General features: G+C 76.2%; 17 protein-coding genes (2 of these 17 cut by a window edge). 10 read left to right on the forward strand and 7 right to left on the reverse strand.

Annotated elements, in window-relative coordinates; translation table 11 throughout:
- The 5 genes in view from ACZ51D_RS33845 to ACZ51D_RS33865 are tightly spaced (each overlapping or abutting the next) and all read left to right on the forward strand, a layout consistent with a single transcriptional unit that may run on beyond the window.
- Window positions 1–3,426, forward strand: the end of a protein-coding gene (locus ACZ51D_RS33845; RefSeq protein ID WP_465664395.1) for an SDR family NAD(P)-dependent oxidoreductase. Its footprint begins 9,054 nt before the window's first position; 3,426 of the gene's 12,480 nt are visible here — the last part of the coding sequence; its start codon lies off the left edge, out of view; the stop codon is at window positions 3,424–3,426.
- On the forward strand, window positions 3,423–8,150 hold the full coding sequence (locus ACZ51D_RS33850) for an amino acid adenylation domain-containing protein (protein ID WP_465664396.1): 4,728 nt from the start codon (window positions 3,423–3,425) through the stop codon (window positions 8,148–8,150). The genes ACZ51D_RS33845 and ACZ51D_RS33850 overlap by 4 nt, the downstream gene beginning before the upstream one ends.
- Window positions 8,150–27,616, forward strand: a complete 19,467-nt coding sequence (locus tag ACZ51D_RS33855) for an SDR family NAD(P)-dependent oxidoreductase (RefSeq protein ID WP_465664397.1) — start codon at window positions 8,150–8,152, stop codon at window positions 27,614–27,616. Before ACZ51D_RS33850 ends, ACZ51D_RS33855 begins: the two co-directional genes overlap by 1 nt.
- Window positions 27,616–34,560, forward strand: a complete 6,945-nt coding sequence (locus ACZ51D_RS33860) for an SDR family NAD(P)-dependent oxidoreductase (protein WP_465664398.1) — start codon at window positions 27,616–27,618, stop codon at window positions 34,558–34,560. The genes ACZ51D_RS33855 and ACZ51D_RS33860 overlap by 1 nt, the downstream gene beginning before the upstream one ends.
- A complete protein-coding gene (locus ACZ51D_RS33865; protein ID WP_465664399.1) occupies window positions 34,557–43,850 on the forward strand; it encodes an SDR family NAD(P)-dependent oxidoreductase in 9,294 nt (3,097 codons plus the stop codon). The genes ACZ51D_RS33860 and ACZ51D_RS33865 overlap by 4 nt, the downstream gene beginning before the upstream one ends.
- 515 nt (window positions 43,851–44,365) lie before the next feature.
- Here the strand turns inward: ACZ51D_RS33865 and ACZ51D_RS33870 are convergent.
- The 4 genes from ACZ51D_RS33870 to ACZ51D_RS33885 form a co-directional block, all read right to left on the reverse strand.
- Window positions 44,366–45,751, reverse strand: coding sequence for a serine hydrolase domain-containing protein (locus ACZ51D_RS33870; protein WP_465664400.1), 1,386 nt, complete (start codon window positions 45,749–45,751; stop codon window positions 44,366–44,368).
- A 128-nt stretch (window positions 45,752–45,879) separates the two neighbouring features.
- Window positions 45,880–46,293 carry a hypothetical protein gene (locus ACZ51D_RS33875; RefSeq protein ID WP_465624023.1) on the reverse strand — a complete coding sequence of 138 codons (414 nt, stop codon included), beginning with the start codon at window positions 46,291–46,293 and terminating at the stop codon, window positions 45,880–45,882.
- Window positions 46,294–46,357: 64 nt separating this feature from the next.
- A complete protein-coding gene (locus ACZ51D_RS33880) occupies window positions 46,358–49,120 on the reverse strand; it encodes an FtsX-like permease family protein (RefSeq protein ID WP_465664401.1) in 2,763 nt (920 codons plus the stop codon).
- 2 nt (window positions 49,121–49,122) lie between these two features.
- Entirely contained in the window at window positions 49,123–49,932 is an 810-nt protein-coding gene (locus ACZ51D_RS33885; protein WP_465664407.1) for an ABC transporter ATP-binding protein, read from the reverse strand.
- 373 nt (window positions 49,933–50,305) lie between these two features.
- Between ACZ51D_RS33885 and ACZ51D_RS33890 the strand changes: the two genes are divergently transcribed.
- Window positions 50,306–51,445: a sensor histidine kinase gene (locus ACZ51D_RS33890; protein WP_465664408.1), complete on the forward strand. Its 1,140-nt coding sequence runs from the start codon at window positions 50,306–50,308 to the stop codon at window positions 51,443–51,445.
- Window positions 51,433–52,095 carry a response regulator transcription factor gene (locus ACZ51D_RS33895; RefSeq protein ID WP_360493050.1) on the forward strand — a complete coding sequence of 221 codons (663 nt, stop codon included), beginning with the start codon at window positions 51,433–51,435 and terminating at the stop codon, window positions 52,093–52,095. Before ACZ51D_RS33890 ends, ACZ51D_RS33895 begins: the two co-directional genes overlap by 13 nt.
- 144 nt (window positions 52,096–52,239) lie before the next feature.
- Here ACZ51D_RS33895 and ACZ51D_RS33900 read toward each other — a convergent pair whose 3' ends face one another.
- Both ACZ51D_RS33900 and ACZ51D_RS33905 read right to left on the reverse strand, forming a co-directional pair.
- Window positions 52,240–52,680, reverse strand: coding sequence for a hypothetical protein (locus ACZ51D_RS33900; RefSeq protein WP_465664402.1), 441 nt, complete (start codon window positions 52,678–52,680; stop codon window positions 52,240–52,242).
- A 52-nt stretch (window positions 52,681–52,732) separates the two neighbouring features.
- Window positions 52,733–52,939: a hypothetical protein gene (locus tag ACZ51D_RS33905; protein WP_350516285.1), complete on the reverse strand. Its 207-nt coding sequence runs from the start codon at window positions 52,937–52,939 to the stop codon at window positions 52,733–52,735.
- A 306-nt stretch (window positions 52,940–53,245) separates the two neighbouring features.
- Between ACZ51D_RS33905 and ACZ51D_RS33910 the strand changes: the two genes are divergently transcribed.
- The gene (locus tag ACZ51D_RS33910; protein ID WP_465664403.1) at window positions 53,246–54,523 is read left to right on the forward strand and encodes an MFS transporter; all 1,278 of its coding nucleotides are present in this window, start codon (window positions 53,246–53,248) and stop codon (window positions 54,521–54,523) included.
- 76 nt (window positions 54,524–54,599) lie between these two features.
- Window positions 54,600–55,358, forward strand: coding sequence for a thioesterase II family protein (locus ACZ51D_RS33915; RefSeq protein WP_360493042.1), 759 nt, complete (start codon window positions 54,600–54,602; stop codon window positions 55,356–55,358).
- On the opposite strand, the gene ACZ51D_RS33920 is transcribed toward ACZ51D_RS33915, so the two are convergent.
- Window positions 55,321–55,950, reverse strand: a complete 630-nt coding sequence (locus tag ACZ51D_RS33920; protein ID WP_465664404.1) for an ATP-binding cassette domain-containing protein — start codon at window positions 55,948–55,950, stop codon at window positions 55,321–55,323. The two genes, ACZ51D_RS33915 and ACZ51D_RS33920, sit on opposite strands and share 38 nt — an antisense overlap.
- A gap of 583 nt (window positions 55,951–56,533) precedes the next feature.
- Between ACZ51D_RS33920 and ACZ51D_RS33925 the strand changes: the two genes are divergently transcribed.
- On the forward strand, window positions 56,534–57,671 hold part of the coding region annotated (locus ACZ51D_RS33925; protein WP_465664405.1) for an amino acid adenylation domain-containing protein (this coding region is incomplete at its 3' end). Its footprint extends 3,229 nt past the window's final position; 1,138 of 4,367 annotated nt are visible.

Below are 57,671 nucleotides of genomic sequence, written 5' to 3' on the forward strand. Positions count from 1 at the left end.
TTCGAGCGCCGGCGGTGCTGGGTCGGCGAGCACGAGCCGTCCGCCGAGGCGGCCGTGCCCGGGACCACCGCCCCGGCCGAGGCCGAGGCCGTTCCGGTGACTCCGGCCGGGCCTGGCGAGGCCACCCCGGCCGCGGCCGGCACCGCTGCGGCAGGAGTCCGACCGCTCGCGCCGCAGGCGGGATTCGAGGCGCCGAGCCCGGTGCTCGGCCGACAGGAGGTTCAGGTGGCAGTCGCGGGCACGGAAGACCTCCTCGCGGGCACCGCCGCCCCGGCGGCCGGGACGGACCGGGAACAGGGCGCCGGCGCGGCCGACGATGCCTGGCAGGCCGCCGTGGCGGGCGAACTGCTGGCGCTCGTCCAGGAGGTGGCCGGGGTCCTGCCCGGTGAGCTCGCCGCGGACGAGCAGCTCAGCCGCTACGGCTTCGACTCGATCATGTACACCAGGCTCAGCCACCAGGTGAACACCCGCTGGGACCTCGACGTGACCCCGGCATCCTTCTTCGGGGTCGCCACCGTCGAGGACCTGGTGGCCAAGATCCTCCGTGACCACGGCCAGGCCATCCTCGCGCAGGATCCCGCGGTGGCCGCGGCCGCGGCAGCGCCGCTGGCGGCGCCGGTGGCCGCGTTCATGGCCGCGCCGGTCGCCGTGCCGGCCGCCGTCGCCGCGCCCGCCATGGTCGTCGCGCCGGTCGCGCCGGTCGCGCCCGTGGCCACGCCCGCCGTGCCGGTAGCCGCCGCGCCCACCGCCGTGGCCGCGTCGGTCGCCGCGCCGGTCGCCGCGCCGACCGTGGTCGCCGAGCCCACCACCGCCGCCGCCGTGCCGACGAGCGCCCCGGCGCCGGTCGCGGCCGCGCTCGACGGCGTCGCGATCGTCGGCATGGCCGGGGTGCTGCCGGAGTCCGACGACCTGGACGAGTTCTGGGAGCACCTGGTGGCGGGCGACGACCTCGTCCGCGAGATCCCGGCGGACCGCTGGGACTGGCGCCGCATCGACGGCGAGCCCGAGCCGGGCGAGTTCCGCACCAACGTCCGGTGGGGCGGGTTCATGCGCCGGGTCGACCTGTTCGACGCGCGGTTCTTCGGCATCTCGCCGACCGAGGCCGTCGCGATGGACCCGCAGCACCGGCTCGTCCTGGAGGCCACCTGGAGCGCGATCGAGAACGCGGGCATCCGGCCGTCCGCGCTGTCCGGCACGGACACCGGCGTCTTCATCGGGAGCAGCACCTACGACTACTTCGAGCTGCAGCACGCCCTCGGCGTCCCGCTCGACGGCTACAACTCGGCCGGCCGGGCCCACGCGATCCTGTCCAACCGGGTGTCCTACCTGCTGAACCTCCGCGGCCCCAGCGAGCCCGTCGACACCGCCTGCTCGTCCTCGCTGCTCGCCGTCCACAAGGCGGCCGAGGCGATCCGGCAGGGCGAGTGCGAGGTCGCGCTGGCCGGCGGCGTGAACGTCATCGCCTCGCCGACGCTGTTCGTCGACATGAGCCTGGGCGAGATGCTGAGCCCGGACGGCCGCTGCCGCACCTTCGACGCGCGGGCCAACGGCATCGCCCGGGCCGAGGGCGTCGGCATGGTGGTGCTCAAGCGCCTCGACGCGGCGGTGCGCGACGGCGACGTCATCCACGGCGTCCTGCGCGGCAGCGCGGTCAACCACGGCGGCCGCACCAACTCGCTGACCGCGCCCAACCCGGACGCGCAGGCCGCCTGCGTGGTCGCGGCCCACCGCCGTGCCGGAGTGGACCCCCGGACGGTCACCTACGTCGAGACGCACGGCACCGGCACCGAACTCGGCGACCCGATCGAGGTCGAGGGCCTGAAGACGGCCTTCACCCGGCTGTACGCCGACCACGGCGCCCAGTGGACCGAGCCGCACGTCGCGCTGGGGTCGGCGAAGCCCAGCACCGGCCACCTGGAGGCGGCCGCGGGCGTCACCGGCCTGATCAAGGCGCTGCTCTCGATGCGCCACCGGGAGATCCCGGGCAACGTGCACCTCGAAACCCTCAACCCGCACCTGCGGCTGGAGAACAGCCCGCTGCGGGTGGTGCGCGAGCGCGAGCCCTGGCTGCCGGTGCGCACCGCTACCGGGGCCGAGGCCCCGCTGCGTGCGGGGGTGAGCGCCTTCGGGCTGGGCGGGGTCAACGTCCACGCGGTGGTCGAGGAGTACCGCGAGGCGCCGGTCGCCGGGCCCGCCGGCGACCAGCTGTTCGTCCTGTCGGCGCGGGACGCCGAGCGGCTGCGCGACTACGCCGGGAACCTCGCCCGATGGGCCCGGCGCCACGAGGACGTGGACCCGGCCGCGCTCGCCCACACCCTGCAGAGCGGGCGGGAGGAGTACGCCGAGCGCCTCGCCGTCGTCGCCGACTCGCCGTCCTCGCTCGCGGCGGTCCTGGAGGCCTGGCTGGCCGACGGCACCGAGCAGCGGGTGTTCACCGGAAGCGGCCGGGACGCCACCACGTCGCTCCTGCTGGAGGGGGCGGAGGGGCTCCACTACCTGCGGGCCGTCGTGGACGCCGGCCGGCTGGACAAGGTGGCCCGGCTCTGGGTCGGCGGCGCCCCGATCGACTGGGCGCAGCTGTGGCGGGGGGCGGCACCCCGGCGGGTGCCCGCGCCGACCTACCCGTTCGCCCGGGAGAGCTACTGGCTCACCCCCGGCGACCGGTTCGACCGGGTGCAGGCCGCGGGCTCGGGGCTGATCGCGGCCGAGGGCGCCGCCGTGGCGCCGGCCGGGCCCGTGCCGGCCGAGCCCGTCGTGGCCGAGCCCGTCGCGGCTCCGGCCCCCGCTCCGGCTCCGGTGGCGGCGGCCGCACCTGCGGCCGCACCCGTGGCCGCGCCCGCTCCGGCGCCTGCTCCGGTGCCTGCTCCGGCACCGGTGGTGCCCGCGCCCGCCGAGGCCGCCGCGCCCGCCGCGGTCCCGCCGGTCGGGCCGGCACCGGCCGACGGTGACCCGGAGGCCGCCGTCCGCGAGCACGTGCGCGCCCTGCTGGCCGCGCACCTGGGGATGCGGATCGAGCGGCTCACCGTGGACCTGGCGCTGTCCGAGGCGGGGGTGGACTCGCTGGGCCTGCGCCGACTGAGCCGGCGCCTGGGCGCCGACTACGGCGTGAACATCCCGACCCGCATGTTCTCCGTGCGGCAGACCGTCAGGTCGGCGGCGCAGGCGGTGTTCGAGGCCTACGGGCCGTTGCCCGCGTCGCAGCAGCCCGCACCGGCACCCGCACCCGCACCCGTGACCGCACCCGTGACCGCACCGCCGTCCACACCCGCACCGGCACCCGTAACCGCAGCGGCACCCGTAACCGCAGCGGCACCCGTGACCGCGCCGCCGTCGGACGGCATCGCCGCGCTGCTGGCGGGCCTGCGCGACGGCAGCCTCGGCGTCGACGCCGCGCTGGCCGCACTGAAGGAAGGGGCGGGCCGATGAGCACCGCACTGCGCGAACTGCTGGCGGCGATCGCCGCCGGCGAGGTGTCGGAGGACGTGGCGGGGCCGCTGCTGCGCAGCCTGGTCGAGGCCGCCCCGGCCGCCGCCGCCCCGGCCGCTGCCCCGGCCGCCGCCGCCCCGGCCGCCGCGACGGCGCCCGTACCGGCCCCGGCCGCGGCCCCCGCGCCGACGGCGTACGACCCGAACCCCTATCCGCTCACCCGCGGCCAGGCCGCGCTGTGGGCCATCCACGAGGGCCGGCCGGACGCCACCTCCTACAACCTCCCGCTCGGCCTCTGGCTCGGCGAGCAGGTCGACCCGGACCGGCTCGCCGAGGCGCTGATCGCCGCGGTGGAACGCAACCCGGACCTGCGCATCGCCGTCCGGCTGGACGCCACCGGCCCGGTGCAGGTGATCACCGACCGCCCGGTCGAGGTGCCCCGGCTGGACCTCGGGCACGTGACCGACGGCGAGTTCACGGCCCGCGTCAACACCCTCGTCCGGCAGCCGTTCGACCTGGAGCACGACCCGCTGCACCGGTCCTGGCTGATCACCACGCCCGGCGGCGGGACCCTGCTGCTGCTCGTGTTCCACCACCTGATCACCGACGGCGTCTCCAGCCACCTCCTGCTGCGCGACATCGTCGCCTGCTACGACGGGCTGACCTCCGGCCGCGGGCTGCCGCCGGTCGAACCGGCCACGCCGTACTCCGAGTTCGTGCGGTGGCAGCGGGAGATGCTGGCCGGCCCGCAGGCCGAGGAGTACCGGCGCTGGTGGCTCGACCGGCTGGGCGGCGCCTCGACCGCGCCCGTGCTCCAGGCGGTCGCCGACCGCCGCCGGGTCGGCCCCGCCTCGCACACCAGCGGGGCGATGGTGCAGCTCCGGCTGCCGGAGGCCACCTGGAGCGCCGTCCGGAGCACCGCCCGCGCGGCCGGGGTGACCACCTTCGGCGTGGTCTTCGGCGCCTTCGCCGCGCTGCTGCAGCGGCACTCCGGCCACCGCGACATCAGCGTGATGGTGCCGACCGACGGCCGCCCCGAGTACCGCTTCGACCGCACCGTCGGCTACCTGATCAACCCGGTCGTCCTGCGGGTGGACTGCGACCCGCAGCTGAGCTTCACCGAGCTGGCGAACGCCGTCCAGGACGAGATGGTCCGGGCCGAGGACTACGGCGGCTACCCGTTCGCCTCGGTCGTCGACGACCTGCGCCGCGGCCCGGACGCCGGCGCGGAGTTCGGCATCGGCTTCTACCTGCAGCAGGGCGTCGGCGGGGACCAGGACATGGCCGCCGGCCAGACCGTCTTCCGGGACGCCCTCGACCTCACCCAGGAGAGCGAGAACGACCTCGTCGTCGAGGTGGTCGTCCGCGACACCGAGGCCCTGCTGTACGTCAAGTACGACACCGAGCTGTTCGACCGCCCCACCGTCGAGCGGCTGGCCGAGCACTACCGGCTGCTGCTCGAAGCCGTGACGGCCGACCCGAACCGGCGCGTCGCCGACCTCGACCTGGGCACCCCCGACGAGCGGGGCACCCTGGAGCGGGTCAACGCCACCCGCGCCGAGCGGCCGCGCGACGTCAGCACGGCCCAGCTGGTGCTCGCCCGTGCCGAACGGCACCCGGAGCGCACCGCCGTGGTGGACGCCGAGGGCGCGCTGACGTACGCCGAGCTCGCGGGCCGGGTGCGCGCCCTCACCGGGGTGCTGCGCGCCCGCGGGGTGCAGCCGGGCGACCTGGTCGGCGTGCTGACGGACCGTCGCGCCGTGCTGATCGTCGCGCTGCTCGCCGTCCAGGCCGCCGGGGCCGCGTACGTCCCGCTGGACCCGGACTTCCCGGCCGCCAGGCTCGCCCACATCGGCTCCGACGCCGGGCTGGCCGCCGTCCTGCTCGAACCGGGCCTGGCCGACCGGCTGCCCGCGGACGTCCCGGGCGTTCGGATCCCCGTCGACGACCCGGGCGCCGCGGCGCCGGCCGAACCGGTCGCCCGCCGCGACGCCGACCTCGCCTACGTGCTCTACACCTCCGGTTCGACCGGACGGCCCAAGGGCGTCGAGGTCACCCACGGCAACCTGGTCAACCTGCTGACCGCGATGGCCGACCGGCCGGGCTGCACCGAGGACGACGTGCTGCTCGCCGTCACCACCGCCGGCTTCGACATCGCCGGACTGGAGCTGCTGCTGCCGCTCACCCGGGGCGCCACCGTGCGCATCGCGCCCGCGGACACCGTCCGGGACGGGCTGGCGCTGGCTGAGCTGCTGGACGGCTCGGGAGCGACGCTCGTCCAGGCCACCCCGGCCACCTGGCAGATGCTGCTGCACGCCGGCTGGACCGGACGGGTGCGTCGGCTGCTGTGCGGCGGGGAGCCGCTGACCGCCGAACTCGCCACCCAACTGCTCGACCGCTGCGACGAGTTGTGGAACATGTACGGCCCGACCGAGACGACCATCTGGTCCTCCGCGCTGCGGGTGCGCCGCAACCGGCCGGTCACCGTCGGCACCCCGATCGCCAACACCACCTTCCGGGTGGCCGGTCCGGACGGCGCCCCGGTGCCGTTCGGCGCCGTCGGGGAGCTGCTGATCGGCGGGGAGGGCGTCGCCCGGGGCTACCGCAACCGGCCCGAGCTGACCGCCGAGCGCTTCCCGCGCGACCCGGCGACCGGCGAGCGGCTCTACCGGACCGGGGACCTGGCGCGCTGGTCGGCCACCGGGGAGCTGCTGCTGCTCGGCCGGGCCGACCGGCAGGTGAAGCTGCGCGGCCACCGCATCGAGCTCGGCGAGGTCGAGTCCGCCGTCCGGCGGCACCTCGAGGCCGGGGACGTCCGGGTGGTCGTGCGCGAGGACCTGCCGGGCACCCCGCAGCTGGTCGCGTTCGTGACCGCCGCCCCCGACGCCGCGGCCGCGGCCCTCCGACGGGCCGGCGAGCTGCTGCCCGAGTACATGGTCCCGGCCCGGACGGTCGCGCTGACCCGGTTCCCGATGACCCCCAACGGGAAGGTCGACGTCGGCCCGTTGGCGGACCTCCCGCCGGCCGAACTGCTGAGCCGGTTCGGGCACCCGCAGGAGCGGACCGCACCGGGTGCGCCCGCCGCCCCGGCCGCCCCGGCCGCGGCGCGGCAGGCCGCGCCCGCCGGCGACCTGCTGGCCCGGCTGCGCGAAGCCACCGCGGGCGTCGCGGGGCGGCCCGCCGAGGAGGTCCCGGTCGACCGGCCCCTGGGCGAGGTGGGCTTCGACTCCGTCGGCTTCACCCAGCTGGCCGTGGTCCTGCGGGAGCGGCTCGGCATCGCCCTGCGGCCCACCGTCTTCTACTCCCACCCGGACCTCGCCTCGCTGGCGGCCCACCTGACCGCGACCCACCCCGAGGCGCTCGCCCCGGTCGCCCGGGCGTCCGCGACCCCGGTCGCCGGGCCGGCCCCGGCCGCCGGTGCGCCCGCGGCCGCCGTCGGCTACCCGCCGGTCGCGATCATCGGGGTCGGCGGCCGGCTGCCGTCCTCGGCGAGCCTGGAGGAGTTCTGGGGCCACCTCACGGCCGGCCGCGACCTGACCCGCCCGTACCCGCTGGAGCGCGGCTTCTCCGCCCGGTTGTTCCCGGAGAGCTACCGCGGCTCCTTCGTCGACGACGTGGACGCGTTCGACCCGTCGCTGTTCCGCATCTCGCCCCGCGAGGCGGCCCAGATGGACCCGCAGCACCGGCTGCTGCTGCACGCCGCGCACGAGGCCCTGCTGGACTCCGGGCACGTGCCCGCCGAGCTGGCCGGCAGCCGCACCGGTGTCTTCGTCGGGCTCAGCGGCGCGGACTACCTCAGCCTGCTCGGCCCCGGCTCCCCGGAGATGGGCGACCACTTCCTGATCGGCAACGTCGCCTCCATCGCGGCCAACCGCATCTCGTACGTCTACGACCTGAGCGGCCCGAGCGCGGTGTTCGACACCGCCTGCTCCAGCTCGCTGGTCGCGATCCACCGGGCGGCCCGCGCACTGCAGTACGGCGACTGCGAACTGGCCCTGGCCGGCGGGGCGAACCTGCTGCTGGCGCCGCACGGCTTCGCCGGGCTGCGCCGCGCCGGGATGCTCAGCCCCGACGGCCGCTGCAAGACCTTCGACGAGCGGGCGGACGGCTACGGACGCGGCGAGGGCGTGGTCCTGCTGGCGCTCAAGCTGCTCGACCGCGCGCTCGCGGACGGGGACCCGGTGCACGCCGTCCTGATCGGCTCGGCGGAGAACCACGGCGGGCACACCCACTCGCTGACGGTGCCCAACCCGCAGGCGCAGCGCGAGGTCGTGCTGGCCGCGCACCGCGCCGCCGGGATCTCGCCGGACACCGTCGGCTACATCGAGGCGCACGGCACCGGGACTCCGCTCGGCGACCCGATCGAGGTCGACGCGCTCAAGGAGGCGTTCACCCGCCTCTACGAGGACTGGGGGATCCCGGTCGTCCCGGGCCGGACCGGCGTCGGATCGGTCAAGACCAACATCGGTCACCTGGAGGCCGCGGCGGGCGTCGCGGGCATCGTGAAGGTCATGCTGGCGATGCGTCACCGCACGCTCCCCGGCCTCGTGGACCTTCGGACGCCCAACCCGATGCTCGACTTCGCGGACAGCCCGCTGCGGATCCAGTCCGCGGCGCAGGCGTGGGAAACACCCGACGGCGCGCCGGCCCGAGCCGGCGTCAGCTCGTTCGGCATGGGAGGCAGCAACGTGCACGTGGTAATGGAAGAGGCGGGGGAACGTTGATGGGTGGCACCACCGAGGACCGAGCCGCTCGGCTGATCGTGCTGTCGGCCGACGGCCGCGAGCAGCTCGACCGCTACCGGGCCGAGCTGGCGGCCTGGCTGGACGCCCACCCGGCTGCCTCCCTGGACCGGATCGCGTACACCCTGGGGACCGGCCGCGAGCAGCTGCGGGAGCGGCTCGCCGTGGTCGTCACCGGGGTCGCCGAGCTGGCCGCCCGGCTGCGGGACGGCGAGGGCGTGCACACCGGGACGGCCGCGCCCGGCGCCGCCGACGGCCCGGTGACCGTCGACGACCCGGCCGCGGCGGCCCTGCGCTGGACCACGGGCGGGACGCTGGAGTGGCCCCGCCCGGCGGGCCGCCGGCCGGCCCGGCTCTCGCTGCCGCAGCCGCCCCGGGCGACCCGCGGCTTCTGGATCGACCCGCCTGCGGCGTTGGCCGGGGCCGTCCCCGAACGACTGCTGACCGGCGGCGAGTTCTACCTGCGCGACCACGCCCTGGGCACGGTCCGGATCCTGCCCGCCGTCGCGGCGCTGGAGTTCGCGGTGGACGCCGCCGCCGAGCGCGGGCACGGCCGGGCCACCGGCATCGTGAACGTGCTCTGGGCCCGCCCCGTGCTGGTCCGGGACGAGCCGGTGCGGGTGCGCCTGCACCTCGAACCGGCCGCCGACGGCGGGGTCGCCTACGAGCTGCGGCGGGTCGACGGCACGGCCGACGGCGTGCTCTGCTCGACCGGCACCCTGCGCTTCGACGAGGCCGCGCCGGCGCCCCGGATCGACCTGGAGGTCATCCGCGCCCGCCTGCCCAGGACGTCCACGGCCGAGGACTGCTACGCGGTGTTCGCCGCGCTCGGCGGCGGCTACGGGCCGAGCCTCCAGGGCCTGGAGTCGGTGCGGCACACCCCGGGCGAGGCGCTGGCCCGGGTGGCCGTCCCGGCGGCCGCCGACGAGCCGTTCGACCGCTTCACCCTGCACCCGTCGCTGCTCGACGCCATGCTCCAGGCCTGCCTGTGGACCGACCAGGACCCGTCGGCCCCCCGGGCGCGCGAGCTGCCCTTCGCCCTGGACGGCGTCGACATCTTCGGGCCGCTGCCCGAGCGGGGCCACGTGCACGCCGTGGCGACCCCGGCCGGCCACGACGTGGTGCTCGCCGACGACGACGGCCGGGTGTCCGTGCGGCTGCGCGCCGTGGTCACCCGGGCCCTGGACGGCGCCGCCGCGCCGGACGGCCCGGCCGCCGCCCACCTGCTCGTCCAGCGGTGGCAGGACGCCCCCGCCGGAGCGGACGCCGCCCGGCCGACCCGGGTGCGGCTGCTCGGCGAGGGCGAGCTGCCCGGCGCCGAGCGGACCACCGAGGACGCCGTCCTGGCGGGCGACGAGGACCTGCTCGTCGTCCGCACCACCGACGGCGACCCGCTGCCCGGACTGCTGCGGCTGTTCCGCTCCTGGGCGGCGCGGCCGACCGGGCGCCCGGTCCGGGTGCTCCAGGTCCTGCGGCCGACCGGCGGCGCCGACGACGCGCGGGTGCACGCCCTGGACGGCTTCGCCCGCGCGCTCGCCAACGAGCACCCGGAGTTCCGGGTCGCGGCCGTCGAGGCGGACGACCTCGCCGCCGCCGTCGCGGCCGAGGCCGGTGCCGCGCACGAGTTCCGCGTCCGGTACACCGCCGGGCGCCGACAGGTGCTCCGCTGGGAGCCGGTCGCCCCGGCCGCCGCCCCGATCGCCCCGCGCGGCACCGTGCTGGTGACCGGTGGCGCGGGCGCCCTGGGCCGCCACCTCATCGCCCACCTGGGCGCGGGCGCCCGCTACGTGCTGACCGGCCGTTCGGCGGAGGCCGACCTCTCCGCTCTGCGCGCCGCCGGGCTCGACGTCCACTACCTGCGGGCCGACCTGGGCGCTCCCGGTGCGGCCGCGGAGCTCGTCGGGCGGGTGCACGCGGACTTCGGCCCGATCCACGGAGTGCTGCACCTCGCCGGGACCACCCGGGACGCGCTGCTGGCGCGCAAGTCCGACGAGCAGTTCGCGGACGTGCTCGGGCCCAAGGTCGCGGGCACCCTCGAACTCGACCGGGCCACCGCGGGCGACCCGCTGGAGTTCTTCGTCTGCTTCTCCTCGATGTCCGGCGCCGCCGGCAGCCCCGGACAGACCGACTACGCCTACGCCAACCGCTTCCTGGACGCCTTCGCGGCCTGGCGCCGGGCGAGCGACCGGCCCGGGCGCAGCCTCTCCGTGCTCTGGTCGCTCTGGGCGGACGGCGGGATCCGCGTCGACGCCGACGAGGCCACCGCGGCCCGGATGGCCCGTCAGGTCGGGCTGGTGGCGATGCCGACCGCCGCGGCGCTGGAGGCGTTCGACCGCGCGCTGGGCCACGACGGGGACCACGTGATGGTCGCGCACGGCCATTTGGCGCGGCTGCGGGAGGTCCTCGACGCACCGGCCCCGGCCCTGCCGTCGGTGGCGGCGCCCGCGGCCTCCGCCGCGTCCGCCGAGTCCGCCGCGTCCGCGCCGGACGGGCGGTCGCCGGAGGTGACCGGCGCCGTCGAGGAGTTCCTGCGCGGCGTGCTGGCCGAGGTGTTCGACTTCCCGCCGGAGGAGATCGACGCGGACACCGCGTTCGAGCAGTTCGGTATCGACTCGCTGCTGATCATGGATCTGACCCGGCGGCTGGAGGACCACTTCGGGTCGCTGCCGAAGACCCTGTTCTTCGAGTACCAGAACCTGCGGGCGCTCGCGGGCTGGTTCGCCGGGCAGTACGGCGACCGGTTCGCCCCGCGGGCGGCGGCGCCCGCGCCGGAGGCCGCCCCGGTGCCCGAGGCCGTGCCGGTGGTCGAGGCCGCCCCCGCCCCCGCCCCCGCCCCCGTCGCCGCCGCGTCCGCGCCGGCCGCCCCCGCCGGCCCGATGCCCATCGCCATCGTGGGCGTGGCCGCGCGGTTCGCCGAGTCGGACACCCCGGAGGAGTTCTGGGCCAACCTGCGGGCGGGCCGGGACCTCGTCACCGAGATCCCCGCGGACCGCTGGGACTGGCGCGACTACGACCAGGCCACCCCCGCCGACCAGGCTGCCCGGTACAGCCGCTGGGGCAGCTTCCTGCGCGGCATCGACCGCTTCGACCCGCTGTTCTTCGGCATCTCGCCCCGCGAGGCCGAGATCATCGACCCCCAGGACCGGCTGTTCCTCCAGGCCGCCTGGCACGCCATGGAGAACGCCGGCCGCACCCGCGAGGACCTGCGCTCCCGCCGCGTCGGTGTCTACGTCGGCGCGATGTACGGGCTGTACCAGCTGCACGAGGCCGAGGACGGCCGGATCGGCGCCTCCTCGCACGCGTCGATCGCCAACCGCGTCTCGTACACCCTGGGCCTGACCGGCCCGAGCCTCGGCGTGGACACCATGTGCTCGTCCTCGCTGACGGCCATCCACCTGGCGGTGCGGGACCTGCGAGCCGGTGACACCGAGTTCGCCGTCGCGGGCGGCGTCAACCTCCACGTGCACCCGTACAAGTACCGCTTCCTCGGCCAGGGCGGCTTCACCTCGAGCGACGGTCGGTGCCGCAGCTTCGGCGCGGACGGCGACGGCTACGTGCCCGGTGAGGGCGTGGGCGCCGTGCTGCTGCGCCCGCTCGCTGACGCCGTCCGGGACGGCGACCACATCCACGGCGTCATCCTGGGCTCCAGCGTCAACCACGGCGGCCGGACCAACGGCTTCACCGTGCCCAATCCGGTCATGCAGGGCGGGCTGGTCAGCCAGGCGCTGGCCGAGGCCGGGGTGGACCCCGACTCGCTCGGCTACCTGGAGGCCCACGGCACCGGCACCGCGCTCGGCGACCCGGTGGAGATCCGCGGCCTCGCCCTGGCCCTGGGCGGCTCCGACCGGGCGCCGGGCAGCCTGCCGATCGGCTCGGTCAAGTCCAACATCGGGCACCTGGAGTCCGCCTCCGGCATGGCCGGACTCAGCAAGGTGCTGCTGCAGATGCAGCACGGCGAGCTGGTGCCCTCGCTCCACGCGGACCCGCCGAACCCGAACATCGACTTCGACTCGACCCCGCTGCGGGTGCAGCGCGAGCTCGCCCCCTGGCCCCGGCAGGACGGCCGGCCCCGCCGGGCGGGCATCAGCTCCTTCGGCGCGGGCGGTGCCAACGCCCACCTGGTCGTCGAGGAGTACGTCGCCGACCCGTCGGCCGCGCGGCCGTCGGCCGGCCAGGCCGGCCCCTGGCTGTTCCCGCTGTCGGCCCGGGCGCCGGAGCGCCTGCCCGTGCTGGCCGCGCAGCTCGCGGACGCCGTGGAGCGGGGGCGGTACGACCTCGCGGACGTGGCGTTCACCCTGCAGGCCGGGCGCGAGGAGTGGGCGGACCGGATGGTCGTGCTCGCCGCCACCGCCGAGGAACTGGTGGCCGGGCTGCGCGGGGACGCGCTGTCCGGCGTCTGGAACGGCAGCGCGCGCGGCCGGGCTTCGGCCCGGGCCGCGGCGCCCGCCGGCGACGACCCCGCCGAGCTCGCCGCGGCCTGGGTCGCCGGCGCCAGGATCACCTGGCCCCGGGGCAGCGGGCGGCGCGTGCCGTTGCCCGGCTACCCGTTCGAGGAGCTGCGCTGCTGGCTGACCGACACCATCTGGTCGCCGCCCGCCCGCACGGCGGTGTCGGGCCCCGTCCACCCGCTGCTGGACGGGGTCGACCCGGCCGACAGCCTCGACGGTCTGACCCACCGGGCCGTCTTCGGCCCCGAGCACCCGCTCATCGACGGGCACCGCGTCGGCGAGATCCGGCTGCTGCCCGCCGCGGCCATCCTGGAGATGGCCCGCGCGGCCGCCGAGGCGGCCGGCCTCGCGCAGCCCGTCCGGCTCGACGGCGTCCGGTGGCTGCGGCCGTTCACGGTGGCCGGCGCCGAGCGCACGGCCCGTCTGCGGCTGCGCCGCGGACGCGTCGGCCTGGAGTTCGAACTCCTCGGCGACGCCGACGAGTTGCTCGCCGAAGGACGGCTCGCCCAGCTGGCCGAACTGCGGCCCAGGGCCGTCCCGGTCGAGGCCCTGAAGGCCCGGCTGACCCGGCTCCACCAGGGCGCGGACCTCTACGCCGACCTCGCGGCCGCCGGGCTGCTCTACGGCCCCGCCCTGCGGACCGTCGAGTGGATCGCGTCGGGCGAGGGCGAGGCCCTGGTGCGCCTGCGCGTCCCCGCGGAGGCCGCCCGGTTCGCCGGCTGCGCCCTGCACCCCTCGGTGGTGGACGGCGCGCTGCACGCGTTCGCCGTCCTGCGCGACCGCACGGCCGGCTCCGCCATGGTGCCGTTCGCCCTCACGGCCGCCGAGGTGTTCGCCCCGGTGTCGGAGCTCGGGTACGCCCATGTGCGGGCCGTCGGCGCCGACCGCTACGACCTGACCCTGACCGACGACACCGGTGAGGTCCGGGTCCGGCTGCGGGACCTGTCGCTGCGGCCCGCCGGGGGCGCCGCGCCCACCGCCGCCCCGCAGGCGCCCGCGCCGCAGGCCGCCCCGGTGCCCGCGCCGGACGCCGCACCGGTGTCGCCCGACGAGCTGATGTTCGTCCCGCGCTGGGCACCGGTGGCCGAGCCGGGCCAGGCCCCCGCCGGGGGCACCACCTGGCTGGTCCGCGGCCCGGAGCACGCCGCGCTCGCCGCGGCCCTGCGGGCGGGCCTGGCCGGTACGGTCACCGAGCTGGACCCGAGGCAGGTCCGGGACGCCGGCGGCCGGCCCGACCACGTCGTCCTGCTCGCCCCCGCGGGCGGGCGCACCGACGACGTCGAGGCGCTCGAAACCGCCCAGGACCGGGGTGTCCTGACGCTCTTCCGGCTCGCCAAGGTGCTGCAGCGGCTCGGCTCCCCGATCCGGATCACCGTCGTCACCGAGGACGCGCTCACCACGGGCGACGAGCCGGTCCGCGACCCGTACGCGGCGAGCCTGCACGGGCTCGCCCTGTCACTGGCCCAGGAGCACCCGCGCTGGCGAGTGGCCGTCGTCGACCGGTCGTCCGCCGACGCGCCGACCGCCGACCTGCTCCGGGTGCCGGCCGGCGGCCCGTACGCGCTGCGCGGCGGCGTGTTCCACCGCCGCCGGCTCGTCGCCGCCGCGCCCACGCCCCCGCAGGAGCGGATCCGCCGCGACGGCGTCTACCTGGTCCTCGGCGGCGCCGGGGGCATCGGACTCGAACTGGCCGACTGGCTCGTCCGGCGCCACCGGGCGAAGGTCGTGCTGCTCGGCCGCAGCGAGCTGGACGCCGGGCGCCGCGCCCGGCTGCGCGCCATCGACCCCGGCGGCGAGCTGGTCTCCTACGAGCGGGCCGACGCGACGGACCCGCGGGCCCTGCGCGAGGCGGTCGCCCGCACCCGCGCCCGGCACGGCGCCCTGCACGGCGTCTTCCACGCGACCATCGTGCTGCGCGACCAGACCGTCGCCACCATGACGGAGGACACCTTCCAGGACGTCCTCGCCGCCAAGACCCGCACCTCGGTCGCCCTGCACGCGGCGCTCGCCGACGCGTCCGACCTGGACTTCGTCCTCTTCTTCTCCTCGGCGGTGGCGCTCTCCGGCAGCGCCGGGCAGGGGAACTACGCGGCCGGCTCGACCTTCGAGGACGCCTTCGCCCACCACCTCGACGGGGTGCTGCGGGCCAGCGTCGCAGTCATCAACTGGGGCTACTGGGGGACGGTCGGCATCGTCGCGGACGAGCGCCACCGGGCCCGCCTGGCGGCCACCGGCATCCACTCGATCACCCCGGAGGAAGGGATGGCGGCCGTGCACAGCGTGCTGGGACGCCCGGACCGACAGGTCGTCGTCGTCAAGGCCGACGCCTCCGCGCTGGCCGCGGTCGGCGTCGAGCAGGAGACCGCCGCGCCCGGCACCCCGGCCGACGACGTGTCGCTGGTGCCGTCCCTCGCGGCGCTCCGGCCGGTCGAGCGGTTGCTCACCGAGGACGACGACGCCCGCCTGGACGAGATCATGCTCGGCTGGCTGTGGACCCTGTTCCGCCAGGAGGGCGTCTTCCTGACCGAGGCCGAGCGGTGGACCCCCGAGGCGCTCACCGAGCGGCTGGGCGTCGTACCCGCGCACGGCCGGCTCTTCGCCGAGCTCCTGCGCCAGCTCACCGAGGCCGGCTTCCTGCGCGACAGTGGCGGGCGGCTCGCCCCCACCGGGCGCCCGGTGGGCGCCGACCCGGAGGGCGACCTGGTCGAGCTGTGCGAGCAGAAGACGGCGCTGAACCGCTTCGACCGGCTGCTCAGGCCCTGCATGCACAACCTCTTCGGCGTCATGCGCGGCACCGTCCGCGCGACCGACGTGATGTTCCCGGGCGGCTCGACCGCGCTCGTCGAGGGCGCCTACCGGGGCAGCCCGGTCGTCGACCGGGCCAACGAGCTCGTGGTCGGGGCCGTCCGCGACCAGTTGGACGGGCACCGCGGCCGGCTGACGGTCGTCGAGATCGGGGCGGGCACCGGCGGCACCACCGCCAGCGTCCTGCCCGCGCTGTCCGCCTCCGGCGTCGACGTGAGCTACGTCTACACCGACATCTCCCGGGCCTTCCTGCAGCACGGCCGGCAGCGGTTCGCCGCCGAGCACCCGTACGTCCGCTTCGAGCAGCTCGACATCTCGCGCGACCCGGTCGCGCAGGGCTTCCAGCCCGGCAGCGTCGACCTGGTCGTCGCCGCCAACGTGCTGCACGCCACGACCGACCTGCTCGCCACCCTGCGCGCCGTCAACCTGCTGCTCAGGCCGGGCGGCCGCCTGGTGCTCAACGAGGCCAGCAGCAACGTCATGACCGCGACCCTCACCTTCGGGCTGCTGGACGGCTGGTGGCTCCACCAGGACGCCGAACTGCGGCTGCCCGGCTCGCCGTTGCTCTCCGCCCCCGGCTGGCGCCGGGCCCTCGCGCTGGCCGGCTTCGCCCGCAGCCGGGCCCTGCCCGCCGACGAGGGGCTGAGCCAGCACGTGGTCGTCGCCGAGACGGCGGCGGAGGGTGCGCCGCGGGCCACCGCGCCGGCGGTCACCGCCGCCCCGGCCCCCGTGACCGCGACCGCCGGCCCGGGCACCCCGGCCGACGGGGACGCCGACGCGCTGACCGAGGCGGCCCGGGAGTACGTCAAGGACGCCTTCGTCGAGATCCTCCAGGTCCCGCGCGAGCGGCTCTGGCTCGACGAGACCTACGAGAACTTCGGCGTCGACTCGCTGACCGTGCCCCGGATCGCGGACCTGCTGGCCGAGCGGACCGGCGAACTGCCCGCGACCCTGCTGTTCGAGTACCCGACGATCCGCGAGGTCGCCGACTACCTGGTGGAGCGCCACCCCGCCGCCGTCCGCGCGCTGCTCCCCGAGCAGCCCGCCCCTGCCGCCGCCCCCGCCGTGGTGGCGGCGTCCCGGCCGCAGGCCGCGCCGCGCCCGGAGGCGGACCACCGCATCGCGATCATCGGCGTCGCGGGCCGCTACCCGCTCGCCGACGACACCGAGGCGTACTGGGAGAACCTGCGGGCCGGCCGCGACTGCGTGCGCGAGGTGCCGTCGGAGCGCTGGGACCACCGCACGCTGACCTCGGCCGACGGCCGGCCGGTCAGCCGCTGGGGCGGATTCCTCGACGGCATCGACGAGTTCGACCCGCGCTTCTTCCAGATGTCGCTGCGCGAGGCCGAGCTGACCGACCCGCAGGAGCGGCTGTTCCTGCAGACCTCCTGGCACGCCCTGGAGGACGCCGGCTACCCGCGCACCCGGCTGCGCGGCAGCCGGGTGGGCGTCTACGTGGGCGTCATGTACGGCCACTACCAGCTGTTCGAGGACGAGCGCGGCCTCGCGGGCGGCATGGGGTACTCCTCCATCGCCAACCGGGTCTCCTACGTCCTCGACCTGCACGGCCCCAGCCTGGCCGTCGACACCATGTGTTCCTCCTCGCTGACCGCCATCCACCTCGCCTGCGAGGCCCTGGTGGCCGGCCGGGCGGACTACGCGCTCGCCGGCGGCGTCAACCTCGCCCCGCACCCGCGCAAGTACCGCCAGCTCGCGGTAGGCGGCTTCACCGGCGACAGCGGACGGTGCCGCAGCTTCGCGGCCGACGGCGACGGCATGGTGCCCGGCGAGGGCGTCGGCGCCGTCCTGCTCAAGCCGCTGGCCGCGGCGGAGCGCGACGGCGACCGGATCCTCGGCGTCATCCTGGCCAGCGCCCTCAACCACGGCGGCAAGACCGGCGGGTTCGCCGTGCCCAGCCCCGCCGCCCAGGCCGAGGTCGTCGCCGAGACGCTGCGCGAGGCCGGCGTCGAACCGGGCAGCGTCTCGTACGTGGAGGCGCACGGTACCGGGACGGCGCTCGGCGACCCGGCCGAAGTGGCCGGGCTGGTCCGCGCCTTCGGCGACCTGCCGGCCGGCTCGATCGCCCTCGGTTCGGTGAAGTCCAACCTCGGGCACCTGGAGTCGGCGGCGGGCATCGCCGCGCTCACCAAGGTCCTGCTGCAGCTGAGGGCCCGTGAACTGGCGCCCTCCCTGCACGCGGACCGGCTCAACCCGGCCGTCGACTGGAACCGGGTGCCGTTCCGGGTCCAGCGCGACCTCGCGCCGTGGACCGGCCCCGGGCCGCTGCGCGCGGGCGTCAGCGCCTTCGGCGCGGGCGGCTCCAACGCCCACCTCGTGGTGGAGGAGTACCGGCAGGACGCACCGGTCGCCGCCCCGGCGGGCCCGGCCGTCCTCCCGCTCTCGGCCCGGGACGAGGAGGGTCTGCGCCGGGTCGCCGAGCGGACGCTGGCCTGGCTGCGCGCCGCGCGCCCGGCCGTCGACGTGGCGGACCTCGCGGCCGCGGCGGGCGTGCCCGTCACGGCGGTGGACGAGCCGCTCGACGAGCTCGGCCTCGACCCGGCCACCATCGTGCGGCTGATCGGTCGCACCGACGCGGTGCGCCCGGGGGCCGTGCACGGCGGGACGACGCTGCGCGAGCTGGCCACCCGGTCGGCCGGCGCCGGAGCCGGGGTCGACCTCGGCCGGCTGGCGTACACCCTCCAGGTCGGGCGGGAGGCCCAGGCGCACCGCCTCGCCGTCGTCGCCTCCTCGGCGGAGGCGTTCGCGGACGCGCTGGCGGGCTTCCTCGCCGGGCGCCCGGGCGGGTACACCGGCGTCGCGACCGCGGAGCCCGGCCCCGCCACCGTGCCGTCCGCCGACGCCGAGGACACCGCGCGCCGCTGGGCCGCCGGCGAGGCGTTCGACTGGGCGGGCGCCCACCAGGGCGCGGTCCGGCCGCTGTCGCTGCCGGGGTACCCGTTCGCGCGGACCCGCTGCTGGATCGACGCGGTCGCCCCGACCGCCCCCGCCGCCCCGGCCTCCGCCGCTCCGACCGCCCGGACGGCCGTGGCGGACGGCACCCGTGTGCTGGCCGCGGTGCTGCGCCTGCTGGGCGACGTCAGCGGCTACCCGGTGGCCGACCTCGACCCGGCCGGCTCCTTCCACGACCACGGCCTGGACTCGCTGAGCCTGGTCCGGCTGGCCGGCGAGGTCTCCGAGGCCTTCGCGGTGCCGGTCGGCCCGGACCAGCTGCTGGCCACCCCCACCCCGAAGGAACTCGCCGCCTGGCTGGCGCGCGAGTACCCGGACGCCCTCCCCGAGGCGGACCGGCCCGCCCCGGCGGAGGCCCCGGCCGCCCCGGCCGCCCCGGCCGTCGCGGTCGAGGCGCCGGTCGCGGTCACCCCGGCCGAGGACGACCCGGTGGTGATCGTGGGCATGGCCGGGACCCTGCCCGGGTCCGCCGACCTGGACGCCTTCTGGGCCAACCTGCAGCGCGGCGGCGACCTCTTCGAGAAGGTGCCCGAGGACCGCTGGGACGCCCGCGCCCACCACGGCGACCCGGCGCTGCACCCCGACCGGACCCGGATCACCCGGGCCGGCTTCATGCCGGACATCGACCGGTTCGACCCGCTGTTCTTCGGCATCTCCCCGCGCGAGGCCCGTTGGATGGACCCCCGCCAGCGCCTGCTGCTGCGCACCGTGTGGACGGCCCTGGAGGACGCCGGCATCGACCCGACCTCCCTCGCCGGCACCGACACCGGCCTGTTCGTCGGCGTCGGTTCCTCCGAGTACGCCGAGCTGGTCCAGCGCTCCGGCACCGCCACCGACGCCTACGCGTCGACCGGCCTGACCCCGTCCATGCTGGCCAACCGGGTCTCCTACCACCTCGACCTGCGCGGCCCCAGCGAGCCCGTGGACACCGCCTGCTCCAGCTCGCTGGTCGCCCTGCACCGCGCGGCCGAGGCCCTGTACCTCGGGCACTGCGACACCGTCATCGCGGGCGGCGTCAGCCTGATGCTGTCGCCGGTGACCTTCGCCTCCCTCGAACGGGCCGGGATGCTCAGCCCGGACGGCGTCGGCCGGGCCTTCGACGACGACGCCGCCGGCTACGTGCGCGGCGAGGGCGTCGGAGCCGTCGTGCTCAAGCGGCTCAGCCGGGCCCGCGCCGACGGCAACCCCGTCCTCGCGGTGCTGCGCGGCACCGCCGTCAACCACGGCGGGCGGTCCAACTCGTTGACGGCGCCCAACCCGCGCGCCCAGGCCGAGGTCATCGTCAAGGCGCACCGCGCCGCCGGCGTCGATCCGGCGACCGTCGGCTACATCGAGACGCACGGCACCGGGACGGTCATCGGCGACCCCGCCGAGACCAACGGACTGCGCCAGGCCTTCGCGGAGCTCTACCGCGACTGGGGCCACCCGGCGCCCTCGGCGCCGCACTGCGCCCTCGGCGCGCTCAAGAACACCATCGGGCACCTCGAACCGGCCGCCGGCATCGCCGCCGTCCTGCGGGTGCTGCTGTCGATGCGGCACGGCCGGATCACCGGCGACCCGCACGGGCCGCGGCCCAACCCCCACCTGGCGCTCGCCGGGACCCCGTTCGAGGTCGCCGCGGCCGGCCGCGACTGGCTGCCGTCGGCCCCCGACGTGCCGCGCCGCGCGGGCGTGAGCTCGTTCGGCTACGGCGGGGTCAACGCCCACGTCGTCCTGGAGGAGTACCGCGCCGACGACGAGCCGGCCGCGACCACCGCCCCGGTCGTCCTCACCTTCTCCGCGCGCGACGGGGAGCGGCTGCGCGCCCACGCGCAGGCGTTCCTGGACAGGCCGGAGAGCTGGACGCCGGACCTCGCCGCGACCGCGCACACCCTGCAGAGCGGCCGCGCCCTGCACGCCGAACGCCTGGCGTTCGTCACCGGTTCGGCCGACCACGCGCTCGCCACCCTGCGGCGGTTCCTCGCCGGGGACACCGCGGGCCTGCACCTCGGCCGCGTCGAGCGGGGCACCGACCCCGAGCCCTTCGACGGCCACGGTGACGACGAGGCGGCGGCCGCCGCCTGGGTGCGCGGCGCGACCGTCGACTGGGCCGCCCGGCGGACCGGGGCACCGGCGCTGCGCTCCCTGCCCGGCTACCCCTTCGCCGCCGAGCGGCACTGGTTCACCGACGGCGCCCCGGCGCCGGTGGCCGAACCGGCCGCGCCGGTCAGCCTGTTCGCGGCGGAGTGGGCGGCCGAGCCCGTGCCGCCGGCCGTGCCGCGCACCGACCGGGTGCTGGTCTTCGGTGACCTGCCGGTCCCCGGCGCCGTGCACGTCCGGGCCGGCACCAGGTATGCCGAGGACGGCGACACCGTCACGATCCGACCCGCCGAGCCCGAGGACTACGCCCGGCTGCTGGCCGTCCCCGCCGACCGCATCGTGCACCAGTGGCCGCTGCTCACCCCGGACCGCGCGGACCTCGGCACCGAGTCGGTGTTCCTGCTCGCCCGCGCGCTGATGGCCTCCCGGGCCCCGGCGCGGCTCCAGGTCCTGGTGCCCGAGGGCGCCATGGCGGAGGCGTGGGGCGGCTTCGAGGCCTCGCTGCGGGCCGCCCTGCCCGGCATGGCCGTCTGCGTGGTGCGGGTGGCCGGCCGGGTCGGCCAGGCCGCGCTGCTCGCCGAGGTCGCGGCCGAGCGCCTCTCCGGAGCCGCCGTCCGCCTCTCGGAGACCGGCCGGGTGGTCCGGCTGCTGACCGAGATCGCCCCGCGGCCCGCGCAGCCGTCCCCGCTGCGCCCGGGCGGCGTCCACCTGGTCACCGGCGGCACCGGCGGGCTCGGCCTGCTGCTCGCCCGCACCCTGCTGGCCCGCGGGGCCAAGGTGGCCCTCACCGGCCGGTCGCCGGAGGCGGACCGGGCCGCGGAGCTCGCCGAGCTGCGCACGCTCGGCGAGGTGCGGTACTTCCGGGCCGCGGTCGAGGACCGGGCCGCCATGGCGGCGGTCGTCGCCGCCGTCAGGGAGCAGTGGGGCGGGCTGAACGGCGTCTTCCACCTGGCCGCCACCGCCTCCCGCACGCCGCTGCCCGGCAAGGACGTCGCGGAGTTCCGCACGCACCTGCGGGCGCGCTTCGAGGGCACCAGGGTGCTCGACGAGGTGACCGCGGGCGAGTCGCTGGACCTCTTCGTGCTGTACTCCTCGCTCGCGGGCCAGCTCGGTGACTACGGCCTGGTCGACTACGCGGTGGGCGCCCGCTTCCTGGACGGCTTCGCCGAGGAGCGCGAGGCGCTGCGCACGGCGGGCGGCCGCAGCGGGCGCACCGTCTCGATCGACTGGCCGATGTGGCGCGACGGCGGCATGCACGTGGACCCGGAGGACGAGAGCCGCTACCTCGCCGCCACCGGCTTCCGCTACCTGGAGGCCGAGGAGGGCGAGCGGCTGCTCGACGTGGTGCTGCGCCTGGGCCGGCCCCAGGTGGCCGTGCTGCCGGGGGAGCCGGAGCGGATGCGCGAGCAGGTCGCGTCGATGCGGACCCGCGAGGTCCTGCGCCCGGCCGAGCCGGTCGCGGCGCCGACCGTGGTGCCGGTCGTCGAGCCGGCCGTGGTGCCGGCCGCCGTACCGGTGGTCCGGTCGGTGGGGGTCGACGCCGCGGGTGAACTGGCGGACCGGCTCCGGGAGATGATCGCGGAGAACCTGGGCCTGGCGCCGGCGGCGCTCGACCCGCAGGCCGGTTTCGGCGAGTACGGGCTGGACTCCTTCGGTCTCCAGTCGCTGTCCGCCGCGATCGAGGAGCGCTACGGCGTGTCGGTTCCGACCACGACGCTGTTCGGTGCGAACACCATCGGCAAGCTCGCCCGGCACCTCGCCGAGGAGTACCCGGGACTGGGCCGGCCCGCCGCGCCCGTGGCGCCCGCCGCACCGGTCGCGCCCGCGGCGCCCGCCGCACCCGCAGCGGTCCCGGCCGCCGCGGCACCGCGCCCGGAGGCCGTCGCCTCCGCGGTGCGGGAGGCGGCACCGGCCGAGGACGACGCGATCGCCGTCATCGGCATGGCCGGCCGGTTCCCGGGCTCGGCCGACCTGGACGGGTTCTGGCACCACCTCGCGGACGGACGGGACCTCGTGACCGAGACCCCCGCCGACCGCTGGGACTGGCGGGAGGTGTCCCGGCGCTTCGGCGGCACCGCCCGGTGGGGCGGCTTCCTCGACGACGTCGACCGCTTCGACGCGCGGTTCTTCAAGATCTCGCCGGCCGAGGCCGAGGTGATCGACCCCCAGCACCGGCTGTTCCTGGAACACACCTGGGCGGCGCTGGAGGACGCCGGCTGCCGGGCGGACCGGCTCGCCGGGCGCCGGGTGTGCGTCTTCGCGGGCGTGCAGTTCAACGACTACGAGGCGATGGTGATGGGCGGCGGGCAGGTCAACGCCCACGCCGGCACCGGGCTGGCGCGGACGATGCTGGCCAACCGCATCTCGTACCTGCTGGACCTGCGCGGCCCGAGCGAGAGCATCGACACCGCCTGCTCCAGCTCGCTGGTGGCGCTGCACCGCGCCGTCCGCGCCCTGCGGTCCGGGGAGAGCGACCTGGCCATCGCCGGCGGGGTGAGCCTGGTGCTCTCGCCGCAGACCGTGGTCGCGGGCAACCAGCTCGGCGTGCTCTCGCCGGACGGCCGGTGCAAGGCGCTGGACGCGGCGGCCGACGGCTACGTCAAGGGGGAGGGCGTGGGCGTGCTGGTGCTGAAGCCGCTGGCCCGCGCGCTCGCCGACGGCGACCGGGTGCACGCAGTCATCCGGGGAAGCGCCGTCAACCACGGCGGACACGCGTCCTCGCTGACCGCGCCGAACCCGCTGGCCCAGGCCGACCTGCTGGTGGACGCCTACCGCGACGCCGGCGTGCCGATCGAGACGGTGTCCTACGTCGAACTGCACGGCACCGGCACCCCGCTCGGCGACCCGGTGGAGATCGACGGCCTGACCCGGGCCCACCGCGCGCTCGCCACCGGCCCGGCCGCCGCCTGCGGCATCGGGACGGTGAAGAGCAACATCGGCCACCTGGAGCCCGCCGCCGGCATCGCCGGAGTGATCAAGGTGGTCCTGGCGATGCGGCACCGGACCCTGCCGCCGACCCTCCACCTGCGCACGCTCAACCCGCTGATCGACCTCGACGGCACGCCGTTCGAGCCGGTCGGCGCCGCCACCCCGTGGGAACCCGTGGACGCCGCCGGCGCGCCGCTGCCGCTGCGCGCCGGGGTGAGCTCCTTCGGCTTCGGCGGCGTCAACGCGCATGTCGTGCTGGAGGAGCCGCCGACCGCGCCGCCCGCCACCGCGACCGGGCCCGCGGCGGAGCACGAGGTGTTCGTGCTCTCCGCCCGGACCGAGGACGCGCTGCGCCGGTACGCGGCCGCGACCGTGGCGCACCTGGACGGCCTGCCCGAGGGCTCGGCGCCGTCGCTGTCCTCGCTCGCCTTCACCTCCCAGGTCGGGCGGGTGCCGATGGCGGTGCGGCTGGCCGTGGTCGCCGGGTCGACGGCGCAGCTGCGCGAGCTGCTGGCCGCCTTCCTCGCCGGCGGCTCCGCCGGCGGCGGCACCGCCGGGGACCACGTCTGGCTCGCCGAGCCGGAGGGCGCGAGCTACCTGGCGCGGCTGGTCCGCGAGGGCCGGCTCGACCGGATCGCCCGGCTCTGGCAGGACGGCGCCGACATCGACTGGAGCGCGCTGCGCGCCGACCGGCCGCCGCTGGTGTCCCTGCCGACCTACCCGTTCGCCCGCGTACGGCACTGGCTGGCGGGCGGCACCGCGCCCGAGCCGGTGCGGCAGCCGGACGCGCCGTCCTCGCTGCTGCTGGTGAAGGACTGGGTGGCCGCGCCGCTGCCCGGGGCCGAACTGCCGGGCGGGATCGTGGCGTTGGTGAGCGCCGAGACCGAGCCGCTGGCCCGGGCCGCGTTCGGCCCGGCGGCCGAGCTGCTCCGGCTGGACGGCGACGACGAGGCCGCCGGCGCGAAGCTCGCGGCCGCGCTCGGCCGGGTCGGGGCGGTCGTCGACCTGGTCGACGTGTCGACCGTGCCCACCGACGTGGTGGCGGCCGACCCGGCCCGGATCGCGCTCCTGCGCGAGCTGGTCGCGGCCCACCGGGCCGGAGGTTTCGCCTACCTCCACCTGACGCACGGCCTGACCACGTTCCGCGCCGAGCGGCCCACCCTGCGGGGTGCCGGGCTCGCGGGCCTGGTCCGGATGCTCACCGCCGAGTACCGCGGGATCCTCGCCCGCACGCTCGACGTCGACTCCCTGGAGCCGGCCGCGCTGCGGGCGGCGGTCGCGGCCGAACTCGGCGCGACCGACCCGGTGACCGAGGTCTGCGTGCGCGGCGGCGTGCGGCACACGCCGGTGCTGCGGGAGGCCGCCGAGGCCGCGCCGGGCACCGACTGGTCCGCGGACCTGGCCGGGCGGACGGTGGTGATCACCGGCGGGACGGGCGCCCTCGGCCGGCTGGTGGCGGCCCGGCTGCTCGACCGGGGCGCCGACCGGCTCGTCCTGCTCGGCCGCACCGAGCTGCCCGAGCGGGCCGCCTGGCCGGCCCTGCTGGCCGACCCGGCCACCGATCCCGCCCTGGCGGCCCGCCTGCGGGACCTCGCGGCGCTCGACCGCCCGGGCGTCCGGGTGGCGGTCGAGAGCGCCCCGCCGGAGCGGATCGGCGAGGTGATCGACCGCGCCCGGCGCGAGCTGGGCCCGATCGCCGGGATCGTGCACTGCGCCGGCCTCGGGGTGATGACCGACCCGGCCTTCATCGGCAAGCGGATGGCCGACGTCAGCCGGGTGCTCGAACCCAAGACGACGGGGCTCCAGGGCCTGCTGGACGCGTGTGCGCAGGACCCGCTGCGGTTCGTCGTGCTGTACTCGTCCGTCGCCGGGCAGGTGCCCGCGCTGGCGGTCGGCATGAGCGACTACGCGCTGGCCAACTCCACGCTGGACCGCCTCGCCGAGTACCGGGCCGCGACGGGCGGGCCGCTCGTGCGCTCCGTCCAGTGGCCGAGCTGGCGGTCGGCGGGCATGCCCGAGGTCGACACCGCGGCGTACCGCGGCCTCGGCCTGCGGGCCGTCGAGCCGGAGGTCGGACTGGACCTGCTGGACCGGGCGATGGCCGCCGCGGAGCCGGTCGTGCTGCCCTGCGTGGTGGACGGCGGGCGGTTCGACGCCGGCGCGCTGCTCGCGGTGCCGGCGCCCGGCCGGCCGGAGGCCGCTCGGGGCGGGAACGCCGCCCCCGCCGGGCCGTCCGGGGCCGCCGCGACCGCGGTGGCGCCGTCCGGCCGGGCCGGGGAGGACCTGGTCCGGCGGCTGACCGAGGTGATCGCGGGGACGCTGCGGATGGACCCCGCGCAGGTGGAGCCGGGCGCCGACTTCGCCGACCTCGGGGTGGACTCGATCATGATCGCCCAGATCCTGGCCGCCCTGGAGCGGGAGCTCGGGGTAGTCGCCGAGCCGTCGGCGGTGCTGGAGAACCCGACCGTGGCACTGCTCGCGGAGGCGCTGCGGGACCAGGTCCCGGACCTGCCCGCCGTGGCGGCGCCGGTGTCCGTGGCGGTGCCGACGTCCGCCGAGGTGCCCGAGCGTGCCGAGGCGCCTGCTTGCGCCGACGTGCCCGAGCGTGCCGAGGCGCCTGCTTGCGCCGAGGTGCCCGAGCGTGCCGAGGTGACGGCCTCCGCCGAGTCGTCCGGGGCCGCCCGGACGGCGGCGGCGCCGCGGGACGGCATCGCCGTCATCGGGATCGCCGCCCACTTCCCCGGTGCGCCCGACCAGTCCTCGTTCTGGCGGAACCTGGCGTCCGGGACGGACTCGGTGACCGAGGTGCCGGCGTCCCGCTGGGACCAGGAGCGGTTCTGGCGCCCCGCCCAGGAGCCCGGCACCACCATCAGCAAGTGGGGCGGCTTCCTGGAGGGCATCGAGCAGTTCGACCCGGAGTACTTCCGGCTGGACCCGGCGGGCGCCGCGCACATCGACCCGCTGGTCCGCCAGGTCCTGGAGACCGGCGCGGAGTGCCTGGCGGACGCCGGGCTGACCGCCGCCGACGTCGGCGGCCGGCGGGTGGGCGTCTTCGCGGGCGCCCGGGCGGCCAACTTCGGTGCGCACCACGGCTCGGGCGGACCGCAGGCGATCAGCGGGGTGGCGCAGAACTTCATCGCCGCCCAGCTGTCCCACTTCCTCGACCTGCGCGGCCCGTCCGTGGTGGTCGACTCGGCCTGCTCCTCGGCGCTGGTCGCGGTGCACCTGGCCGCGCAGAGCCTGCGGAGCGGGGAGTCCGACCTGGCGTTCGCCGGCGGTGCGGAGATCCTCCTCGACGAGGTGCCGTTCATCGGCATGAGCGAGGCCGGCGCGCTGTCGCCGACCGGCCGCTGCCACACCTTCGACGAGCGGGCCGACGGCATCGTCCTCGGCGAGGGCGCGGGCATGCTGCTGCTCAAGCGGCTGGCCGACGCCGAGCGGGACGGCGACCGGGTCTACGCGGTGATCGAGGGCGGGGCCGTCAACAACGACGGCCGCACCATGGGCATCACCACGCCGAACCCCCGCGCGCAGCGGGAGGTGATCGAGCGGGCGCTGGCGGACGCGGGCGTCCGTCCGACGCAGATCGGCTACGTGGAGGCGCACGGCACCGGCACGATGATCGGTGACCCGATGGAGCTGAAGGCGCTCACCGAGGCCTTCCGCGGCGCCACCGACGAGATCGGCTTCTGCGGCGTCGGCAGCGTGAAGACCAACATCGGCCACACCCTGAGCGCGGCCGGCATCGCCGGACTGATCAAGGTCGTGCTCTCCGTCCACCACGCGCAGCTGCCGCCCACGCTGCACTGCGCGACGCTCAACCGGCGCTTCCGGTTCGACGAGTCGCCGCTGTTCCCGGTCCGGGAGCTGCGGCCGTTCGAGGGCCACGAGGGCGTCCGCCGGGCCGCCGTCAGCTCGTTCGGGTTCGGCGGCACCAACGCGCACCTGGTGGTGCGCCAGGCGCCGGCCGGGCACGTACCGTCGCGGACGCCGCTGGATCCGCCCCGCTACCGGCGGCGGTGGTTCTGGTTCGACCGGGCGGCGCAGCCGGCGGCCCCCGCGTCCGGGCCGGTGCAGCCGGCCGTCCCCGCGTCCGTCCCCGCGTCCGTCCCCGCGTCCGCCCCCGCGTCCGCCCCTGCGACCGCCCCGGCGTCCGGGCCCGCAGTGCCGGCGCCGTTCTTCGAGCTCCAGTTCCAGTCCGTGCCGGGAGGAAAGTAATGATCGCGTTGGATGGCCTGACCTGCACCGTGGTGGTGCGAGGGGCCGACCCGGTGCTGCGCGACCACCGGGTGCACGGCACGCGCATCCTGCCCGGCGTGTCGTTCCTCGACATGATCTACCGCATCCTGCTGGCCCACGGGGTCGACACCGAGCGGGTGGAGCTGCGCCGGCTGCTGTTCCGCAACCCGGCGGCGGCCGGACCGGACTTCGACACCGAGGTGACGATCCGGTTCACCGCCGAGGGTGACGGCTACCGGGTGTCGGCCACCGGCACCCGGCGGCCGTCGGGCGAGGTGGAGCCGCTGTTCGACTGCCGGCTCCTGCTCGACCTGCCGTTCCCCGCGGAGTCGACGGACCTGGCCGCGCTGCGCGCGCGGGCCACCCGCACCGTCGACATGGCGGAGCTGTACGCGACCGTGCGGCGCACCGGCATCGAGCACGGGGACTTCATGCGGGCCCGCGGCACCCTGTACGTCGGGGCCGGGGAGATGCTGGCGGACCTCTCGCTGAGCCCGCAGGCCGCGGACTACGCCGAGTACTTCCATCTGCACCCGGCCGGACTGGACTCCTCGACGCTGCTGCCGACGGTGTTCGCCACCGCGGACGTGGGCGGCGGCGCGCGGCCGTACATCCCGATGCTGATCGAGTCGTTCCGCGCCCGCGGCCCGCTCGGGACGCGCTCCCTGGTGGTCGCGGCGCCGCCGCGCCCGGCCGGTGTGGACGGCGACCTGACCACCTGTGACCTGCGCTTCCACGACGAGCACGGGCAACTGCGGCTCTGGCTGCGGGGCCTGACGTCCAAGCGGGTCCGGGACGAGGCCGCGATCACCCGGCTGGAGGCCGCCGCGCCGGCCCGGGAGTCGGGCGAGGAGGTCGTGCGCCGACTGCTCACCGACCGCCTCGACCGGGCGGAGTTCGACGAGGAGGCGGGCTTCTACGAGCTGGGCCTGGACTCCTCGGCCCTGCTGGGCATCGCCGCGGACCTGGAGGGCGCGTTCGGCCGGGACTTCTCGCCGACGCTGCTGTTCGAGCACAACACCTTCGCGGCCCTGGCCGAGCACCTGCGGGAGTTCGAGCCGGTGGCGGGCCCCGTACCGGCCCCGGCCGCCCCGGCGGCGCAGGCCGCTCCCGCCGAAGAGCCGCCCGCCGAAGAGCCGGCCGCCGAGGAACCCCCCGCCGAGGTGGTCTGGTTCGCACCGCACTGGCGGGCGGCGCCGCTGCCCGCGGCCGCGCCGCCGGCCGCCGTGCTGACCGTCGACGCGACCACCCCACACGACTGGCCGGCCCTGCTCGCGGGCTCCGACGCCGCGGACGTGCTCTGGATCCCCGCCGATCCGCAGGACCTCGCGGCCGAGGCGGTCGCCCTGACCGGGTTCGCCGCGGCCCTGCTGCGCGCGCGCCGCGGGCAGGTCCGCCTCGCCCTCCACCTCGCCGCCGACGCACCCGTCGCGGCCGTCGCGGCCCTGTTCCGGACCCTGCGCCGGGAGCAGCCGGACGTCCGGGCCGGCGTGGTGCGCTCCCCGTACACGGCCGACGCGCTGGCGGAACTCGCCGCCGGCGTCCCGGACCCGGACGTGCGGTACACCGACGGGCGGCGCGAGGTCCGGGACGTCCGGCCGGTACCGGCCCCGGAGCGCCCCGCGCGGCTGCGCGACCGGGGCGTCTACCTGATCACCGGCGGCCTCGGCGGGGCGGGCCTGGCCCTGGCCCGCCACTTGGCCCGGACCGTCCGGGCCCGCCTGGTGCTCTGCGGGCGCTCCGCCGCGGACCCGTCGGTGAGCGCCGAGCTGACCGCCCTCGGGGCGGAGGTCGCCGTGGTGGCGGCCGACGTCACCCGGGCCGAGGACGTGCGCCGCGTCGTCGACCTGGCGCTGTCCAGGTTCGGTGCGCTGCACGGCGTGGTCCACGCCGCCGGCGTGCTGCGCGACGGACTGATCGCGGGCAAGGCCGCCGAGGACGTCCGTGCGGTGCTCGCGCCCAAGCTCGGCGGCGCCCGCCACCTGTACGGGGCGACCCGGGACCTCGGGCTGGACTTCCTGGTGCTCTGCTCCTCCACCGCGGGGGCGTGGGGCAACCCCGGTCAGGCCGACTACGCCTGCGCCAACGCCTTCCTGGACGGCTTCGCGGAGGGGAAGCCGGGCGTGGTCTCGGTCGGCTGGCCGGCCTGGGCCGAGGGCGGGATGCCGCTCGACACCGCCGGGCTGCGGCGGATGGGCCTGCGGCCGATGGACACCCCGACCGCCGTGGACATCCTGCTGGCGGCGGTCGGCAGCGGCCGCCCGCACGTGGTCGCCCTCGTCGGGTCGGCGGAGCGGATCACCGGCGAGTTCGGGGCCGTGGCGGAACCGGCCGCCGAGCCCGTTCCCGCGCCGGCCCCTGTGCAGGCCGCCGCCCAGGCCCCTGTGCAGGCCCCTGTGCAGGCCGTCGGGCGCGTCCACGCCCAGGCCCCCGCGGCCGCCGTGGAGCGGACCGCCGCCCCGGACGTCCGGGACGACGCGATCGCCGTGGTCGGGATCAGCGGACGCTACCCGAAGGCCCGTGACCTCGACGAGTTCTGGGCGAACCTGCGCACCGGCCGCGACTGCATCACCGAGGTGCCCGCCGACCGCTGGGACCACCGGGCGATCCACACCGACACCAAGGGACTGCCCGGCCGCTCCTACGGCCGCTGGGGCGGCTTCGTCGACGGCATCGACGAGTTCGACGCCGCGTTCTTCCACATCTCGCCGAACGAGGCCGCCGTCCTGGACCCGCAGGAGCGGCTGTTCCTCCAGGAGGCGTGGCACGCGTTCGAGGAGGCCGGCCACGCCCCCTCGGCCTGGCGCGGCCGGGACGTCGGTGTGTTCGCCGGGGTGATGTACAACCAGTACCAGCTGTACGGGGTCCAGGACGAACCCGGCCTGGTGCCGTCCTCGTTCGCCGCCTCGATCGCCAACCGCGTCTCGTACTTCCTCGACCTGCGCGGGCCGAGCATCGCCCTCGACAGCATGTGCTCGTCGTCCCTGACGGCGATCCACCTCGCCGTCGAGGCGATCCGGCGCGGCGACTGCGAGGCGGCGCTGGCCGGCGGCGTCAACCTGCACGTCCACCCCAACAAGTACCTGCTGCTGAGCCAGTCGTCCTTCCTGTCCACCGACGGCCGCTGCCGGGCCTTCGGCGAGGGCGGGGACGGCTACGTGCCCGGCGAGGGCGTCGGCGTGGTGCTGCTGCGCCCGCTGCGCGACGCGCTGCGCGACGGCGACCACGTGCACGCCGTCATCCGCGGCACGACCCTCAATCACGGCGGCCGCACCGGCGGCTTCTCGGTGCCCAACCCGGCCTCCCAGGCCGCGCTGATCGCCCGGTCGCTGGCGGACTCGGGCGTGGACCCGGCCGAGCTCGGCTACCTGGAGGCGCACGGCACCGGCACCAGCCTCGGCGACCCGATCGAACTCGACGCCCTGGAGCGGGCGTTCGACCAGGCCGGCGCCGGTCGCGGCCCCTGGCCGATCGGTTCGGTCAAGTCGAACATCGGCCACTTGGAGTCGGCCGCCGGCATCGCCGCCGTCAGCAAGGTCGTGCTCCAGTTCCGGCACCGGCAGCTGGTGCCCTCCCTGCACGCCGACCCGCTCAACCCCGCCGTGGACTGGGACGGTTCGCGCTTCCGGGTGCAGCGCGCCACCGAGCCGTGGGCGCCGCGCGAGGGCGGGCCGCGCACGGCGGCGATCAGCTCCTTCGGCGCGGGCGGCTCCAACGCCCACCTGGTGCTCGCCGAGCACCCCGCCGAGGCGGTCGCGCCGGCGCCGGCCGAACCCCGGCTGTTCGTGCTCTCCGCCAAGGACGTCACCCGACTCGACACCGTGGTCGAGGAGTTGATCGCCCACCTGGAGCGGACGGCCGACGGAGACACCGCGTCGGCGCTGGAGGCGATCCTGACCGAGGTGGTCGGCTTCCAGGCCGACCCGCGCGAGCCGCTGGCCGAACTCGGCCTCGACTACCCGCGGTTGGCCGAACTCGCGCACCGCGTCGAGGCGGCCTTCGGCGTCCGGCCGCCGATCGACGAGGGGACCACCCCCGCCGACCTGGCGGCCCGGCTCGCGACGCGGGCCCCCGCAGTGGACCTGGAGGCGCTCGCCTACACCCTCTGGGCCGGCCGCGACCACCTGGACGAGCGGCTCGCCGTCGTCGCCACCACCACCGCCGAGCTCATCGAGGCCCTGCGCGCCGGGACCGGCCACCGCGGCCGCCGCCGGCGCGCCGCGGCGCCCGTCGCGGCCGGCGACCTGCGGACCCTCGCCGGCGCCTGGGTCGAGGGCGCCGAGATCACCCTCGCCCCGCCCGCGCGCCCGCGCCGGCTGTCGCTGCCCGGCTACCCGTTCGCCCGCGAGCGCCACTGGGTCGAGACCGCCCCCGCGGGCGCCCGCCCGCGGGCCGAGGCGGTCGAGCTGGTCGAACTGGCCGACGGGGACGTGCTCACCGCGCGGACGTCCCGGGCGGACCAGCCCTGGCTGGCCGACCACACCGTGGACGGCACCGCCATCGTCCCGGGCGCCTTCCTCGTCGAGCTGGTCCTGCACGCCGGGGCCCGGCTCGGCCGCCCCCGGATCGCCGAGCTGGTGATCCAGGCCCCGCTGCTGTTCGACGACGCCGACCTGCGGGTCACCGTCCGGCCCGCCGACGCGGACGGCCGACGCGAGTTCGAGCTGCACGCCCGCCCGACCGGCGGCGCCTGGACCCGGCACGCCACCGGTGCCCTCGACCCCGCCCCCGCCGACACCCCGAGCACCCCGCCGCTGCCCGGCGACGCCGAGGAGATCGACGTCACCCGGCTCTACCAGGGCCTGACCGGGTACGGACCGGCCTTCCAGGGGCTGCGCCGGGCCTGGCGCGCCGGCGAGGCCGTGTACGCCGACGTGCTCGTGCCCGGCGGGGACGCCGGGCCGTACGCCCTGCACCCGGTGCTGCTCGACTCCGCCCTGCACGCGGTGGCGCTGACCGGCGTCATCGACGGCGACCGCCCGCGGCTGCCGTTCGCCTGGTCGGGCGTCCGGGTGCACAACCCCGGGGCGACGGCCGCCCGGGCCAGGGTCGCCCACCTGGGCCCCGACACCGTCGAGGTGCGGCTCACCGACCCGGCCGGCCGCCCGGTGGCGACCGTCGAGTCGGTCGTCCTGCGCCCGGCCGGTGCCCCCGCCGACCCGCTGTACCGGGTCGAGTGGGTCCCGGTGGACCCGCCCCGGCCGGAGCGGGCCGCCCGCTACGCGGTGGTCGGCGCCGACCCGGCCGGCGCCGCGGCCGCCCTGACAGCGTCCGGCGCCGAGGTCGTCCGGGCCGCGGAGCTGTCCGCGCTGGCGGACGTGCCGCCGGTGGTCGTGCTGCCCGTCGCCTCCGACGGGCCGGACGGCGCAGCCGCCCGCGCGCTCACCCGGCGGGTGCTCGACCTGATCCAGGAGTGGCTGGCGGGGGAGCGGTACGCCACCGCCCGGCTCGTCCTGCTCACCACGGCGCCCGACCCGGCCACCGCCGCCGCCTGGGGCCTGGTGCGCTCCGCGCAGTCCGAGCACCCCGGCCGGTTCACGCTGGTCGAGGCCGACGACCTCACCGACCTGCCGGCCGCGCTGGGCTCCGACGAGCCGCAGCTGTCCCTGCGGGACGGCGCCGTCCGGGCGGCCCGCCTCGTCCGGATGCCCGCCGAGGCCGCCGAACCCGGGCCGCGCGACCACGGCACCGTCCTGGTCACCGGCGCCGCCGGCGCCCTCGCCGGTCCGGTCGTCCGCCACCTGGTCGAGCGGCACGGGGTCCGTGACCTCCTGCTGGTCAGCCGCAGCGGCCGGGCCCCGGAGGGCCTGGCCGGCCTCGACGCCCGCGTCGAGACCGCCGCCTGCGACGTCGCCGACCGCGCCGCGCTCGCCGCGCTGCTGGCCGGCCGGACGGTCGGCACGGTGATCCACGCCGCGGGCGTGCTCGACGACGGGGTGGTCACCGCCCTCGACGCCGAGCGCCTCGACGCCGTACTGCGCCCGAAGGCCGACGGCGCGAGCCACCTGCACGAGCTGCTGCCCGACGCCGACCTGGTGCTGTTCTCCTCGGTCGCCGGCGTCCTCGGCGGCCCCGGCCAGGGCAACTACGCCGCGGCCAACGCCTTCCTCGACGCCCTCGCCCGGCACCGGGTCGCGGGCGGCGGCCGCGCCGTCTCGGTGGCCTGGGGCCCCTGGGCGACGGACGAGGGCATGACCGCCGACCGCGCCCGGCTCGCCCGGGCCGGCATCGAGCTGCTGCCGGCGGACGCCGCGCTGCGCCTGCTCGACGCCGCCCTGGCCGGCACCGAACCGGAGGTGGCCGCGATCCGCCTCACCCCCGGCCGGTCCGCCGCCGTCCCGCACCTGCTGCGCGCGCTCGTGCGGCCCGCGCCCGCGACGGCCGACCCCGCCCTCGCCGGGCTCGCCGCGCTCGACCCGGACGAGCGGCGCACCCGCCTGTCGGCCGTCGTCCGCGGCCAGGCCGCCGCGGTGCTCGGCTACGCCGACGCCGGTGCGATCGAGTCCGACCGCTCCTTCCAGGAGCTCGGCTTCGACTCGCTGAGCTCGGTCGAGTTCCGCAACCGGCTCGGCGCCGCGCTCGGCCTGACCCTGGAGGCCACCCTGGTCTTCGACCACCCCACCCCGGCCGAGCTGGTCGTCCACCTCGACGAGCGGCTCGGCGGCGCGGACCGTTCGGGCGACCTGCCGTCGCTGTTCGCGGCCTTCGACCGGCTGGCCGCCGAGCTCACCGCCGCCGCCACCGACGACCTCGCCCGCGACCGGGCCGCCGAACGCGTCCGCGGCCTGCTCGACGAGCTGACGCCGCACGCCGCGCCGGGATCGCTCGACCCCTTCGAGACCGCGACCGACGACGAGGTCTTCGCCCTGATCGACGCTGAACTCGGCAGCCCGCTGCCGGGACTGGAGGACCGTACCCGATGACCACCGACGACAAGCTGCGCGAGTACCTGCGGCGGGTCACCGCGGAACTCCAGTCGACCAAGCGCCGACTACGCGACCTCCAGGACCGCTCCGCCGAGCCGATCGCGATCGTCGGCATGGCCTGCCGCTACCCCGGCGGCGTCGCCTCGCCCGACGACCTGTGGAAGCTGGTCGCCGAGGGCCGGGACGGCATCAGCCGGTTCCCCGCCAACCGCGGCTGGGACCTCGAGGCGCTCTACCACCCCGACCCGGACCACCCCGGCACGACCACCGTCATGCAGGGCGGGTTCCTGCACGACGCCGCCGAGTTCGACGCCGGGTTCTTCGGCATCTCGCCCAAGGAGGCCCACTACACCGATCCGCAGCAGCGGATGATCCTCCAGGCCTCCTGGGAGGCCGTGGAACGGGCCGGCCTGGACCCGACCGCCCTGCGGGAGAGCCGCACCGGCGTCTACACCGGCGTGATGCACCACGACTACCCGGGAGCCCAGGGCGCGGGCAGCGTCGTCTCCGGGCGGGTGGCCTACCAGCTCGGCCTGCGCGGCCCCGCCGTCACCGTGGACACCGCCTGCTCCTCCTCGCTGGTCGCCCTGCACCTGGCTGTCAAGGCCCTGCGGCGCGGCGAGTGCGACATGGCGCTGGTGGGCGGTGCGACGGTGCTGGCGACCCCGACCGCCTTCGTCGAGTTCAGCCGCCAGCGCGGGCTGGCCCCCGACGGGCGCTGCAAGCCGTTCGCCGCCGCCGCCGACGGCACCGCGTGGTCCGAGGGCATCGGCGTCCTCGTGGTCGAGCGGCTGTCGGCGGCGCTCGAGGCCGGCCGGCCGGTCCTCGCGGTGGTGCGCGGCAGCGCGATCAACCAGGACGGCGCCAGCAACGGCCTGACCGCCCCCAACGGCCCCGCCCAGCAGCGGGTCATCCGCGAGGCCCTGGTCGACGCGGGCCTCACCCCCGCCCAGGTCGACGTGGTCGAGGCGCACGGCACCGGCACCCCGCTGGGCGACCCGGTGGAGGCGCAGGCCGTGCTCGCCGCCTACGGCAAGGAGCGCGCCGAGCCGCTGCGACTGGGCTCGATCAAGTCCAACCTCGGGCACACCCAGGCCGCGGCCGGTGTCGCCGGGATCATCAAGATGGTCATGGCGATGCGCCACGGCGTGCTGCCCAGGACCCTGCACCTGGACGAGCCCAGCCCGTACGTCGACTGGTCGGCGGGCGCCGTGGAACTGCTGGCCGAGGACTCGCCCTGGCCGGCCGGCGCCGAACCCCGGCGGGCGGGCGTCTCCTCGTTCGGCGTCAGCGGCACCAACGCCCACGTGATCCTGGAGGAACCGCCCGCGGCGGCCGACCGGGACGAACCCGCCGAGGACGCCCCCGGGCCGTGGACCTGGGCGCTGTCCGGCCGGTCGGCCGCCGGGCTGCGCGCCCAGGCCGAGGCGCTGACCGGGTACCTGGCCGCCCGGCCCGCGCTGCGGGAGGGCGACGTCGCCCTCTCGCTGGCCACCACCCGGGCCGCGCACGAGCACCGCGCCGTCGTCCGCGGCGCCGACCGCGCCGAGCTGACGGCCGGTCTGGCCGAACTCGCGGCCGGCCGCCCCTCGGCGGCCGTGGTCGAGGGCACCGTCGGCCCGGCCGGCGGGGTGGCCTTCCTCTTCCCGGGCCAGGGCTCGCAGTGGCGGGACATGGCGGTGGAACTGCTGGACACCGACGAGGTGTTCCGGGCCCGGATCGCCGAGTGCGCGGCCGCGCTCGCCCCGCACGTCGACTTCGACCTGGAGGCCGTGCTGCGCGGCGCGGGGGACCTGGAGCGGGTCGACGTCGTCCAGCCCGCCCTGTTCGCCGTGATGGTCGCCCTCGCCGAGGTCTGGCGCTCGCTGGGCATCCGGCCCACCGCCGTGGTCGGCCACAGCCAGGGCGAGATCGCCGCGGCCTGCGTGGCCGGCGCGCTCACCCTGGAGGACGCCGCCCGGGTGGTCGCCCTGCGCAGCCGGGCGCTGCCGGCACTCTCCGGCCGCGGCGGGATGATGTCCGTCGCGCTGCCCGCCGACCAGGTCCGCGAGCGGCTCGGCCGCTGGGACGGCCGACTGGCGGTCGCCGCCGTCAACGGCACGTCCTCGGCGGTCGTCTCCGGTGACGTCGACGCGCTGGACGAGCTCCTCGCCGCCTGCGAGGCCGAGGAGGTGCGGGCCCGCCGGGTCGACGTCGACTACGCCTCGCACTGCTTCCACGTCGAGGCCGTCCGCGACCAGGTCCTGGAGGCGCTCGCACCGGTGCGCCCGCGCGCCCCCGAGGTGCCGTTCTTCTCCTCCGTCGAAGGCCGGTGGATCGACGGCGACGACGCCTTCGACGCCGACTACTGGTACCGCAACCTGCGCGAGACGGTCCGCTTCGACGAGGCCGTCACCGCGCTGGTCCGGCGCGGTTGCACGACCCTGCTGGAGGTCAGCCCGCACCCGGTGGTCACCAATGGGGCGCAGGAGACCGTCGAGGCGCTCGACGCAGACGTCGCGGTCGTGCACACCCTGCGCCGCGACGAGGGCGGCCGGGCCCAACTGCTCACCGCGCTCGCCCAGTTGCACGTCAGGGGGGTGCGGCCGGACTGGTCGGCGGTGTGGCCCGGCGCCCGCCGCGTCGAGCTCCCCACCACCGCCTTCGTCACCGAGCCGTACTGGCGCGCCGACGACGACCCGGCCGCCTTGGGCCTGGACCTCGTCGACCACCCCGTCCTGCGGGCCTGCCTGGGCGGCGAGCAGACCGTCCTGACCGGCCGGCTCTCCCTGACCGCCCTGCCCTGGCTGGCCGACCACGTCGTCGACGGACTGGTGGTGCTGCCGGGCGCGGCCATCACCGAACTGGCCGCCCGGGCCGGCGACGAGGTGGGCTGCGCGGTCGTCGACCAGCTCACCCTGCTCACCCCGGTCGTCCTGCCCGAGGACGCCGAGGTCCGGGTGCGGCTCGACGTCGCGGCGCCCGCCGAGGACGGCTCCCGCGCACTGACCCTGCACACCCGCACCGGCGGGACGGATCACTGGACCACCCACGCCACCGCCGTCCTGCTGCCCGACGACGCCCGACCGGCGCCCACGCCGGTCGCCTGGCCGCCGGCCGACGCCGAACCGCTCGACGTGGAGGAGCTCTACGCCCGGCTGCGCGGCGCCGGGCTCCCGTACGGCCCGGCCTTCCGCGGTGTGCGGGCGCTGTGGCGCGGCCGCGACGGCGCCGTGTTCGCCGAGGTCGCGCTGCCCGGCACCGAGCCGGACGGCTTCGTGCTGCACCCCGCGCTGCTCGACGCCTGCCTCCACCCGGTGGCGCTCGGCGGCTTCCTCACCGGGCCGCCCTACCGGCCCTCGCTGCCCTTCGAGTGGACGGGCGTGCGCGTCCACGCCGTCGGCGCCGACTCCGTCCGGGTGGCCGTCACCGCGGCCGGGCCCGACGCCGTCCGGATCGAGCTGGCCGACCCGTCGGGCGCGCCGGTCGCCACGGTGGACACGCTCGTGCTGCGCGCGCTGCCCGAGGGCGCCCTGGGCCGGTCGGACAGCCGCGACCTGCTGCGCCCCGCCTGGGTGGGCCGCGCCCTGCCCGACGGCGCCGCGGTCGACTTCGCGGTGCCCGACCCGGACCTCGCCGCGCTGCTGAAGCGTCAGCCCGCCACCGGCACCGCGCCGTTCGTCCTGGTCCCGGCGCCGACCGGTGAGCCGGCCGCCGCCGTGGCGAGCGCGCTCACCACGGTGCAGGAGTGGCTCGCGGACGAGGGCTCCGCGGCCGCGACCCTCGTGGTGGTCACCCGCCGGGTGCGCGAGGACGTCGCCGAGGCCGCCGTGGCCGGCCTGGTGCGCTCCGCCCAGGTCGAGCACCCCGACCGCTTCCTGCTGCTCGACCTGGCCGACGACTCCGACGCCACGCTCACCGCGGTACCCGCCGCGCTGGCCGCCGGTGAGCCGCAGATCGCGCTGGCCGACGGCGCCGCCACGGTGCTCCGGCTGGAACGCACGGCGCCGACCGCCGACCCGGCCGCCGACCCGGCCGAGGACCCGGCCGCGGGGCTCGGCAAGGTCCTGGTCACCGGGGCCTTCGGCACCCTCGGGCAGCTCGTCGCCCGCCACCTGGTCGACGCGCACGGCGTGCGCGACCTGGTGCTGGTCGGCCGGCGCGGCGCACGGACCCCCGGCGCGGCCGAGCTCGTCGACGCGCTGACCACCGCCGGCGCGACGGTCGAGGCGGCGGCCTGCGACGTCTCCGACCGCGCCGCACTGGCCCGGCTGGTCGACGGCGCCGGCTTCACCACCGTCGTCCACGCCGCGGGCGTCCTGGACGACGTCCTGGTCACCGACCTGACGCCGGAGCGCCTCACCCGGGTGCTGGCACCCAAGCTCGACGCGGCCCTGCACCTGCACACCCTGCTGCCCGACGCGCGGCTGGTGTTCTTCTCCTCGGCGGCCGGCCTGCTCGGCGGGTTCGGACAGGCCAACTACGCGGCGGCCAACGCCGGACTCGACGCCCTGATCCGGCTGCGCCACGCCCGGGGCCTGCCGGGGGTCTCCCTGGCCTGGGGCCTGTGGGAGGCCGAGAGCACCATGACCGAGGGGGTCGACCGCGACGGCTTCGGCCGCTCGGGCTTCCTCGCGCTGTCCGACCGCGCCGGCCTCGCCGCCCTGGACGGCGCCCTCGCCTCCGACGAGCCGGTGCTCGCACCCATCCGGCTCGACCCGGCCACCCTGCGCGCGATGGGCGACGGGGTGCCCGCCCCGCTGCGCGCCCTGGTCGGTGCGCCGGCCCGCCGCACCGCCGCCGGCGGCGGCGTGGCCGTCGACCCCGAACTGGGCGCCCGCCTGGCCGGCAAGACCCCGGCCGACCGGCAGCGGGTGCTGCTCGACCTGGTGGCCGCGCACGCCGCCGCCGTCCTCGGCCACGGCTCGGCGGACGGCGTCGACCCCGACCGGGCCTTCAAGGACGTCGGCTTCGGTTCGGTCAGCTCCGTCGAACTGCGCAACCGGCTCTCCGCCGCCACCGGCCTGCGGCTGCCCGCGACCGTGGTCTTCAGCCACCCCAACCCGGCCGCGCTGGCCCGCCACCTGGACGACCTGCTGGCCGGCGCGCAGGCCTCGGCGCCCGTCGCGGCCGCCTCCCGGCAGGCCGACGCGGACGACCCCGTCGTCCTCGTCGGGATCGGCTGCCGGCTCCCCGGCGGCGTCGCCACGCCGGAGGACCTCTGGGAGCTGCTGAGCGCCGAACGCGACGGCATCGGCCCCTTCCCCGAGGACCGCGGCTGGCCGGTCGACCGGTACGACCCGGACCCGGCCGCCGCCGGGCGCAGCTACGTCCGGCACGGTGGCTTCATGGCCGGCGCGACCACCTTCGACGCGGCCTTCTTCGGGGTGTCGCCGCGCGAGGCCGCCGCGATGGACCCGCAGCAGCGCCTCCTGCTGGAGACCGTCTGGGAGGCCTGCGAGGACGCCGGGATCGACCCGGCCACGCTGCGCGGCACCCGCACCGGCGTGTTCGTCGGCTCCATGTACCAGGACTACGGCCGCCTCCTGGAGGGCGCGGCGGCCGAGGGCTTCCTCGCCCCCGGCGTCGGCGGCGGCGTGCTGTCCGGCCGGGTCGCCTACAGCTACGGCCTGGAGGGCCCGACCATCACCGTCGACACCGCCTGCTCGTCCTCCCTGGTCGCCCTGCACCTCGCCGCCCAGTCCGTCCGGGCGGGGGAGTGCGACCTCGCGCTGGCCGGCGGCGTCACGGTGCTCTCGACGCCGATGGTGTTCGTCGAGTTCAGCCGCCAGCGCGGACTGGCCGCCGACGGCCGCTGCAAGCCGTTCGCCGCCGCGGCCGACGGCACCGCGCTCGGCGAGGGGGTCGGCATGGTGCTCGTCGAGCGCCTCTCCCGGGCCCGCGCCCTCGGCCACGAGGTGCTGGCCGTGCTGCGCGCCAGCGCGGTGAACTCCGACGGCGCGAGCAACGGCCTCACCGCGCCCAACGGCCGCGCCCAGGAACAGGTGATGCGGGCGGCCCTCGCCGCCGGCGGCCTGCGCCCCGTCGACGTGGACGCGATCGAGGGGCACGGCACCGGCACGGCGCTCGGCGACCCGATCGAGGCCCAAGCGGTGCTGGCGGTCTACGGCCAGGACCGCCCGGAGCCGCTCTGGCTGGGCTCGCTCAAGTCCAACCTCGGGCACGTGCAGGCGGCGGCCGGCATCGCCGGCGTCATCAAGGCCGTGCTGTCCATCCGGCACGGGCTGCTGCCGCGCAGCCTGCACCTCGACGAGCCGTCACCGCACGTCGACTGGAGCACCGGGAACGTCGCCCTGCTGAGCTCGGCCCAGCCCTGGCCCGAGCGGCCGGGCCCCCGCCGGATGGGCGTGTCCTCGTTCGGGATCAGCGGGACCAACGCCCACGTGGTGATCGAGCAGCCGCCGGCGGCGCCCGTCGCCGAGTCGGCCGGGCCCGACCTGGAGGGCGTGCCGTGGCTGCTGTCGGCGCGCTCCGAGGCGGCGCTGTCCGCCCAGGCCGCCCGCCTGCTGGCGGCGGACACCACGGACCTGCCCGCCGTCGCCCGCGCCCTGGCCACCACCCGGTCCGCCCAGCGGTACCGGGCGGCGGTGACCGGCGCGGACGAGTCGGCGATCCGTACCGCGCTGACCGCCCTGGCGGACGGCCGGACCGACCCGGGCCTGCGCCGCGCGACGGCCGGCCGGCCCCGGCTCGCCCTGCTGTTCACCGGGCAGGGCAGCCAACTCCCGGGCATGGGACGGGAACTGTACGAGACCTTCCCGGTCTACGCGCGGGCCTTCGACGAGGTCTGCGGGCTCTTCGACCTGGGCAGCCCGCTGCGCGAGGCGGTCTTCGGCGAGGAGGGGCCGCTCGACCGCACCGAGTACACCCAGGCGGCGCTGTTCGCCCTCCAGGTGGCCCAGTTCCGGCTGCTGTCCTCCTGGGGCGTGACGCCGGACCTCCTGATCGGCCACTCCGTCGGCGAGCTCTCCGCCGCCTGCGTGTCCGGCCTGATCCCGCTCGACCGGGCCGCCGCGCTGGTGGCCGCCCGGGGCCGGGTGCTCGGCGCCCTCCCGCCGGGCGGCGCGATGATGTCGGTCCGGGCCTCCGAGGAGGAGGTGCTCGCCCTGCTCGACGGCCGGGCGGACCGGGTGGCGATCGCCGCCGTCAACGGTCCCGCGGCCGTGGTGCTCTCGGGGGAGGACGAGGCCGTGACGGCGGTCGCCGCCGAGCTCGTGGCCCGCGGGCACCGCACCCGCCGGCTGAACGTGGGCATCGCCTTCCACTCGCCGCTCGTGGAGCCGGCGCTCGCCGAGTTCCGCGAGGTGGCCGCGGCGGTGCGGTTCGGGACGGCCGGGATCCCGGTCGTCTCCACCGTCCGCACCGACGCGCCGATGGACTCCGCCGACTACTGGGTGGACCAGCTGCGCGGATCGGTCCGCTTCTCCGACGCCGTCCGCCGCGCCCACGAGGACGGGGCGACCGCGTTCCTGGAGCTCGGCCCCGACGCGGTGCTGGCCCCGGCCGCCGCGGTGTGCCTTCCGGACCTCCCGGTCCGCCCGGTCGCCCTGCTGCGACGGGACCGGACGGACGTCCGCGCGGCCACCGAGGCGCTGGGCGCCCTGCACACCCACGGGGTGCCGGTGGACTGGGCGGCCGTCCACGAGGGCAGGCCGCTGCGCCGGGTGTCGCTGCCGCGGTACGCGTTCCGCAGCCGGCACTACTGGCCCGAGGTCGTCGTGCCGAAGGCCGTCGAAGCGGCGCCCGCGGTGCCCGAGCCCGTGGCGCCCGCCCCGGCGGACACCGTGCTCGCCCCGCTCTGGTCCGCCCTGGAGAACGACGACGTCGCCTCGGCGCTGGGCCTGCTCGACCTGCGGGGGGACGAGACGCCCGCCGAGATCCTCGCGGCCCTCGGCCGGCTGCGCTCCGGCGCCCGGCTCCCCGTCGTGCAGACGGCCCGGTGGCGGCGCGTCCCGGACGGCCCGGCCCCGGCCCTCGACCGGGACGTGCTGCTCCTCGCCCCGCCCGGGGGCGACGACGACCTGGCCGACGCGCTCGCCGGGGCCCTGGCCCGGCACGGCGCACGCGTGCGGACGGGCGGCGCCGAGCGGCCGGACCTCGTCGTCGCGCTGCCCGGGGCCGAACCGGTCGCGGCGCCCGGCGTCCCGCGGTGGGCCCTCGGCACGGACGGCGGCGACCCGGTCGGCGACCACCTGGTGATCCTGCCGCCGGTGGTCGACGCCCGGGCCCGGGCCCGGCTCTGCGCGGTGATCGCCGAGGGGCACCCCGAGGCCAGGATCGAGGCGGACGGCGTGTCCGTGCGCGAGTACCGGACGGTGGAACCGGCCGAGCGGTGGCGCCCGGCGGGCGACGTCCTGCTGGCCGGCCTCCCGGACGGGCTCGCCGGGGCGGTGGCCGAGGAGGTACGGCGTCTCGGCGCCCGCTGCCTGGTGGCGGGGGGCTCCCCCTGCCCGCCCGGTGCCGTCCGGCTCGCCGAGGCGGAAGGCGCGGTGGCGCCGACGGCGGCGATCGTCGGGGCCGGGGTGGACCCGGGGACGGTCGGGAGGGACGGGACGGTACCGCTGGTCGCCGTCGTGTCGGTGGGGGAGCGGGTGGCGGAGCCGTCGGCCGGGATCCTCGCCCTCGGTCGCTCCGCGGTCGCGGTGGCGGTCGCTCCGGGGCTGGACCCGCGGGCGGCGGCGGCCGGGCTGTTCCGGGCGCTGACGGCGGGTGAGCCTGCGGTCCGCCTCGTCGACGGGGACGCGCTTCCCGCTGCGACGCCGGGGGCTGCCGCCACCGGGACCGAGGCGGCGGGGGCCACGGCCCCCGCGCCCGAGGTCTCCGCGCCGGTTGTTTCCGTGGCCGTGCCTGTGCCCGTGGCCGTCGAGCCCGACGCCGCTCCCGCCGCTCCCGCCGCTCCCGCCGCTCCCGCCGCTCCCGCCGCTCCCGCCGCTCCTGCCGCGGACGCGGCGGATACCGCAGAGGACGAGCCCGAGGCCGGCCCCAACCGGGAGGCCGAACTCTGGCTGGCGCTGGCCGCGTTGCCGCGCGACCAGTGGCAGGACGCCGTCCTGGGCGGTGTCCGCGGACTGGTGGCCGCGGTGCTGGGGCACGAGTCCGTCGACGAGGTGGGCGTCGAGGACGAGTTCTTCGACCTCGGTCTCACCTCCGTCACGGCGATCGAGCTGCGCGACCACCTCGTCGCACTGACCGGCCTCGACTGGGCCGCCGACGTGCTGTACGAGAACCCGACGCCGCAGATCCTGGCGGACCTCGTCATCGACCGGCTGGCCGCCGCGATGGACTGATCCGCCGCTCCCCGGCCGACCCGCTCGCCCCGCCACCGCCCCCACCCCGGGGCGGTGGCGGGGCGAGCGGCGTCCCGGGCCGCACCCCCGGAGGTGGTGGCTTTGCGGGGGCCTTGCAGGACCGGCAGTTGATGCCGGAGTGCGAGGATCCCGATGTTTTCTCTCTGTCGCTCATCGGCAGGAGCCGCAGCAGCGCGAAGGTGTTGGTCTCGGCGAGGCAGGCCAGACGCAGCAGCACGACAGATCATGATGCCGCTGGTGCCCTGTCCAGGTGAAGATGCCGGGGAAGCGCCGAGCGGATCCGAACATCGACGATCAAGGCCGCGACCTGCGCGGATGACGTATCGGGACCCGCACAGTCGGCGGCCGTCCGTCATGCCCTGCGCTCGTGGGATCTGTTGAGCGACCTGCGGTGCGGTCGGGTGAGATGACTCAGCCTGCGATGCGATTTCCAACGCGGCACCCCTGTCCCGGCCGCGAGGGCGGTGGTTTCGCGCTCGATGCCTTCAGCGCGGTCAGTCCCGGCCCGCGCCGGCCCGTTCACGCGGCGGGGTGGTGCGGGTGAGGGCGCGACCGTTGTACTGCAGGGCTGTGGGGTTGTGGGGGCTGCGCAGGAAGCGGCCGACGAAGGGGGTGCTGTGACCTGGGGGCAGGGCGGAAAAGGTGAGGTCCGCGCGCGGGGTGACGGGGTACGTGGCGCCGCCCGGGAGGGTGAGGGTGAGGGTGCCGGAGTCCAGGCGCGCGGTGATGGCGAGTTCCCCGTTGCGGTACTCGCCGAGGCAGGGGGTGAAGTCCTCGACCGGGGCCTCGGGCGGGAGTTGGGGGCGGTGGACGCCGACGGGCAGGCCCGCGTCGGCGAGTTCGCGCAGAACGGCGTCCCACAGCTGCCGGCCGGTGGTGGAGTTGGTGGTAAGCGCGACCACGGTGCCGGACGTGGAGTCCAGACGCAGGTGGCAGGTGGTGCCGTCGTGGGTGCCGTCGTGGCCCCACCAGGCGGTGCCGGGCGTACCGAAGCGGCCGAGGCCCAGGCCCCAGCCGTCGGCGAGGCCGAACGGTTCGGCGCCGTCGACCGGGGTGGTCATCTCCTGCAGGACCTGCGGGTCGCAGAGGTCCGGCCCGTTCCCGAGGGCCAGCCGGGCCAGTGCGACCAGGTCGGTCGCGGTGCCGGCCAGGCCGCCGGCCGCGAGCGAGTCGGAGTCCGTGGTGCACGCGATGGCTGAGACGGTGCGGGTCTCGTGGCCGGCGGCCGGGGGCTGGATGTGGTGGCCGTGGACGGTCAGGGCCGGGGCGGTGCGCGGGCGCGGGCCCGGAAGGAAGCCGGCCCGGGTGTCGAGGGGGCTGAGCAGGTAGGTGTCGAGGGTCTCCGGCCAGCTCAGGCCGGTGGCATCGGCCACCAGCTGGGAGAGCAGGTGGTAGCCGACGTTGGAGTAGGAGAACGTGCCCGGGGCGGGCCAGGCGGTCCGGGCCGGGGGCGGCACGGCGGCGAGCAGGGCCCGTAGGCGGCGGGCCGGCGGATCGCCGCCCGCATCGTGCGACTCGTGGTCGGACGGCAGGCCGGCGGTGTGGCTGAGCAGTTGCCGTAGGGTCGCGTCCAGGGCCGGGTCGGCGCCGCCCACCCAGCGGCGGATCGGGTCATCCAGGGTCAGCAGGCCGTCGGAGACCAGCTGGAGCGCGCAGACGGCGGCGAAGGTCTTGGAGGTGGACCCGTACGCGAAGGCCGAACCGGAGTGGACCTCAGTGCCGCCGTCGACCTCGCGGCCGAACTCCCGGGTGTGCAGCGAACCGTGTGCGTGCACCGCGAGCTGGGCGCCCACCACCGCGCAGTCCCGGGCCAGTCGGCCGAACCGATCCAGCGCGGTGACGAGCGCTGCTCTCGATGGTGCCGCCGATGTGCCGTCCACCTCAGGTCCCTTCCCGTCGAACACTGCTCAGGGGAGAGTCTTCAAGGCCGGGCACGGCTACGGCAGATGGTTAAGCCGTGGCTGAAACACCCACGCCGGAGGGCCGGCTGACGCGGGCGGCCGCGCGGTCAGGCGCGCCTGGGGGGCAGCACCGCCACGGCGATCAGCAGCAGCAGGACACCGCCGTAGGCGTTCCACAGGCCGGTGTGCAGGTCGGTGATGTCGAAGGAGACCGGCGCCACCTCGAGGGACTTCTGGACCGTCCACAGCACGCAGGTGGCCAGGGCGAGCAGCCCGGCCAGGAGCATCACCAGCCGAGAGCGCACCAGCAGGGCGAGGGCCGCGATCGCCGCGCCGGCGGCCAGCGGGATCATCATGGACGTGCCGGTCGTGGCGGTGCGGTCGGGGGAGAAGCCCTGGAAGAGGTCTGCGATCGGCACCGACCGAGGATCGCTCTTCTCGTACCAGGGCTGGAAGGCGCTGAGGACCAGCGCGGCCGCTCCGGCCAGGGCCAGCAGACTTGCTACGGCGACGCGACGCATCGGGTGGAGTTCCTCGTTTCTTTCTCTGCCTACAACTACTGCCTGCCCTGCTGCCGGAACGGTGTCACACGCGCCGGAGTTCGGCCGGATGCCGCCTGCGCCGGAAGGACCGGCCCGGCAGCAGGTAGCCGGCCAGCGTGGTGACCACGACGGTCGACACGATCAACGCCACCTGCATTCCCGGCAGATAGGGCAGTGAACCGGCAAGTGACCAACTGAAGGCGGCCAGGGGAATGAGCGCCGCCAGGGCGCCGATCACCAGGCCGACCGTCATGACGATCAACGCCTCCACCTGGAGCATGCCACGGACCTGCCGCCGGCCGGCGCCGACCAGTCGCAGAAGGGCGAGTTCCGGCCGCCGTCCGGTGACGATCAGGGCCAGGGTGCTCAGCACCGCGATCACGGTGAAGCTGCCGATCGCGGACACCGCGACCGTGGTGATCACCTGGCCGACGCCGCGGTCCTCCTCGCGCAGGTGCTCGGGGGACGGCTGGTCGGTCACCGTGGCACCGGGCGCGGCAACGGCCAACTCCCGCTCCACGGCGGCCCGCACGGCCCGGTGGTCGGAGCCCGGGTCGACCGCCAGCAGCGCCCGCCCGTTCGCCGGGGCGGCGGTGTGCGCGGCCAGTTCGTCGTGGGCGAAGAGGAACTCGCCGAGCGCCAGCTGCCGTTCGTAGAGCGCGACCACGCGCAGCGGCACGGCCGCGCCGTCGCCGTAGCGGATCGTCACCGTGGAGCCGACGGACAGGCTCAGATCGCGGGCGCGCTCGGTGCCGACCGCGACCGTGCCGCGGCCGAGCGTGCCGAGGTCACCGGCGGTCACCTTGGGGTCGAGGGTGGCGGGCAGGGCCTGCGGGGTGATGCCGAGCACCGGGAACCGGTCGAGCTTGGGATCGCCGACCTCGCGGTGTGCCAGCACGATGGTGCTGTACAGCACGCCGGTGGCCGCGCTCACGCCGTTCGTCCGGGCGAGCCGCTGCACCACCTCCTCGGGGATGCCCGCGCCGCCGGCGGTGACCGACAGGTCGGCCCGCATGGAGCTGCCGGCCTGCCGGCCGCCCTCGCGGTCCAGCGTGGCGCCGGCCGAGAGCTGGACCCCGACGAAGGCCACCACCAGCACGATCGGGGTGATCGCCGCGCCCAGGCGCCGGGAGTTCGCCCGGGTGGCGGCGTCGGCGAGGTAGCCGCCGGCCCCACCGAGGCGGCGCACCGTGCCACCGACCAGGTGGATGGCGAGCCGGGCGATCCACGGGCCGAGCAGCGCGCACGCGATGACCAGGGCCATCGCGGCCGAACTGGCGGCCGCGGCGGCGGTCTCGCCGCGCTGCAGCGAGGCCGTGCCGGCCGCGCTGACCCCGGCGAAGAGCAGGATGACGCCGGTGATCGTGCGTCCTTTGCCGGGCTGCTCGGGCTCGGTCTGGGCTTCGCCCATCGCTGCGGCCGGCTTCAGCTTGGCCGTCCGCCCGCAGGCGAGCGCGGCCGCGACCCGGGCCACCAGCAGGGTCAGTGCCCCGGTGAGGACCACCGAGGCCAGCATCATCGGCGGCATGGACAGGTCGAGGCCGACGGGGATCGCGCCGCGCTGCTCCAACATGGCGACGAGTTCCAGGTAGACGGGGACGGCGCCGGCCGCGCCCAGCAGGGCGGCGGTGATGGCGACCATCGCGGTCTCGCGCCCCACGGTGACCCGCAACTGGCGGGGGGTCGCCCCGACGGCCCGGAGCAGCGCGAACTCCCGGGCCCGCTGGTGGACGGCCTGCGCCACGGTGCTGGAGACCACCAACACGGCGATCATGGTGACCACCACGCAGACCGTGGCCAGCAGCATCAGCAGCCCGATCCGGCTGGGCGCGGCTTGGAGGAACTCCGCGTTCCCGCGGGCGTTGCCGGTCAGCACCCGCAGGGCCGAGGAGTCCTGCGGCGCCCGCTCGCCGACGGCGTCGTGGGCCGCGGTGCCGCCGTCCAGGGCGGCGCGCAGCGCCGGGTAGAGGGTGTGGACGGTTGTGCCGTCCTCCGCGAGGACGCCGATCGCGTCCACCTGGCCGGGGTGGCCCGCCAGGTCGCGAGCCTTCTGGTCACTGAGGAAGACCGTGCCCTGGTGGGCCAGGCCGGTGCCGTCGCCACCGCCCCGGGGTGCGGCGATGCCCGCCACCCGGTAGTGCACGGGCAGGCCGACCGGCGACTGGAGGCCGACCTCGTCGCCGACCTTGGCCCCGGCACGGGCGGCCAGGGCGCCGTCCAGGACCACTTCCTGCGGCCCGTTCGGTTGGTGGCCCGAGCGCAGCGTGAAGGGCGCCAGCGCGGCGGTGCTCCAGCCGTGCGCGTAGACGGGGGAGACCCCGGACTCCGAGTCCGGCCCCGGGACGGCGGTGGTGCCGTCGGCCGCGGTCAGGGTGATCGGGACGGCGCTGTCCGGGATCGCCGCCGCGACGCCGGGGACGGCGGCCAGCCGGGCGACGGCAGATTCCGGGACGCGCACCCGCTCGGTGAGCGCGGCCGTGACGGACTTCGGCTTGCTGGCGAACGGGGTGGCCTCGTAGGTGGTGGTCTGATTGCCGCCGACGACCGCGACGGTCGCCGCGTAGCGCTCGACCCGGGCGTGCCCGGCGAAGGCGGACAGCGTGGCGAGGGCGAACGAGCCGAGCAGCAGGGAGGTCAGCAGCAGCGCGGCGAAGACCGCGCTCCACGCCTTGAGGTGCATCCGGACCGCGCGGACGGCCAGGAAGTGCGCCGTGCGGGCGGTCGCCGGGCCCTCGCCGCGGCCCGGGCCGTTCGGGCTCCGCAGGGCCCGGGCCGCGGCGCGGGGGACGGTGCGGGTCGCGGACATGGTCAGCAGCCCCCGATCTCGGCCATGACCTGGGCGACGTCGGCGGTCTGCGGCCGGACCATGGTGGTGACGATCCGTCCCTTCGCCAGGAAGACCGCCTCGTCGGACCAGCTCGCGGCGACCGGGTCGTGGGTGACCATCACCACGGTGTGCCCGGTGTCGTCCACGGCCCGGCGCAGCAGCGTGAAGACGTCGTTGGCGGTGGAGGGGTCGAGTGCCCCGGTCGGCTCGTCGGCGAAGATCACGGCCGGGTCGGTGACCAGGGCGCGGGCGATGGCGACCCGCTGCTGCTGGCCGCCGGACAGGTGCAGCGGGGAGTCGTCCGCGCGGTCTGCCAGCCCGACCGACTCCAGGACGCGCATCGCCCGCTCCACGGCCTGCGGGCTGTCCGGTCGCTCGCCGCCCAGCAGCAGCGGCAGCGTGACGTTCTCCCGCACGGTCAGCGACGGCACCAGGTTGAGCGACTGGAACACGAAGCCGATCCGGTCCCGGCGCAGCCGGGTCAGCGCCGCCTCGCTCAGCGAGCCGAGGTCGGTGGTCCCGATCCGCACGGTGCCGGACGTCGGCCGGTCCAGGCCGGCGGCGCACTGCAGGAAGGTCGTCTTGCCGGACCCGGAGCGGCCCATCACGGCGACGAACCGCCCCTGGGGGATCTCCAGGCTTACGTCGTCCAGGGCGTTCACCGGCTGGCCGCCCCGAAGGTAGCGACGGGTCACCGACTGCATGGTCAGGGCGACCGGGCCGATCGGGTGGCCCTGCTCCTGCTCGACGGCTGAATCCGCCGCGTCCGTCCGTCCGATGCGCTGCCTGATCACCAGTGAACCCTCCCGGGCGTGCTTCCTGGCCGGCCGGCCGACACTGCGGTGGGCCGGCGTGGCCGCGGGTCACCCGCGTCCACGCAACCGACCCTAGGATCTCAGCCGAGGGCGCCGCGATGACCTTTCCACCCGTCTTGGGGTTCAGCCAGCACACCCATGTGCTGGGGTGACAGAGACACCGCAGGGTGCGCTTCCGGTTCGTTACGGTGGGACGCAACCCCGTGGTGCGGCGGTCGCCGCAGTGCAACGCCAATCCCAGGAGGCCCTACCGGTGTCAGAGTTCGAGCCCCAGCCGGACACCGAGGAGGACACGTCGAGACTCGGCGCGGCCATCCGCGACGCCCGGGACGCCAGCGCCTTCCTGTACATGGGCCTGCCGATGGCAGTGGTCTGCTTCTTCGGCTGCTTCGTCGTCCCGGCCTCGCTGTTCTTCACCGTGTTCCTGATCGGCGCCCCCGCCTGGCCGGAGGTGGTGCGGGCGCTGCGCAGCCTGGCGGGGCACGAACGGGTACGCGCGGGCGCCTTCCTGGGCACCACGGTGCCGGAGCAGTACCTGCCGCTGGACGGCTCGCTCTCGGACCGGTTCCGACTGGCGATGACCGACCCCGGCACCTGGCGCGACGCCCTGTGGTTGCCGGTGCAGACCCTGAGCGTGATGCTGCTCAGCCTGCTGACCCTGCTGCTGTGGCTGGTCGGCCTGCCGCTGGACGGCGTACGACTGGGCATGGCCGACGCGGTGGCCCGGCGCCGAGGCGTCCCGTCGCGGGCCGAACCGCTGGTGCTCAACCTGCAGAGGTTCCTGGCCGAGCGTCAGGCGGGCTGGACGGTACACCTGTTGCGCCCGTCCGAGTCGTCCCGGCTGGCAGAACGGGTGGCCGAGCTGTCGGAGAGCCGGGCCGGAGCCGTCGAGGCGCACAGCGCCGAACTGCGGCGCATCGAACGGGACCTCCACGACGGCGTCCAGGCGCAGTTGGTCGCCCTGTCGCTGCGGATCGGGCTGGCCAAACAGCAGTTGTCGAAGGACCCGGAGGCGACCGAAGCGCGGCTGGACGAGGCGCAGGAGGGCATCGAGCGGGTCCTGGCCGACCTGCGCCACGTCGTACGGACGGTCTACCCGCCGGTGCTGACGGACCGTGGACTAGCCGGTGCCGTCCGGGCACTGGCGGCCGGCTCGTCGATTCCGGTGGACCTGCAGGTGAGCGCGGTGGAGAACGGCCACCGGGTGCCCGCGTCCGTGGAGGCGGCGGCCTACTTCGTGATCGCCGAGGGGCTGACCAACATCAGGAAGCACAGCCGGGCGACCAGGTCCTCGGTACGCTTCCAGCGCAGCGGCGGACAGCTGACCATTACGGTCACCGACGACGGACGCGGGGGTGCCGACGAACACGGCGGCTCCGGTCTGGTCGGCATCCGCCGCCGGGTGGCCGCGCTGGACGGTACGGCGACCCTCACCAGCCCTGTCGGAGGGCCTACGGAGCTGAAAGTGGAGCTGCCATGCGGATCGTGATCGCGGAGGACAACGCCCTGCTACGGGAGGGGATGGTCCTGCTGCTCAGCAGCAACGGCCACTCGGTGGAGGCGTCGGTCGGCGCGGGACCGGAGATCCTGCCCGCGCTGCGCAACCACCGGCCCGACCTGGCGGTCCTCGACGTCCGGCTGCCGCCGTCGTTCCGGGACGAGGGGCTGCGGGCGGCGCTCGCCGCCCGGCGCGAACTGCCGGATCTGCCGGTCCTGGTGCTCTCCCAGTACGTTGAGGAGACGTACGCGGCCGAGCTACTGGCGCACGGGGCGAAGGGGGTGGGCTACCTGCTGAAGGACCGGGTGGGGCGGGTGGACCAGTTCCTGGAGGCGGTGGAGACGGTCGCCGGCGGCGGTACCGTGCTCGACCCGGAGGTGGTCACCCAACTGCTCAGCCGGCAGGTCGCGGCCAGGCCGATGCGCAATCTGAGCCCGCGCGAGCAGGAAGTGCTGGAGCTGATGGCGCAGGGCAAGGCCAACAACGCGATCTCGGAACAACTGGTGATCACCGAGCGGGCGGTGAGCAAGCACATCCGGAACATCTTCGACAAGTTCAACCTGCCGCCGGAGGGCGGCAGTGTGCACCGCCGGGTGCTGGCTGTGCTGACCTATCTCGGGCACGACGTCCAGGAGGCCTAGCAGGAACCGGCGTTCGTCGCGGGCCCGGAAACGGAAAGCACCGGGTGCCTGGGGCGGGGGGCCCCGGACACCCGGTGAGGGAGGTCGGAGTGAGCAGGCGGGGGTCCCGCCCACCACGGCCTCCGGTCCATGAGTGGCGGTGCGTCAGCCCGCCATGTCACCGGCGCTGGTGCAGGTGGAGCGCAGCGACTCAAGCCGCTTGTTCTGGCCGGCGACGTACACGGAGACGCTGCCGGGGTCGCGGTCCTTGAGCTTGGTGTTGCGCAGCTCGCTGGCGGTGTCGCTGGCGGCCTTCTTCAGCTTGTCGTCCTTGGCCTTCTTCACCAGCTCGTCGATCTTGTCCGCGCGGTCGTTGACATCCTTGACCGCGGCGTCGGCGTCCACGGGGTGCGGGTTGAACAGCGCCAGGTCGGTGATCTTCAGGCACATGTCGGCCCGATCGAGCACCTCCTGGGGCGAGTTGCAGGAGGCGAGGCCGAAGACGGCCCCGATCGCGATGGTGGCGGCGACCGCCCGCAGGCCCAGGCTCCGCTGGTAGGCGCGGGCGGGCCGCCGGGCCGGGTCGGCCGGGAACGGTGTGGTCATGGTCGGGGTGCTCCTGGTCGCAGGATGGGACGGCCGGGTCACGGTCAAGGGGTCACTCACCGTTGCTCGCCTTGCGCCAGCGGGCGACGCCCCAGACCAGGGCGATCGCGTCCAGGACGAACCCGCCGATCATGACGGTGGTGTGGGTGCTGCCCGTCACGCCGTGGGAGACCACGGAGGTGAGCATGGCACCGATGAAGAACAGCACCAGCGGAAGGACGACCCAGCCCGATCCGGGCTTTCCGGCAGAACCGGCCATGAGAAGACTCCTCGAAACCCTTGTGAGACGCGGCCTCAACCGCGCCGCTGTACGTCTCCAAGTCTGTCCGCTCGGAGCGTTCCGGTAAGTACACCGCACACCCGAAGGGGGGTGTTGCCTGCACTACTCTTTCGAGTTCCAGGCGGCGCCGGCTCGATCCGATCGGACGTTCGACCAGCGTTGTTCCGTCCTCACTTAAAGATCTCCCGGTTGCGACAGGCCGGTGGCAGCATGCGCAGGTCAGAACAGGGCGGGCGGAGGGATCTCAGGGTGCCGGACGTCGAACAGTCGCAGATTCCAAGACCATTGGCGCGAAACCGCAACTACAACGTGGTGCTGGTCAGTCAGCTGCTCTCCGAAATCGGTGGCCAGGTCTCGCTGTTCGCGATCCCGCTGGTAGTGCTCGCGCTGACCGGATCCGCCGTCACCGCGGGCGCGGCCGGCACCGTGAACGCGATGGTCCGGCTGCTGGTGCTGATCCCGGCCGGCGCGCTGGTGGACCGGTGGAACCGCAAGCGGGTGCTGATTGCCTGTGAGCTGGTGCGCATCCCGGTCCTCGCCGCGCTCGTGCTGGCGCTGTGGCGGGGGGACGAGGGCCTGGGCCTGGTGTTCCTGGTGGCCGCCGTGGACGGCGCGGCGGCGGCGCTGTTCACCCCGGCGGAGGAGGCGTTGCTGCCCCAGCTCGTCCACCCGAGCCAGCTGCCGGAGGCGGTCTCGCGCAACGCGGCCCGCAGCTACCTGGCGACGCTGGTCGGCCCGGGGCTCGGCGGTCTGCTGCTGGCCGCGCGCCAGTGGCTGCCGTTCGCCGTCAACGCGGTCACCTTCGCCGCCTCCTTCGTGCTGCTGCTGTTCCTGCGGCTTCCGGCCGCCGTTGCGGCTCCCGCCGGGCAGGGCGGCTCGCTGGCCGGGGACCTCAAGGTCGGCGTGCGCTTCATCCGGGAGCGCCCGGTGCTGCGCAGCGCCCTGCTGGTGGCGGTGGCGGTGAGCATCGCGTTCAACGCGCTCTACCTGCTGGTGGTGACCCTCGCGAAGCGGTCGGGGGTGCCGGCCGACGAGATCGGCGTGATCGGGGCCATGACGGGCGTCGGGGGCCTGCTCGGCGCCGTGGTGGCGCCGGTGCTGCAGCGGCTCATCGCGCCGCGGGTCGCGATCGCCGGCCTCGGCCTGGTCGGCGCCGCGGTCACCCCGCTGCTCGTGCTCGGCACCAGCGCGTACCTCTTCGGAGCCGTGCTCGCGGCGATCGCCTTCTGCGCGCCGACCGTGCACGCCACCGTGGTGGTGTACCAGATGAGCGTCACCCCGGACGGCCTGCGGGGCCGGGTCGGGGCGGCGATGGCGCTCACCGGCGGCGTCGCGGGGGTGGCCGGCCCGCTGCTCGGCGGCGTGCTCGCCGACACGGCCGGGCGCGGGACGGCGGTCGCGGTCTTCGTCGGCCTCCTGCTGCTTGCTGCGGTGGGAGCCGGCCTCAGCCGTACGCTGCGGGCGTTTCCGGATGTCCGCAGCGCCGTGCCCGCCGCCGGTTCCGCCCCCGAACCCACCAGGTCGGCCGAGCCCGCCGAGAACATCGGCGACCCCGTGCCCTGACCGTGTCCGCTCCGCCTCCTGCCCCCCGGAGACCCCGGGCGGCGTCCCCTTCGGAAAGCTCCGGAAAGGCAGTCCTGTGGAAACCACCAAGTCCCGTAGCCCGCGCTGGGTGGTCACCCGGCCCCAGCGCCCGGCGGCCAGGGTGCGGCTGTTCTGCTTCCCGTACGCGGGTGGCGGCACCAGCGTGTTCCGGTCCTGGCACGAGTTCCTGGACCCGTCCGTCGAGGTGTGCCCGGTGCTGCTGCCCGGCCGGGAGGAGCGGATCAGCGAGCCGCCGGCGACCGTGATGGCAGACCTGGTGGTGCGGCTGGCCGAGCATCTGGAGCCGTGGACGGACAAGCCGTTCGCCTTCTTCGGGCACAGCATGGGCGGTCAGATCGCCTTCGCGCTGACCCGGCTGCTGGCCGAGCGCGGGGCGCGGACGCCGACCTGGCTGTTCCTGGGCGGCTGCGTGCCGCAGCGCACCGCGATGCGCCGGCACCTGCTGCCGGACGCCGAACTGACCGAGGAGATCCGGCAGATGAACGGGATGCCGACCGCGGTGCTGAACGACCCGGAGATCCTCGCGCTGCTGTTGCCGGTGTTGCGGGCCGATTTCGCGCTCACCGAGACGTACCTGACCGAACCGGGCGTCACTGTGCCCGTCCCGATGACGACCTTCGCCGGGGTGGACGACGCGGAGGCGCGGCCCGCCGACATGAAGGAGTGGGCCCGGCACTGCGCGGGCCCGAGCGAGTCCCTGGAGCTGCCCGGCGACCACTTCTTCCTCAACGAACCGGCGGCGATGCTTGATCTGGTCAACCGCAGGCTGCGGACGGTTGCCGCGCGATCCTGAGCAGGCACTCGGCGAGTTCGGCCGGAGCGGCGCCGGCCACCGCGTCGACGACCTGCCCGCGGTGGAGGAAGATCGTCGCGCGGGCGAGCGAGGCGGCGACCGGATCCCGTACGGCCATGACTGCCGCGACGTCGAACTGCGCGGTGGCGCGCCGCAGGACGGCGGCCCGGGCGCGTTCGGCGGCGGGGCTGGGGTCCGGGCCGGGCTCGTCGGCCAGCAGCAGTCGCGGGGCCCGGGCCAGTGCGTGGGCGACGGCCAGGCGCCGGCGGCCGGAGGCGGACAGCTCCCGGACCGGCCGCTCCAGACTGCGCTCCAGCAGGGTCGCCCGGTGGACCAGGTCCAGGTCGGCCCGGCCGGCCGGGCCCGCCGACCGGACGGCCTCGGCCACCGAGGCGGCCGGGTGGTCCGGTTGCGGTTCGTCCGGGAGCAGTTCGGCGGGGACCGGTTCGTCCGGGTCCGGTCCGGGGGCCCACCACGTCGAACCGGAGGTCGGCGGGACCAGTCCGGCCAGGCAGCGCAGCAGCGTGGTCTTTCCAGCGCCCGTCGGGCCCATCACGGCCAGAAAGCAACCGGAGCGGATTCCGAGGTTCACGTTTTTCAGTGCGAAAAGCGGCTCACCGGCACTGGGGAGTGCGACGGAAACCGCGTTGAGCGAGGCCACCACCTCGCCGGGCCGGGCCGGCGGTGGAACGGTTCGATATCGCCGCATTGACGCCCCTGTGGCTGCCTGTGGGTGTGCGACTTCCCACCCTGTTCGATCGATGGTCCGCACCATACCGAGACATGGTGGCGACGCACTATGCCGTCTGCAGGATGGATTCGGGTTCAGCTGACACTCCCCCGGGGGTGGGGTGCGGCAGATACCCACGTGGAGTGGTGGCTGACCCCCCTTGGTACCGCCTCCGGAGTGGGAGTTTGCGGCAGGTCTAAAACTCCTGTTCGAGCGAATTCCGGCGGTGAAGAATGTTTCCCGAGGCATCGCTGTGCAGTCGGGGTGGCGGGCCGGACCGACGCGTTCCGATACGCCGTCGGCCCCGGGGGACTTCGGATCGAACCCGGGGAAGAACATCGGGCCGCATCGGCGGAAACACGCTCCGGCCGAGGCTGATGACGCGCCGTGCGCTCGACGGTCACAGGCGTCCACGAACAATTCCTCAGCGATTTGGGATACCGGCATGAAGTCTGGCATGTACTCGTCGTTCAATCGGTCGGCCATCGCCGGCACCACGCTCCACGGGCTGTTCGAAGCACAGGCCGCCCGCCGGCCCGGCCACCCCGCGGTGGAGCAGGCCGGCGTCAGCCTCTCCTACGGTGAGGTCGACCGGCGGGCCAACCTGCTGGCCCGCCGACTGGTGGCCGAGGGAGTGCGGCCCGAGAGCAGGGTCGGCGTCTTCGTCGAACGCGGCCCGCACCTGATCACCGGACTGCTCGCCGTCCTCAAGGCCGGCGGCGCCTACGTCCCGCTCGACCCCAAGTACCCGGCCGAGCGCCTCGCCTTCATGGTCTCCGACTCCGACATCAACCTCATCCTCACCGGGGACGCCGGCGAACACGCCTTCGGCGCCACCGCCCGGACCCTGCGGATCGACCAGCCCGACCAGGACGGCCCGGACACCGCCCCCGACGTGCCGGTGCTGCTGGACAACACCGCGTACGTCATCTACACCTCGGGCTCCACCGGCACCCCCAAGGGCGTGGCCGTCACCCACCGCGGCGTCGAGGCCCTCGGCGCCGCCCACGCCGACGCCCTCGCCATCGGCCAGGACAGCCGCGTCCTCCAGCTGGTCTCGCCCAACTTCGACGTCGCCATCGCCGACCTCGTCCAGACCTGGTACGCCGGGGCCACCCTGATCCTGCCCGCCGCCGACACCCAGACCGTCGGCGAGGGGATCGCCGAACTCCTGTCCACCACCTCCGTCACCCACGCGATGATCCCGCCGTCGGTGCTCGCCACCATCCCCCCGGTGGAACTGCCCGACCTGCGCGGCCTCGCCACTGGCGGCGAGCCCTGCCCGCCCGACCTGGTGGCCCGCTGGGCCCGCAACCGGCGCATGTTCAACGCCTACGGCCCCACCGAGGCCACCGTCACCACCACCGTCAACGGCCCCCTGCCCCCCGAGCTCGGCGAGGTTCCCGGCATCGGCCGTGCCGTGCCCGGCGTCCGGGTCATGGTGCTCGACGACAGCCTGCGCCCCGTGCCCGAGGGCGGCGTCGGCGAACTGTGCATCGCCGGCGACGCACTGGCCCGCGGCTACGTCAACCGGGCCTCGCTCACCGCCGAGCGCTTCGTCGCCGACCCCAACGCCGACGACG

This window comes from Kitasatospora sp. NPDC033851 (assembly GCF_055576085.1).

What these genes read in the sequence shown, in the direction of transcription:
- ACZ51D_RS33850 (WP_465664396.1), top strand. Translation starts at nt 3,423, where the DNA reads ATGAGCACCGCACTGCGCGAACTGCTGGCGGCGATCGCCGCCGGCGAG.
- ACZ51D_RS33855 (WP_465664397.1), top strand. Translation starts at nt 8,150, where the DNA reads ATGGGTGGCACCACCGAGGACCGAGCCGCTCGGCTGATCGTGCTGTCG.
- ACZ51D_RS33860 (WP_465664398.1), top strand. Translation starts at nt 27,616, where the DNA reads ATGATCGCGTTGGATGGCCTGACCTGCACCGTGGTGGTGCGAGGGGCC.
- ACZ51D_RS33865 (WP_465664399.1), top strand. Translation starts at nt 34,557, where the DNA reads ATGACCACCGACGACAAGCTGCGCGAGTACCTGCGGCGGGTCACCGCG.
- ACZ51D_RS33875 (WP_465624023.1), bottom strand. Translation starts at nt 46,293, where the DNA reads ATGCGTCGCGTCGCCGTAGCAAGTCTGCTGGCCCTGGCCGGAGCGGCC.
- ACZ51D_RS33880 (WP_465664401.1), bottom strand. Translation starts at nt 49,120, where the DNA reads ATGTCCGCGACCCGCACCGTCCCCCGCGCCGCGGCCCGGGCCCTGCGG.
- ACZ51D_RS33890 (WP_465664408.1), top strand. Translation starts at nt 50,306, where the DNA reads ATGGGCCTGCCGATGGCAGTGGTCTGCTTCTTCGGCTGCTTCGTCGTC.
- ACZ51D_RS33895 (WP_360493050.1), top strand. Translation starts at nt 51,433, where the DNA reads ATGCGGATCGTGATCGCGGAGGACAACGCCCTGCTACGGGAGGGGATG.
- ACZ51D_RS33900 (WP_465664402.1), bottom strand. Translation starts at nt 52,680, where the DNA reads ATGACCACACCGTTCCCGGCCGACCCGGCCCGGCGGCCCGCCCGCGCC.
- ACZ51D_RS33905 (WP_350516285.1), bottom strand. Translation starts at nt 52,939, where the DNA reads ATGGCCGGTTCTGCCGGAAAGCCCGGATCGGGCTGGGTCGTCCTTCCG.